This is a genomic window from Pseudomonas sp. FW300-N1A1 (assembly GCF_058789115.1).
This window is the reverse complement of the sequence record NZ_JBYTBK010000014.1, coordinates 57,035-114,705: the sequence shown is the minus strand read 5'-3', so window position 1 is coordinate 114,705 and position 57,671 is coordinate 57,035. Positions and strand designations below refer to the sequence as shown.

General features: G+C 61.6%; 46 protein-coding genes (2 of these 46 running past the window's edge). 24 read left to right on the top strand and 22 right to left on the bottom strand.

What is annotated here, in order from left to right; genetic code table 11:
• The 4 genes in view from AC3WQN_RS12595 to AC3WQN_RS12580 are tightly spaced (at most 18 nt apart) and all read left to right on the top strand, a layout consistent with a single transcriptional unit that may run on beyond the window.
• Positions 1–824 carry the 3' portion of a CpaE/TadZ family protein gene (locus tag AC3WQN_RS12595; RefSeq protein ID WP_103400085.1) on the top strand. 373 nt of this gene lie to the left of the window's left edge, so the window shows 824 of its 1,197 coding nt (coding positions 374–1,197); the start codon falls outside the window, past its left edge; its stop codon occupies positions 822–824.
• Complete coding sequence (locus AC3WQN_RS12590; RefSeq protein WP_103400086.1) at positions 821–2,095, top strand: TadA family conjugal transfer-associated ATPase; 1,275 nt, start codon at positions 821–823, stop codon at positions 2,093–2,095. The genes AC3WQN_RS12595 and AC3WQN_RS12590 overlap by 4 nt, the downstream gene beginning before the upstream one ends.
• Positions 2,096–2,113: 18 nt before the next feature.
• Positions 2,114–2,998, top strand: a complete 885-nt coding sequence (locus tag AC3WQN_RS12585; protein ID WP_103400087.1) for a type II secretion system F family protein — start codon at positions 2,114–2,116, stop codon at positions 2,996–2,998.
• 1 nt (position 2,999) lies between these two features.
• Positions 3,000–3,884 carry a type II secretion system F family protein gene (locus tag AC3WQN_RS12580; RefSeq protein WP_103400088.1) on the top strand — a complete coding sequence of 295 codons (885 nt, stop codon included), beginning with the start codon at positions 3,000–3,002 and terminating at the stop codon, positions 3,882–3,884.
• 8 nt (positions 3,885–3,892) lie between these two features.
• Here AC3WQN_RS12580 and AC3WQN_RS12575 read toward each other — a convergent pair whose 3' ends face one another.
• Together AC3WQN_RS12575 and AC3WQN_RS12570 are read right to left on the bottom strand one after the other, a co-directional pair.
• Positions 3,893–4,684 (bottom strand): response regulator transcription factor, encoded by a 792-nt coding sequence (locus AC3WQN_RS12575; RefSeq protein ID WP_103400089.1) that lies wholly within the window; start codon positions 4,682–4,684, stop codon positions 3,893–3,895.
• A 125-nt stretch (positions 4,685–4,809) separates the two neighbouring features.
• Positions 4,810–5,280 carry a prepilin peptidase gene (locus AC3WQN_RS12570; protein ID WP_103400090.1) on the bottom strand — a complete coding sequence of 157 codons (471 nt, stop codon included), beginning with the start codon at positions 5,278–5,280 and terminating at the stop codon, positions 4,810–4,812.
• A gap of 75 nt (positions 5,281–5,355) precedes the next feature.
• Here AC3WQN_RS12570 and AC3WQN_RS12565 point away from each other — a divergent pair, with 75 nt between their 5' ends.
• Positions 5,356–5,802 carry a TadE/TadG family type IV pilus assembly protein gene (locus AC3WQN_RS12565; RefSeq protein ID WP_103400091.1) on the top strand — a complete coding sequence of 149 codons (447 nt, stop codon included), beginning with the start codon at positions 5,356–5,358 and terminating at the stop codon, positions 5,800–5,802.
• A complete protein-coding gene (locus tag AC3WQN_RS12560; protein WP_371918497.1) occupies positions 5,799–8,552 on the top strand; it encodes an ATP-binding protein in 2,754 nt (917 codons plus the stop codon). Before AC3WQN_RS12565 ends, AC3WQN_RS12560 begins: the two co-directional genes overlap by 4 nt.
• 79 nt (positions 8,553–8,631) lie before the next feature.
• Here AC3WQN_RS12560 and AC3WQN_RS12555 read toward each other — a convergent pair whose 3' ends face one another.
• The 6 genes from AC3WQN_RS12555 to pbpC form a co-directional block, all read right to left on the bottom strand.
• Entirely contained in the window at positions 8,632–10,584 is a 1,953-nt protein-coding gene (locus AC3WQN_RS12555) for a pilus assembly protein TadG-related protein (protein WP_103400092.1), read from the bottom strand.
• A gap of 144 nt (positions 10,585–10,728) precedes the next feature.
• Positions 10,729–11,286: a DUF4136 domain-containing protein gene (locus AC3WQN_RS12550; protein ID WP_103400093.1), complete on the bottom strand. Its 558-nt coding sequence runs from the start codon at positions 11,284–11,286 to the stop codon at positions 10,729–10,731.
• Positions 11,287–11,326: 40 nt separating this feature from the next.
• Positions 11,327–11,947 (bottom strand): DUF4136 domain-containing protein, encoded by a 621-nt coding sequence (locus AC3WQN_RS12545; RefSeq protein ID WP_103400094.1) that lies wholly within the window; start codon positions 11,945–11,947, stop codon positions 11,327–11,329.
• Between the two features lie 23 nt (positions 11,948–11,970).
• Positions 11,971–12,720, bottom strand: a complete 750-nt coding sequence (locus AC3WQN_RS12540; RefSeq protein ID WP_103400095.1) for a methyltransferase — start codon at positions 12,718–12,720, stop codon at positions 11,971–11,973.
• Positions 12,720–13,022 (bottom strand): MazG-like family protein, encoded by a 303-nt coding sequence (locus tag AC3WQN_RS12535; protein ID WP_095078248.1) that lies wholly within the window; start codon positions 13,020–13,022, stop codon positions 12,720–12,722. Before AC3WQN_RS12535 ends, AC3WQN_RS12540 begins: the two co-directional genes overlap by 1 nt.
• A gap of 68 nt (positions 13,023–13,090) precedes the next feature.
• Complete coding sequence (pbpC, locus tag AC3WQN_RS12530) at positions 13,091–15,496, bottom strand: peptidoglycan glycosyltransferase PbpC (RefSeq protein ID WP_256587266.1); 2,406 nt, start codon at positions 15,494–15,496, stop codon at positions 13,091–13,093.
• Between the two features lie 127 nt (positions 15,497–15,623).
• Between pbpC and AC3WQN_RS12525 the strand changes: the two genes are divergently transcribed.
• Complete coding sequence (locus AC3WQN_RS12525) at positions 15,624–15,917, top strand: hypothetical protein (protein WP_103400097.1); 294 nt, start codon at positions 15,624–15,626, stop codon at positions 15,915–15,917.
• 70 nt (positions 15,918–15,987) lie between these two features.
• Here the strand turns inward: AC3WQN_RS12525 and AC3WQN_RS12520 are convergent, their stop codons facing one another.
• The gene (locus AC3WQN_RS12520; protein ID WP_103400098.1) at positions 15,988–20,883 is read right to left on the bottom strand and encodes an alpha-2-macroglobulin family protein; all 4,896 of its coding nucleotides are present in this window, start codon (positions 20,881–20,883) and stop codon (positions 15,988–15,990) included.
• A 183-nt stretch (positions 20,884–21,066) separates the two neighbouring features.
• On the opposite strand from AC3WQN_RS12520, the gene AC3WQN_RS12515 reads away from it, so the two are divergent.
• A complete protein-coding gene (locus AC3WQN_RS12515; RefSeq protein WP_103400099.1) occupies positions 21,067–22,416 on the top strand; it encodes an MATE family efflux transporter in 1,350 nt (449 codons plus the stop codon).
• Positions 22,417–22,543: 127 nt separating this feature from the next.
• Here AC3WQN_RS12515 and AC3WQN_RS12510 read toward each other — a convergent pair whose 3' ends face one another.
• From AC3WQN_RS12510 to AC3WQN_RS12485, 6 genes are all read right to left on the bottom strand, one after another.
• On the bottom strand, positions 22,544–23,329 hold the full coding sequence (locus AC3WQN_RS12510; RefSeq protein ID WP_103400100.1) for a DUF4123 domain-containing protein: 786 nt from the start codon (positions 23,327–23,329) through the stop codon (positions 22,544–22,546).
• Positions 23,326–24,915, bottom strand: a complete 1,590-nt coding sequence (locus tag AC3WQN_RS12505; RefSeq protein ID WP_256587267.1) for a type VI secretion system Vgr family protein — start codon at positions 24,913–24,915, stop codon at positions 23,326–23,328. The genes AC3WQN_RS12510 and AC3WQN_RS12505 overlap by 4 nt, the downstream gene beginning before the upstream one ends.
• A 233-nt stretch (positions 24,916–25,148) precedes the next feature.
• Entirely contained in the window at positions 25,149–27,062 is a 1,914-nt protein-coding gene (speA, locus tag AC3WQN_RS12500; protein WP_103400101.1) for an arginine decarboxylase, read from the bottom strand.
• A gap of 221 nt (positions 27,063–27,283) precedes the next feature.
• Complete coding sequence (locus tag AC3WQN_RS12495) at positions 27,284–27,655, bottom strand: translation initiation factor Sui1 (RefSeq protein ID WP_103400102.1); 372 nt, start codon at positions 27,653–27,655, stop codon at positions 27,284–27,286.
• 289 nt (positions 27,656–27,944) lie between these two features.
• On the bottom strand, positions 27,945–28,502 hold the full coding sequence (locus AC3WQN_RS12490) for an NUDIX hydrolase (RefSeq protein WP_103400103.1): 558 nt from the start codon (positions 28,500–28,502) through the stop codon (positions 27,945–27,947).
• Positions 28,503–28,505: 3 nt separating this feature from the next.
• Entirely contained in the window at positions 28,506–29,573 is a 1,068-nt protein-coding gene (locus AC3WQN_RS12485) for a DUF2333 family protein (RefSeq protein WP_103400104.1), read from the bottom strand.
• Between the two features lie 286 nt (positions 29,574–29,859).
• Between AC3WQN_RS12485 and AC3WQN_RS12480 the strand changes: the two genes are divergently transcribed.
• The 13 genes from AC3WQN_RS12480 to AC3WQN_RS12420 all read left to right on the top strand — a co-directional run bounded on the left by AC3WQN_RS12480 (position 29,860) and on the right by AC3WQN_RS12420 (position 48,069).
• Positions 29,860–31,530 (top strand): response regulator, encoded by a 1,671-nt coding sequence (locus AC3WQN_RS12480; protein ID WP_103400105.1) that lies wholly within the window; start codon positions 29,860–29,862, stop codon positions 31,528–31,530.
• A gap of 50 nt (positions 31,531–31,580) precedes the next feature.
• Positions 31,581–33,542, top strand: a complete 1,962-nt coding sequence (locus tag AC3WQN_RS12475) for a methyl-accepting chemotaxis protein (RefSeq protein ID WP_103400106.1) — start codon at positions 31,581–31,583, stop codon at positions 33,540–33,542.
• A 240-nt stretch (positions 33,543–33,782) separates the two neighbouring features.
• Positions 33,783–35,543, top strand: a complete 1,761-nt coding sequence (locus tag AC3WQN_RS12470; RefSeq protein ID WP_103400107.1) for a protein-disulfide reductase DsbD — start codon at positions 33,783–33,785, stop codon at positions 35,541–35,543.
• A gap of 131 nt (positions 35,544–35,674) precedes the next feature.
• Positions 35,675–36,127 carry a type II 3-dehydroquinate dehydratase gene (gene aroQ, locus AC3WQN_RS12465; protein WP_095078237.1) on the top strand — a complete coding sequence of 151 codons (453 nt, stop codon included), beginning with the start codon at positions 35,675–35,677 and terminating at the stop codon, positions 36,125–36,127.
• Between the two features lie 48 nt (positions 36,128–36,175).
• The gene (gene accB / locus AC3WQN_RS12460) at positions 36,176–36,637 is read left to right on the top strand and encodes an acetyl-CoA carboxylase biotin carboxyl carrier protein (protein WP_095144819.1); all 462 of its coding nucleotides are present in this window, start codon (positions 36,176–36,178) and stop codon (positions 36,635–36,637) included.
• A gap of 17 nt (positions 36,638–36,654) precedes the next feature.
• The gene (gene accC / locus AC3WQN_RS12455) at positions 36,655–38,013 is read left to right on the top strand and encodes an acetyl-CoA carboxylase biotin carboxylase subunit (protein ID WP_103400108.1); all 1,359 of its coding nucleotides are present in this window, start codon (positions 36,655–36,657) and stop codon (positions 38,011–38,013) included.
• Between the two features lie 325 nt (positions 38,014–38,338).
• On the top strand, positions 38,339–39,217 hold the full coding sequence (prmA, locus tag AC3WQN_RS12450) for a 50S ribosomal protein L11 methyltransferase (protein WP_103400109.1): 879 nt from the start codon (positions 38,339–38,341) through the stop codon (positions 39,215–39,217).
• A 30-nt stretch (positions 39,218–39,247) separates the two neighbouring features.
• On the top strand, positions 39,248–40,504 hold the full coding sequence (locus tag AC3WQN_RS12445; protein ID WP_103400110.1) for a DUF3426 domain-containing protein: 1,257 nt from the start codon (positions 39,248–39,250) through the stop codon (positions 40,502–40,504).
• 186 nt (positions 40,505–40,690) lie between these two features.
• Complete coding sequence (gene dusB, locus AC3WQN_RS12440; protein WP_103400112.1) at positions 40,691–41,701, top strand: tRNA dihydrouridine synthase DusB; 1,011 nt, start codon at positions 40,691–40,693, stop codon at positions 41,699–41,701.
• A complete protein-coding gene (gene fis, locus AC3WQN_RS12435; RefSeq protein ID WP_095078231.1) occupies positions 41,698–42,018 on the top strand; it encodes a DNA-binding transcriptional regulator Fis in 321 nt (106 codons plus the stop codon). The genes dusB and fis overlap by 4 nt, the downstream gene beginning before the upstream one ends.
• An 82-nt stretch (positions 42,019–42,100) precedes the next feature.
• Complete coding sequence (gene purH, locus AC3WQN_RS12430; protein WP_103400113.1) at positions 42,101–43,708, top strand: bifunctional phosphoribosylaminoimidazolecarboxamide formyltransferase/IMP cyclohydrolase; 1,608 nt, start codon at positions 42,101–42,103, stop codon at positions 43,706–43,708.
• A 188-nt stretch (positions 43,709–43,896) separates the two neighbouring features.
• Positions 43,897–45,192, top strand: a complete 1,296-nt coding sequence (gene purD / locus AC3WQN_RS12425) for a phosphoribosylamine--glycine ligase (protein ID WP_103400114.1) — start codon at positions 43,897–43,899, stop codon at positions 45,190–45,192.
• 99 nt (positions 45,193–45,291) lie between these two features.
• Positions 45,292–48,069 carry a hybrid sensor histidine kinase/response regulator gene (locus AC3WQN_RS12420; protein WP_103400115.1) on the top strand — a complete coding sequence of 926 codons (2,778 nt, stop codon included), beginning with the start codon at positions 45,292–45,294 and terminating at the stop codon, positions 48,067–48,069.
• 27 nt (positions 48,070–48,096) lie between these two features.
• On the opposite strand, the gene AC3WQN_RS12415 is transcribed toward AC3WQN_RS12420, so the two are convergent.
• The 3 genes from AC3WQN_RS12415 to AC3WQN_RS12405 all read right to left on the bottom strand — a co-directional run bounded on the left by AC3WQN_RS12415 (position 48,097) and on the right by AC3WQN_RS12405 (position 50,301).
• The gene (locus AC3WQN_RS12415) at positions 48,097–48,735 is read right to left on the bottom strand and encodes a hypothetical protein (protein ID WP_103400116.1); all 639 of its coding nucleotides are present in this window, start codon (positions 48,733–48,735) and stop codon (positions 48,097–48,099) included.
• A complete protein-coding gene (locus AC3WQN_RS12410) occupies positions 48,732–49,448 on the bottom strand; it encodes a hypothetical protein (protein ID WP_103400117.1) in 717 nt (238 codons plus the stop codon). Before AC3WQN_RS12410 ends, AC3WQN_RS12415 begins: the two co-directional genes overlap by 4 nt.
• Before the next feature lie 61 nt (positions 49,449–49,509).
• Complete coding sequence (locus tag AC3WQN_RS12405) at positions 49,510–50,301, bottom strand: hypothetical protein (RefSeq protein ID WP_103400118.1); 792 nt, start codon at positions 50,299–50,301, stop codon at positions 49,510–49,512.
• 248 nt (positions 50,302–50,549) lie between these two features.
• On the opposite strand from AC3WQN_RS12405, the gene AC3WQN_RS12400 reads away from it, so the two are divergent.
• The gene (locus tag AC3WQN_RS12400; protein ID WP_103400119.1) at positions 50,550–51,146 is read left to right on the top strand and encodes a MarC family protein; all 597 of its coding nucleotides are present in this window, start codon (positions 50,550–50,552) and stop codon (positions 51,144–51,146) included.
• 244 nt (positions 51,147–51,390) lie between these two features.
• Here the strand turns inward: AC3WQN_RS12400 and cobJ are convergent, their stop codons facing one another.
• The 4 genes from cobJ to cobG are packed head-to-tail and all read right to left on the bottom strand — an operon-like array spanning position 51,391 to position 55,766.
• Complete coding sequence (gene cobJ, locus AC3WQN_RS12395; protein WP_103400120.1) at positions 51,391–53,094, bottom strand: precorrin-3B C(17)-methyltransferase; 1,704 nt, start codon at positions 53,092–53,094, stop codon at positions 51,391–51,393.
• On the bottom strand, positions 53,094–53,825 hold the full coding sequence (locus tag AC3WQN_RS12390; protein WP_103400130.1) for a precorrin-2 C(20)-methyltransferase: 732 nt from the start codon (positions 53,823–53,825) through the stop codon (positions 53,094–53,096). The genes cobJ and AC3WQN_RS12390 overlap by 1 nt, the downstream gene beginning before the upstream one ends.
• Complete coding sequence (locus AC3WQN_RS12385; RefSeq protein WP_095144809.1) at positions 53,825–54,451, bottom strand: precorrin-8X methylmutase; 627 nt, start codon at positions 54,449–54,451, stop codon at positions 53,825–53,827. Before AC3WQN_RS12385 ends, AC3WQN_RS12390 begins: the two co-directional genes overlap by 1 nt.
• The gene (cobG, locus tag AC3WQN_RS12380) at positions 54,444–55,766 is read right to left on the bottom strand and encodes a precorrin-3B synthase (protein ID WP_103400121.1); all 1,323 of its coding nucleotides are present in this window, start codon (positions 55,764–55,766) and stop codon (positions 54,444–54,446) included. Before cobG ends, AC3WQN_RS12385 begins: the two co-directional genes overlap by 8 nt.
• 118 nt (positions 55,767–55,884) lie before the next feature.
• On the opposite strand from cobG, the gene cbiE reads away from it, so the two are divergent.
• Together cbiE and AC3WQN_RS12370 are read left to right on the top strand one after the other, a co-directional pair.
• Complete coding sequence (cbiE, locus tag AC3WQN_RS12375; RefSeq protein WP_103400122.1) at positions 55,885–57,096, top strand: precorrin-6y C5,15-methyltransferase (decarboxylating) subunit CbiE; 1,212 nt, start codon at positions 55,885–55,887, stop codon at positions 57,094–57,096.
• On the top strand, positions 57,089–57,671 hold the 5' portion of the coding sequence (locus tag AC3WQN_RS12370) for a cobalt-precorrin-5B (C(1))-methyltransferase (RefSeq protein WP_103400123.1). It continues 515 nt past the right edge of the window; only the first 583 of its 1,098 coding nucleotides appear in the window; the start codon lies at positions 57,089–57,091; the stop codon falls past the right edge of the window. The genes cbiE and AC3WQN_RS12370 overlap by 8 nt, the downstream gene beginning before the upstream one ends.

The window sequence follows — 57,671 nt, the reverse complement described above, 5'->3', positions numbered from 1 at the left end:
TGAGCAAACGCCTGCCATCGGTTGCGCCCAACACACAACTGGGTGGCCTGACGGTACTGTTCGGTACACAAAGCGACGCCGACGGTGCGCTGTTGTCCAGCCATCTGGCGCTAGTGGTACAAAAGAGTGGCCAGCAGACCCTATTGCTGGACCTCGGTTTGCCACGGGGTGACAGTCTGGCGTTGTTGGGGTTGGAAAGTTCGTTTCACTTTGGTGATGCGCTGCGGCATCTGCGACGTCTTGATGCAACCTTGATCGACAGCGCATTCACCAGCGCCGAAGCCGGGTTGCGAATCCTCGCCTATGCCGACCACGATGAACCGCTGGAGCGCACCAGCGCCGCCGAGTTGTACATGCTGCTTAGCGCCTTGCGCCAACACTTCCAGCACATCGTGGTGAACCTCACCGGTCAACCGGACAGCGAAGCCTTGCGCACCTTCGTCAGCCACTGCGACAAATTACTGTGGTACACCGACCAAAGCGTCCTCGACTGCCGGCGTAACCTGGCGGTGCTGAACCAGTGGCGCGAAAAAGGCATGAAGCTCGAACATGCACGCTTGTTGGTGGACCGTTACCTGCGCAATGTTGCTCCCGACTCGCAAACACTGGGCAGGAGTTTTGGCCTGGAAGTCCTGGCCACCCTGGCCTACAGCCCGGAAGTACGGCTCAACGCAAAAAACCAGGGTGTGACCTTGTTCGAACTGGCCCCACACGAAGGTCTCACACAGAGCTTGCGCACCCTTGGGGAGCAACTGGCCAAGCGCTCCGAAAGCCTGGACAAACCCAAAGTCAGTTGGCTGAACCGCCTGCGAGGCAGCAAATGAGCGGTGAACATCTCTTCGGTGCCCAGTCCCGTCATGCTCTCGGCAACACAGACCACGAAGGCCTGAAACTGGTCCTGCACCGCTACATCATCGACGCCATTGAAGAGTCCGGAAAAAACCTGCTGGAGGGCTCGCGCCCGCAACTCTCGCAATTTGTCACCGACAAGGTCGCCGAATATATCGCTCGCCTGCACCTGGCGATCTCACGCTATGAAATGGAGCGCCTGGGCGAAGAGATCGTCGACGAGCTCACCGGTTTCGGGCCGCTGGAAGTACTGTTGCGCGACCCGACCGTCACCGAGATTCTGGTCAACGGTCCGCACCGTGTGTTCATCGAGCGAGACGGTGTGCTGCACCACAGCGACCTGCGTTTCATCGATGCCCATCATGTCGAACGGGTCATGCAACGCATCCTGGCGCCACTCGGTCGACGCCTGGATGAGTCCTCGCCGATGGTCGACGCCCGGATGCCCGACGGCAGCCGGGTCAACGCCATCATTCCGCCGATCGCGCTGGACGGCCCGTGCCTGTCGATTCGGAAGTTCCGCAAGGACATGCTTAAAAGCACCGACCTGATGGCCATGCAGACCATTGACCAGGCGATCTACGATTTCATCCAGGAAGCGGTCGGGCGCCGTTGCAACATTCTCATCAGTGGCGGCACCGGCACTGGCAAGACCACCCTGCTGAACATCCTCAGTCAGTTGATCAACCCGCATGAGCGCCTGGTCACCATCGAGGACGTCGCTGAGCTGCAACTGGGCCACCCGCACGTCGTGCGCCTGGAAACCCGCCCGCCGAATGCCGAGGGCCACGGTGAAGTCAAGGCCAGCGACCTGATCCGCAATGCCCTGCGGATGCGCCCGGACCGCATCATCCTCGGGGAAATCCGTGGCGTTGAGGTACTTGATGTACTGACCGCCATGAACACCGGCCACGACGGTTCAATGAGCACTGTGCATGCCAACAATGCCCAGGACGCCTTGTTGCGCCTGGAGACACTGGTCGGCCTGACCGGGCGCCAGGTTGCCGAGCGCACATTGCGGCAGATGATCTGCGCGGCGCTCGATGTGGTGATTCAACTGACGCGCCTGCCCGACGGCCGACGCTGCGTCAGCGAGGTGGTGGAAGTGGTGGGCATCCGTGAGGATGTCTATGTCACCAACACCCTGTTTCGTTTCGATCGACGAACCGGCTTCGGCTTTCTGCGCGAAGCGGTCAACCCCGCTGGCGATAAGCTGCGCCGTGAGTCGGGCCTGACATTCAATTGACGTGGCGAGGCGTGCGCGATGATCGGTCCGATACTGCTCAGCCTGATGTGCCTGGTATTGCTGTGTCTGTCGATCCGGTTGTTCTTCAAGGGCGTGCGTCAGACCAACACCGAACGCGTGCTGAGCCGACTGGCTCAGGGGCAACCGGAACTGGTTGTGCAAAAGACCACCTGGAGCGGCTTGGAGCGCGCGTTCCTGCGGGCAGGCCTGGGACATCCGACGCAGCGCCTGGGCCTTTGGCTGACACTCTGGGTGCTGTCGATGCTGATCGGCTTCGCGGTGGCTGGCTGGATGGGTCTGTTGAGCCTGTTGCTGCTACCTGCGCTGGCGCTGCGACTGTACATCTCCTGGCGCTATCAACGCCGCTTGCGACGAATGATCGAACAACTGCCGCAGCTGCTCGACCATACCGTGCGCAGCCTCAAGTCCGGGCGAACCCTGACGGACGCGGTGCTGGGCGCCATCGAGGCCAGTGCCGACCCACTGAAAAACGCCATGGGACGCGTGCAGCGCAACGTGCAACTGGGCGTCAACCTGCCCGATGCCGTCCATGACTTTGCCGAACTCTACGATCAGGATGAACTGCGCATGTTTGCCCTGGGGTTGAAGGTCAACCACCGTTATGGCGGCAACGCCAGCGAACTGCTGGAGAACCTGATCAAGCTGATCCGCGAGCGCGACCAGGGTGCAAGACAGCTACGGGCCATGACCGGTGAAACCCGAATGACCGCTTGGGTACTCGGGCTATTGCCGATCGGCCTCGTGTGCTACTTCATGATCACCAACCCCAATTACATGCTCGGCATGTGGCACGACCCCAGCGGCCAGCACATGCTGATCGGCTCGCTGGCGCTGCAGGTCGTCGGCTCGTTGGCACTATGGCGCATGTTGCGGAGTGTTTGAAATGGCAATACTGGCAAGTGTGCTACTGCTCCTGGCCGCCATGGCACTGCTGCTCGGCAGTCTGCTCCAGCAACGCCGACGCGAGCGTCAGGTTGCGCAACGCCTGCAAGGTGACCTGGTGCGCGACAACCGTCTGAGCAGTTGGCTACGGGTGATCGGCGACAGCAAGTTCAGTCAGCGCTCGATCAGCATCGACAGCGAAACCCAGACCCTGCTCAGCCGTCTTGGCTGGCGCCGGGCCAGTGAGCGCTCTCTGTATGCCGCATTTCAGGTCGGCATCCCGCTGCTGGTAATGGGGCTTGCGGTGTTTTGCCAACAAGTGTTTTTCCCCAACGCCAATCATCCTTGGCTGATACCGATGTTCGCAATGGGCACAGGCTATCTGATACCCAAGCGCTTGCTGGCCTACGCGGTCAAACGCCGACAACGGATCATCGCCACGGAGATCTCGACCTTCATCCCCCTGCTACGCATTCTGTTCGAGTCGGGCATGGCAGTGGAGCAAGCGTTACGTGTGCTGAGCACCGAAGCGCAAAAACTGCTGCCGGAACTGACCAGTGAGTTGCGCCTGATTCTGACCCGCGTCGACTCGGGACTGGAGCTTGGCCAGGAATTGAATCAGAGCGCCACGTTGCTGGCCGTGGACGAGTTCAACGACACCTGCGTGATTCTCCAGCAACTGATCCAGCAAGGTGGTGGGGCGATGAAATCGCTGCTGGCACTCAAGCAGTTGCTCGATGATCGACGCCTGACACGCCTGCAGGAGTACGTCTCGAAAATGTCCGCCAAGATGTCGGTGGTCATGATGGTGTTTCTGTTTCCAGCCTTGCTCATTGTCCTGGGCGGGCCGGGCTTTACCGCCATCGCCCGGGCGTTTTCCTCCTAGCAGCGTGCCTAATGCGCCGTTACCCTGCGCTGCATCCCCGAATGACTCGGCGTTAACGCCAACGCCAGCTGTGTGCGGTTATGCATGTGGGTCAAGCGCAATACCTGAGACACATACAGCTTTACCGTGTTCTCGGTAATACCCAGCTCACAGGCGATCTGATAGTTGGTCTGGCCTTTGCCGACCAATCGCGCGACCTCCAGCTGACGTGGCGAGAGCTGATTGAAGATGGCGGGGATCTCCACCCGTTCGGCGGCACCGGGAGTGTCTTCGCCCGCCCCTGTGGGCGACTTCATCAATGGTGCTCTACGGACTTTGTCGAGGTCCTGGTAAAGGTCATCGATGGATTCAGAGAGGTACTGCAGCTTCTGGTTCAGGTGACCCAGTTGCAGCGTCTTTTGCCGTTCCTGCAGGGCGACTTCCTGGCGCTGCAGGCCTTCGAGCAACTCACCCAGGTCGATGGGTTTCTGGTAGTAGTCGGCAAACCCGGCACGCAGTGCCTTGATCACATCCTGTTTGTCGGCACGTCCCGTGAGCATGATCGCCTCGAACACTCGCTCCTTTGCCGCCAGACGTTGCAGGGTCTGTACCAACTCAATGCCATCCAGGTCCGGCATGTGCAGATCACACAGCACCAGGCCGATATCGGGGTCTTCGCTGAAACGCTCGATGGCCTGCACGCCCGACTCGCAAGGAATGCAGCGGTAACCACTGCTCTCGAGGAACTCGCAGAGCTCTTCCACAATCAACGGTTGATCGTCGACCACTAGCACTTTTACTGCCGATGTGAGCTTGTTCACTCGCCACTCCATGTTCAGGTCGAGCACTGAACGTTGCTGTACCGACGATCCGGAACCCTACAGCTGCTGAACTGAAAGTAGCCGTACTTTCCGACTATGTACATAGCAATACCAGCGCAGTGCCGCTACTGGAGGCAGAGCATCGTCACGAGCATGCCGATCAACACGAACGGCGCGAAGGGTGGGTTTTTTGACAGGTCAGGCGCGAGATACGGAATGGATTTTCTAAGTCCTTGAGCAATATGCGGCCATAACCTTGGCGCCAGCAGTAACCAGAGGACACTCGCCACGCCGGCACCGATAAAACTGCCCAGCAAATGCACGGGCTCGGTCGCAAGACCGATCGTCGCCATCAGCTTCACGTCACCGGCCCCCATCCGGCCCGATGCATACCCAGGCAAGGTAAACGCCAGCGCCAGCGCCAGTGCCCATCCACCCTGCTCGGCACTCGCACCCAGCCAGGTAAGACCGCTCCAGAACAGATACGCCAATGCCAACCCGCCCACTCCCAGCGTAAGCCGGTTGCTGATGTGCCGTTGCTGAACATCCTGAGCCGCGCACAGCGCCAGCCAGATCAGTAGGACAAAACTCTGCATCGGGTAAAAACCATCCCTTTTGACTGAATGATTCTATGCTGATAGCACGTCATGCTAGTCAGGGTAGACGCACTCATGAAATCAAGCCTGCGCAAACAGCAAAAAGGGGCCGTCGCGATTGAGTTCGCCCTGGTGTTCGTGATCTTTTTCGCGGTGTTTTACGGCCTGGTGGCCTACAGCTTGCCGTTGCTGCTGATGCAATCATTCAACAAGGCCACCGCCGAGGCGGTACGGCGTGCCGTGGCGGTGGACCCTGCGACCTCCGACTACCCGACCGCGCTGCAGAACCAGGCCAACGCCGTGCTGACCCAGCAACTGGCGTGGATACCCGAGCAGTTCGCTCTGAAAGTCGGTGTCGATACCAGCTCGGTGTACGACACCACAAGTAGCACGCTGACGGTCACTGTCGCGTACCCCAGCGCAAAATTGAGCCAGGTCTTCCCGTTGCTGGTATTACCGGGGATCGGCACCGTGCCCAGTTTGCCGACAACCTTGAGCGCGACCTCGAGTCTGCAATTTTGAGCTCCGCCGGCAAGCTCCTCGCTCGCTTGCGCAAACGGACGCCCTTGAACGTCCTCGATGCCCCTGACATGCCCGCCACGCCAACCTGTGGCCTGCACCTGCATCTGGACCACGATGCAAACGTTATCCAGATAACCGGCCACTTGCGCCACTTGCTCATATCACCACGCCCTGACACCGCATCACCTCACCTGCTCAACTACCTGATGCCTGGCCACTCGCTGTGCGTCGAAGGACGGCCGGCCGACTGGCAAGGGCACACACTCGACCTGGATTTCCAGAGCCTGACCGGGACCCCACTACACCTGCGCGGCTGGGTTCAACCGCAGGCAAACGGCTGGTTGTTACAGTTGATGGACATCAGTGATCTGTTGCTTGAGCGCGAGCAGGTAAACAGCCAGGAACAGCTTCAGCACCTGATCGAGCAAACCAGCGAAAAGCTGCGGATGTGCAACCTGCCACGCCTGTCGCAAATCGCTGGCGAGCAACTGCAGAACCTCGCTCAGCACTGGAAAATCCCCTGCCTCGCCCTGGCCCTGCAAGATGATCAGGACCAAGGCTGGCAAATCCATATCCAGTACACCCGTCACGATACCCCGGCGCTCTGGCATGACAGTCAACGCCTGGGTACTTGCCTGGACAGCTTGAATGGCAGCTCGCCACAGCACCTGCGCTTCTCACCGGGCAACAGCCACCTCCCGCGCTTGCAGGGGCTGTTCGGAAATGCCGATGGGATGGCCGTGCCCTATTGCGATGCCCATGGCATTACCGCCTGGATGCTTTGCGGCTTTTTTCCTCCCCCCCAGAGCAGATCGCCACTGAGTGATCAGGACTGGTTACGCCTGGCCGCCGCCCTGGCCGGCCCTCTGCTGAGCCGCGTGCGCGAACAGCAACAACATCAGCAACTGGAGCGGCTGGAGTCGTTGCAAGGGTTGTTGGGCACTGGCTGGTGGGAGTTGTTCGTCGAGGGCAACGAGATACGGTTGGCGCCATCCCTGGCCGCTACCTTGCAACTGGACTCTCCAAAGTTGTTGGTGGCCCGCTGGCTGGAGTCCATCCATCCCGCCGACCGCATCGAACTGAAAAGTCGCCTGGACGACCTGCTGCAACACGACAGGCCCTTGTTACTGTGTGTGCGCTTGCATCGCCCCGAAGCCAGCCAGGCGCACGCCTGGTATCGACTCCAGGGACAGGCCCTGGGCAGCGGTGAGAAACGCCGTGTGGTGGGATTCATGCTCGACATCAGCGACATCAAGAATCAAGAGCACAATGCAGCCGCTGCCCACGCCAGGCTGACCAACCTGGTCGCCAGCTCTCCGGCGGTCATCTATGTGCAGCAATACGTCGAAGGCGCGCTACAACCCACATTCTTCAGCGACAGCCTGCTGCCGTTGCTCGGCTGGACATTGGCCGACTGCGCCGAAGGTGCCTTGATCGAACGACTGCATCCTGAGGATCGCGACGGCTATTTCGAGCGTACCCGCCAACTGTTACGCGAGGGCACCGTGCATACGCGCTATCGCTTGCGCGACAGTCGCGGGGAATACCACTGGTTGCTCGACGAAGCCAAACTGCTGCGCGATGACCTGGGGCTGCCGGTGGAAGCGGTCGGGCTTTGGCTGGACGTTACGCAAGCGACGCTGGCCGCCGAGCAGGTCCGGCAAAGCGAAGAGCGCTACCGGATGCTGGTGGAAGACTCTCCGGCGATGATTTGCCGCTATCGCCCGGACCTGAAATTGACCTTCGGCAATCGTCCACTGGCAACCTATCTGGAGTGCTCGCCGCAACAGCTGCCGGGGATGAGCCTGGGCAGTTGGCTGTCGGTAGAACAACGTGACGCATTCGTACAGCGCTTGAGCCAGTTGACCCCGGAGTTTGCGGTGAGTACCGCGGAAATCTGCCTGCAGCTACCAGGGCGCGAACACGCCTGGTGGGTCTGGTCGGATCGCGGGGTATTCGATGAGCAAGGCCGGCTGCTCGAGATACAGGCAGTGGGCCGCGACAACACGGAAGTCCGCCGCGCCCAGCAACAACTCACCCAAAGCGCGAAAATGGCCACCCTGGGTGAAATGGCCACCGGGCTGGCGCATGAGATCAACCAGCCGTTGAATGTCATGCGCATGGCCGTGGTCAACGTGCTCAAGCGCCTGAGCAATGGCGATGTACAAGTCGACTACCTGCAAGACAAGCTCAAGCGCATCGACGCCCAGGTCCAGCGCGCAGCCCGGGTCGTCGATCACATGCGGGTGTTTGGCCGGCGCTCGGAGATCGAGCAACAACCGTTCAACCCGTTGCACGCGGTAGAGGGTGCGTTGTCGTTGCTGGCCGAAGGCATGCGCGGCAAAGGTGTCGACCTGCAAATCAGCGAGAGCGGTTTCGCCGTGCAGGTACGCGGCCACATCGATCAGTTGGAGCAAGTCCTGATCAACCTGATGGTCAACGCTCGCGATGCCCTGCTGGGCAGGCGCGAGAATGATCGCGAGTTCAAGCCGTGGATCCGGGTCCAGACAGAGTGTGATGAACGCTGTGTGCGACTCTTCGTCGAGGACAATGGCGGCGGCATCGATCCGCGCTTGCTGGAACGGATTTTCGAACCCTTCTTCACCACCAAGCCGGCGGGCGTCGGCACCGGACTGGGGTTGTCGGTGAGCTATGGCATAGTCAACAACATGGGCGGACGGCTGAGCGTGAGTAACTCGGCTGAAGGTGCGAGGTTCTGTATTGAATTACCGATAGCACAACTGATCTAGTGTCCTGCCTCATAAATACGTTCCTCTTTTGACGAGTGGCTGTTGTTGTCAAAAGGAGCAGTACTTACGAGACAGAACCTTAGATCACCAGTTGCGCCCTGCCTCCTGCATGACAACTGAGGTTGGCCCCGACCTCAGCATTGCCCAGACTGATGCCCAGCGCCGTGAGCAATGAATTGACGACAGGGTCCAGCAGCGGCCCCAGAAACCCCTGGATCGCATGGACCAGAATGCCGCTGATTTGACTCAACAACCCCGCCACTTGTGCGAGGGCACTGCCCGTCACGTTGCCACTGGGAGGCGCGTATGAGGTCACCTGAAGACCGCTCAACGTACCTGCCAGGCCGGTGACGATGTTGGTTGTAGCGATATGCTGATACTGCGCAGGCAGGCCGATATTGGGCGGCAGTGGATAGATCAAGCTTTGGTTGCGCTGCCCGATACTCGTTTGCGCCATCAGGTTCAGCCCCCCGCCCGCGCCTGGCGTGATCGGCCCACACCCGAAGATCCCCCAGCAGGTTTGCACGCCAATATCGATCAAGCGAACGGGCTGAACCACAATGGCCGCTGCCGATGAAAAGGCTTGCGCAGGATCAATCTTGCCGATGCCAAGGTTCACCATCGAGGTCGTTGCCTGGACCGTCAGGCTTTTGGAGGCCTCGCTCGCACAGCTGTAATCGGTGACATAGCTTTTGGCACTGGCGGCTTCGAGGCTGATGTCCAGATTGTGGTCAATCGTCAGAGCCGTATGATCGCAAGGCGCGAGAACCAGGCATAACGCCGAGCTCAGCACACCCACCAGGTCCAGACTCAACAGGCTGTTTACAACACCCGAGACGGGCGTCAAAAGGTCTGGAAGCGCTGACGTCAACTGGGGAATGGCCTTGAGTACCGGCAGCTCGATAGTGATCAGCGCCCTGACCTGGGCCGTGCGAACAAAGATCTGATCCTTGCCTGTTGCCAGTCCGGCCTTCGCCAACGCTGGATTGCCAATGGCCGACAACCGCGCAGGTTCAATGACTTTGAGTTGCACGCCAACATTGCCAATCAACGGCACGCTCAGTTGAGACGATACCGCCGCCGCACTTTGGCTGTTGGCCAGTTGGGCAATCGCCTGAACCAGCTCAAAGAGCTGCAGGCTGGAGTCCAGACCCGCTGCGGACGTGCCTGCCTGCACACTGATCAAATCTCCCAGCTTGAGCGACTGCACCTTGCTGGAAATCGCGCTGACCGACTGCAATACCTGAACGGTGCCACTCGCCGCCGCGCCACCTTTACTCAGTATCTGTACCGCCGCATCGATCAGTTGGGTAGGCGTTACCGTTGTGTTGAGCAGTGTCTCGTAGTCCCCGGCTTGCACATGCAGGTCTATCGCCAACTGATCCAGGTAACCGAGCAAACTTATCGTGGTATTGGCCAATCCATCCCAGCCGCCGGCCATCAGCGTCAGTTGACCGCCCAGCATGCCTCCGATCAGCGCGTTGAGAAGCGCAGATTTACTGCTATCGATGACACCCAGGGTGCTGCGGATCGTCAGCATGGCCAGAGGCGAAGGCGGCGCTGCCACTGCTGTGGCGCTGAGCACGGTATGCAGCTCAACCCCGTCGCTGGAAAACAACGCCCCCACACCCGCGGCAACACTGCGCAGCACCGTGTGCTGGGCAACGACGCGTATGGCCTCGGACTTGCTGGCATCGGCGGTAAACGAGCGCACATGATCTGCGCCGGTCGCCAGCGTGCCGCAGTGAGTAGTGAGGGTTCGATCAACGTTCGGGGTGAACCCATTGCGCGTCGCGCTCTGAACCGCGTAGGCCGCGGCACTGGTTCCCGGCAGGCAGTTGCCACCTCGGGTCACCGCCTCTAGCGCCGCCATGTCGACGACCCGCTGCAACTTGCGCTGTTCCAGATACAGCCGCCCCGTGTCGATCACCAGCAGCATAAACAGCAGGGCCAGGGCCAGGGTCAACGCGGCGATCAAACCAATCGCACCACCCTGCCCGGCTGGACCGCAAAACCGCGAACGTGGAGACATCGAGCACTCCGTTGCCGGCACACGGCCAGGCGCTACCTCCAGCAGTGCTCGAAGTGTAGTCAAGTCTCGCAGCCGGCGCTGGCAACTTGCCAGCCCCGCTCACGGATAGCCGGCCTCACCCTGGGTCGGCCTTTACCTCCGGGATTACTTCGGTGGGTAGTTGCTCAGAATCCGTCGGGCAGTCTCGCGAATCGCATTGCTGCGATCAGTAGGATTCGGCGAACTGCTGAGCATCTGCTCGTCACTGCCGCGCCAGACCAGCTTGCCGTCCTTGCCGTCGATCAGGTCGATCTGGAGGGTGGCGACCTTGTAGGTCACGTTGCGGGTTTCGTTGTACATCGGCGCGCCATAGTAGCCGTTCCAGGGATTGCCCCAGGCGCCGCCGTAGTTGGTGGTGACCTGTTGCTGACGCTCCTCGACGATCAGGTAAGTCTGCACATTGAGATCACCCTTGCTGCCACCGGTGGCAGGGCGCAGGCCACGCTGGTCGAGCTGGTCGGCCACGGCCTGGCGAATGCGTTGCTCGGTGAGGTCACTCTTGATCCGCGGATCATCGGGACGGTATTGCAGGGCAGGCTCTTTCCAGGTCCAGCTGCGATAGGCGCTGAAGTCGCGGCTGGCGTCATAGTCGTGATTGATCTGGTTGGACTGGCAAGCACTGAGCAGCACGACACAGGCCAGTAAAGCGAGGCGGCGAAACATGATTTTTCTCCGGTTCGGACACGCAACCAAATGCGTATCATTAACCGGGAGGATACGCCGCTACCGCCTTTTCTACAGCCTCCCTTAATGCTTTTGCACGCTGGGTTTCACTGTCGTCGAGGCCGGTTTCGGCACTGGTACTCCAGACCAGTTGCCCGGTTTGGGCGTCGTACAGGTCTACCCTGACCACCAGCACTTGCACTGTGTAGGTGCGCACGACGGGAACGGTGTTGTACATGCCGTACCCACTGCCATAGCCGCCACCGTAGCGGTTGTAGCCACCGTAGGCGCCATACCCGTAGTCGTCCTGCACCTGTTGCAGCCGGGTGTCCTGTTGCAACTCGGCGCTGACCCACAGATCGGCCGCCCTGTTGTCATGCAATGGACGCAAGCCCCGTTGATCCAGGGCATTGCTGACCAACTCGGCGATCTGCGCCGAGTCGGCCCAGGTCGAACCGCTGGGCAACTGGCCGTCGAGCCAGGCCCAACTGCGGTAACGCGCATAATCTCGAGGCGCGGCCGGATAGGCGCTGCGGTCAAAAGTCTTGGCGGCTTGCGGCGGGGCCGGCGGCAACGGGTTGGAGCTGGCGACATACGGATTGCTGCCCTGGCAGGCGGTAAGCCCCAGGCACAGCAGGATCAATCCCGGATGGCGTTTCATGGTGCTCTCCACAAATGCCGGCTTCAGGCCGGACGACAGATCCAGTGCAGGTAACGCCCGAGCCCGGCGAACGTCGGATGCCGACGGTGGGCCAGTTCCATTTCCAGCAGGTCGATCAGTTCGGCGCGGGCCTGGAACTCCACCGGCATGTAGTCATGGAAAACCCGCACGCCGCTCTGGGTTTCGACCGTCCACAAGCCTTGCAGTTGCGTCGCCAACTCCCGTGGATCCAGGGGCATTTGCGGGGTCAGGCTCTGTTTCTCCCCCGCCATGTCGTTCTTGCGCATCTTGCGGAAATGGCCCTTGAGCAAGTTGCGGTAAATCAAGGCATCGCGGTTGTAGAACGCCAGCGATAACCAGCCGTCCTGAGTGGTCAGCTGATGCAGCACGGGCAGAATCGCGTGAGGCTCCGCCAGCCACTCCAGCACCGCATGGCACAGCACCAGGTCATAAGGCTCTGTCAGTTGCCCCAGCAGTTCCTGCCATGGCGCCTGGATGAAGGTTGCGGTTTGCCCGGCGTCGGCGAATCGCTGGCGCGCGCCGTTCAGCATGGGTTCGGCGGGCTCGGCCAGGGTGACCTGATGGCCACGTTCGGCCAGCCACAGCGACATGTGGCCCAGGCCCGCGCCGATATCCAGCACCCGCAGTGGACGATCTGGCAGGATCTCGGCCAGGTCAGCCTGCAGCACTGCCAGGCGGATCGCACCTTTGGCCCCACCGTAGATTTTTTCGGCGAAACGGGTCGCCAACTGGTCGAAATGACGGTCGCTCATCAGCTGAACCTCCGTTCGCTGTCCGCCAGCTTGCTGCGCACGACCTGCTCCATGTCCAATCCCAGTTCGCTGCACAACAGCAATAGATAAAGCACGATGTCACCGACTTCCTGCCCGGCATGGGCGAGTTTTTCCGGCGGCAGTTGCCGCGACTGGTCCTCGCTCAGCCACTGGAAGATTTCCACCAGTTCGGCCATTTCCACACTGGCGGCCATGGCCAGGTTTTTCGGGCTGTGAAATTGCCGCCAGTCATTGCGGTCGCGGATGCTGTGCAGGCGTTCGGTCAGTTCAACAAGGTTCATCGGGCTCTCCTGAAGGCGTATAGCTTCGGGCGGATGGTCGATGAAGGCAAGCTCGGTCGATCGGTAGGTCATTCGACCACACTGAACTCGACCCGCGCGGTCTGCCCACCCTCGTCCAGCACACTCAACTCGACGCGTCCCAGCTGTTCAAAGGTGGCATTGATGCTGTCCTGATTGGCACTGTCGCCCAATGGGGTGCCATTGATAAACCACCAACGCCGTCCAGTCCCACCCAGTGCCGATAACTTCAGCCGCAGCCGCTCCCGGCTGGCCGCGGGCCGGCGCACCTGATCACCATCGCGCACGCCGACAATCGACAGCGGTGAAGACGCCGCCAGTACCGGTCCAGGGCAATCCGGATCATTGGCCGGCAAGCGTGCTTCACGGCGTTCGATGCGTGGCAGCCAAGGCTCCAGCGGTGCCGGCCACAAGGCGATATCCCGCGCCACGGCGCCCAAGCATTTGCTGTCGACACGCAGCCCTTTGCCATTGACCCAGATCTTTTCCACCAGGCCCACGCCCAAGGGCTGGTCCAGGGCCTGCAAGGTCGGTGGCGTGGTGCCGTCCAGCGTCCAGGCGAAGCGCTGGCGTCGGCAGTTCGGGTCACTGCGGCTCATCGGCTGGCCCAGCGGCCAACAGATCGCCGCGACCCCGACATTCGCGGGCACCGCCTGTACCGGTGCGCTGATGCCGCGCTGGCGGTCACGGTTGATCAGCACATCATGCACTTGCAGCATCAACGGGGCCGCCGAGGCCAGGCCAAACTGCCCCGGTACCGGCGTGCCGTCCGGGCGTCCGATCCAGATGCCGATCAGGTAACGCGGGCCGACGCCGATGGCCCAGGCATCGCGAAAGCCGTAGCTGGTACCGGTTTTCCAGGCCAGCAGCGGACGCTGCACCAACTCGGCACGCGGGTCACGGTCGGGACGGGCCTGACCACTGAGAATCCGCCGCACAATCCACGCCGAGCCCGGCGACAGCAGCGGTCGCTCGCGCAGTTGATCGTCAGGCTGCAATCGGACAGTGGCGCTCTTGCCGCCACGGGCGAATGCGCTGTAGCCACTGACCAGGTCCTCCAGGCGACTGCCGGCACCGCCAAGGATCAACGACAGGTTCGGCTCGGCCAGTGGTGGCAGGGCCAAGGGCATGCCGCCCATGCGCATTTCGGCGGCAAAGCGTTTCGGCCCATAGGCTTCCAGCAATTGCACCGCGGGCAGGTTCAGTGAAGTCGACAGCGCACTGCTGGCCGGCACCGGACCACTGAACCCCATGGAGAAATTGCCTGGTCGATAGTCGCCATAACGTCGTGGCACGTCCTGCAACAAGGACTCGGAATGGATCAGCCCGGCGTCCAACGCCATCCCATAGAGGAAAGGCTTGAGGGTCGAGCCGGGAGAGCGCATGGCACTGATCATGTCGACATGGCCAAAGCGTCGGGTGTCGTTGATGTCCACCGATCCCAGGTAGGCACGCACCGCCATGGTTTCTGCCTCGACCACCAGAATCGCCGCCGAGGTGTGCTCCGGCAAACGCGCGCGCCAGCCCAGCAACAAGTCTTCAAGCCGTCGCTGCAGGTTGGCATCGAGGGTGGTGCGAATCAGCGGTGGGCTGTCCGGGCGGTTCAACCGCCGCGCCAACAGCGGCGCCAGGCTTGGCTCCAGGCGTGGTGCCAGCAACAAGGGTTCTTCCAGGGCTTCATCGACCACGGTCTGCGGCCACACCCGGTACGCCGCGAGCCTGCGCAACACCTTGTCGCGCGCGGCTTGCGCACGCGCCGGGTGACGGTCCGGACGCAAGCGACTCGGCGCCTGTGGCAACACTGCCAGTAGCGCGGCTTCGGCCTGGGTCAGGTGCAGCGGCGACTTGCCCAGATACGCCCAACTCGCCGCCGCCACCCCTTGCAGCGTACCGCCGAAAGGGGCGCGGTTGAGGTACAGGGTGAGAATCTGGTCCTTGGTCAAGTGCCACTCCAACTGCCCGGTCCGCCACAGTTGACGCAACTTGCCCGCCAGCGTTCGCGAATGAGGATCCAGCAGACGCGCCACCTGCATCGACAAGGTGCTGCCACCGGACAACACCCGCCCGCCGAACAGGTTCTGCCACGCGGCTCGGCCCAGCGCCAGGGGATTGACCCCCGGGTGTTGATAGAACCAGCGATCTTCATAGGTCAGCAGCGCGTCGAGGTAGTAGGGTGAAACCTGCGACGTGTCGACCGGATAACGCCATACGCCATTGGCATCGGCGAAGCGCCACAACGGCGTGCCGTCTTCGGCCAGCACCACCCGCGCCAGATCGTCCCCGGGCAAGGGCAGCGGCCAGATCCGGTCGGCCAGCCAGAGCAGCACAACCACCAGCAACGCCCCGCCCACCACCCAGCGGCCAATCCGCAGAAGCCTGCTTTCCGGCGAACGCGCCCTACCTGGTACACCCCGTCGCGCCCTTTGCCGGCAAACCCGCTCCCACAGGGAACGCATGTGCTGCGTTATCATCCGCACATTCAACACCGCAAACCTCTAGGCCTCAAGGGAACTCCAGCCTGCACGCAATGGCCAAAGGTTCAGCGCTGGCAACGCCCTTACAGACTTTCATCAGGACGCACACATGCAGGTAGAAAGCTTTTTCGAGTGGCTCGGCCAGGCGCTGGGGTCGGTCATCCGGTTCATCGTCGAGGTGCTCAGTGGGTTGTTCAATACCTTGACTTCCGCAGGCGGCAATTTTGTCGAGGGCCTGTCGCAGGCACTGGGCATGGACACCTCGGTCATCAGCATCATCGCATTGGTCATCGGTTTGATGCTGCTGTACTCGGCCGTTCGCGCCTTCATGCGTGCATCGGTTATCGTCGGGGTTATCTGGCTGATGCTGGGACTGTGGGTGCTGAGCTGGGTGATTCACTGATTCGGATCAGCGCCCCAACTTGATCGCTCCCACGCTCGCGCGCGGGAACGATCAACTCCCCCTAGGGTAATCAGCGCCCCTTGATCACCATCTGCGGTACGGTTTCACCCACGGCCTGCCAGTTCGGCCGGTACATCGACTCCACTTGCGGTGGCGGTACGCGGTAGATACCCGGGGTGACAGCCCGTGCCAGGTACAGCAAGTGCGAGGTATCGCGACCCTCCAGATTCATTGCCGCCACGTAACGGTCATCGCGGAACTCCTGGTGCTTGAGGCTGGCGTTCTGCATTGACTCGCGCCACTCCTTGACCTGGCTGCTGGCGTTTTCCAGGCTCGCAGCGCTTTGTGCCAGGTTCTGGTTTTCCAGCTCCAGGCCCGCCGGCAACAAATCCACCACCAAGGCATCCGGCACGCGCTGTTTGGCGCTGACGGCAATGTGCACCAGCACCAGATCGCCGCTGGCCAGGTCACTGAGGTCCAACAGCTGGCCGTTCATGCCCAGGTATTCGCGGCGAATCATCAGGTTCTCGCCACCCGGTACCGGCGCGTGTTGTGGATAACCGGAGATCGTCAGCTGCTGGTAGACCGGCTCGCTGCCTTCGTTGCGCAGGGACAGCGGCGAAGCCAGCAACGGCCCTTCCAGCTTGAGGCCCGGCTGGTTGTTGTTCAGCTCACGGGTTTCGTTGCCACTGCTCAATTGCGCGGTCCAGTTGGCTTCCGGTTTGCCCAGCAAACCACGACCGGCGAGGAACAACGCATTACGCTCCTGTGTCGACAGATACGGACTGGCTGCCAGTTGATCGGACAGCTCGAACAGACGCTCTTCGCGCGCCCCCTGGCCCAGGTCGTTCTCCTCCAGCAACGCCAGAATCAACGCCTGATCGCGCAGCGGGCTACCGTAGTCGGCCAGCCAGTCGTTCGGTTGACGTGACGCCGCAAGCCCGGCCAGCAACGCTTGATTGGCACGGGGTTGATCGCCCATTTTCTGCAAGGCAATCGACAGTTGCACCAACGGCAGGCCAGAACGGGCATCGCTACGGCGCTCGAACAGACTGCGCAGCGCCCCCAACGGTGCCTGTTGGCTGCGAGCCAACACCAGGCCTGCATACGCCTGTACGGCAAAGCGGGTGTGTTCGGCGTTTTCGCTGTAGTTCACTTCGATCAGGTTGCGCTCCTGCAGGTAGCGCAACAGTCGCTCACTGGCCTTTTTAAGGGCTTCGGGCGGTACGGCAAAACCCTGGTCACGCGCGCGCAGCAGGAAGTCCGTGACATAGGCCGTCAGCCAGTACTCCTCTTCGCCATCGGCGCCCCATAGGCCAAAGCTGCCGTTGTAGCGCTGCATGCCCAGCAAGCGCTCGATACCCAACTCGATCTTGCGCTTGCGCTCGGTATCCGTATCACCCTTCAACCCCAGGCGTTTCAGGCTGGCGGCATCGGCATACAGTGACGGGTAGAGGCCGCTGGCGGTTTGTTCCAGGCAACCGTAAGGGTAAGCCTTGAGCGCGCGAATCTGTTCGCCCAGGTTCAGCGGCGGCCGGCTCGACAGGCTGAGCAAGGCTTCACGCCCGGCCACTTCGAACTGCGACAGCTGCCCTTCAGGCAAGCTCCACGGCTGGTCCTTGAGCACCGCGCGATAGTGCTTGAGCAGCGCCGGATACGCCGGACGCACCCCCAGGGTCCACTCGCGGGTGAACGGCGGCAGGCTCTCGCCCGGCAGATCAAGACCGTTGACCAGGACCTTGACCTTGCCCTGACCGAAACCACCCAGCGCGCGCACCGGGATGTGCAGCGTGGTGCGCTGACCCTGGGTCAATGCCACGCTGTGCGCGGTCTCGCCCACCAAGTCCAGCTGGCCCTCGGTGCTCAGTTGCACCTCCAGCTTCTGTGCCTTGCCCGAGAGGTTCGACAGGTCCAGCGCCAGGGTGGTCTGGTCGCCACCGGCGAGGAAACGCGGTGTCGACAGTTCGGCGATCAAGGGCGCGGCGATCACGGTTTTGCCTTCGGCCATGCCGTAGCGTTCATCGGTCCAGGCCTGGGCCATCACCCGCAACTCACCGTTGAAGTCCGGGATGTCGACGCTGACCTCGCCTTCGCCCTGCTCGTTCAGGGTCACCGGTGCGCTTTGCAGGGCAACGATGGTCACGCTGGTGTCCGGGCGCTTGCCCCCCTTGGCGAGTGCCGCGTCGCCCCCGAACGCCAGGCTGGCCAACCGACCCTGCCCGGCTTCGATCAGTTGCCCGTAGACGTCCAGTTGGTCGGCACCATAGGCCTTGCGGCCAAACAGGCTGGAGTAAGGATCCGGGGTCGGATACTCAGTGATATTGAGGATGCCGACATCAACGGCAGCCAGCAGCACATGCACCTGTTTCGGCACACTGCCATCGGCGTTCTTCGCTTGAATCTTCACGCTCAGCGGTTGTTTCGGGCGCATTTTCTCCGGCACTGCCAGGCTCAGGCCGAGCTTGCGTTGAGTCCGGTCCAGCGGCAGATGCAACACGCCGACCGCGCGCTTGGGGGTGACGTTAGCCTTGCGCTCGCCGGGGCGAATCACCAGCGCACTGACATACAGATCGTGGCGCGACCACTTCGGATCGAGTTTCACCGCAAAGCTTTTACCTTCGGCCGGCACATCGATGGCCTGCCACCACAACGGGCCATCCGCCGATTCCACCAGCAGATACCCTTTGCCGGCCGCCGGCGGCGTGACCGTGACGTTGGCCGTGTCGCCATCACCATAGGCGGGCTTGTCCAGGGCCAGCTTCACCTGGTCCGGACGTACCGCGCCGCCTTCGGCGTTGTCCTGGCCGCGGTAGCCGGCCCAGAAGCGCAGGCTGCTGACGACGCCGGTCTGCGGGTCTTCGACTTCGACGCGGTAAGGTCCCCATTCCACCGGGAAACTGACCTTGGCCGTACCACCAGCCTTGATACTGACGGACTCTTCGGCCAGGTTGAGGAACTTCTCGTTGAAGTGATAGCTCCAGCCATCGTTGTCCGAGTAGTTCCAGTAGTAGTCGCGGCGCTCCTGGATCAAGCGCACCTTGAGGTTGTCGGCCGCCAGTTTCTGGCCTTCAGGGTTGGCCACCAACAGTTCGAATTCGACCGGCCCGTCGCCGCCGGCTTCTTCGCCATCGAACAAGGCTCGCAGCCCCGGCATGCGGTCCGCCGGCCATACCGGTTGCACCACGCGCCGGGTAATCGGCCGGCCACCAGACTCCTGCAGGCTGGCCTGGACGATCAGTTGCAGCGGCGACTTGACCTCGGCCCACTTGCTGTCCAGGGAGATCAGGACTTCGCCGTCTTCATCCAGGGCGGTTTCCTCCAGTTCCAGGTCCTGGCTCAACTCCTCTTCGGTGACCGAGCCGAACTGATAGCCGGGCAAGCTCTTGACCGCTTCACGCAACGGCCGCACGTACACCTGACCGCTCAAGCGATTGCCTGCGGCGGGGGCGCCGTACAGGTAACGACCACTGACCGCGACTTCGGCGGTGTCGGCGGGCTTGATCGGTACATCGCTGCCCTTGAGTTCCAGGGCCAGGCGCTCGGGCAGGAAGTCTTCCACCAGGAACTCGTAAAGCTGCGGTTTGCCGTCACCCAGGTCGAACACCAATTGCCAGCGCCCGGTCGGCGCTTCGGCGGCCAGTTGCAGTTGATACTGGTAGAGGCCAGACGCATCGGCGTCCCAGACAAACTTGCGGCTGACCTGCTCATCCGGGCGCCGCACTTCGACGCTGACCGGCTGCGGCTTGACCGCGTTGCCGTCCTTGTCTCGCAGCAAGGCATTGAGCAGTACGGTTTCGCCGGGACGGTAGAGGTCACGCGGGCCAAACACGAAAAACTGCAACGGGTGGGCCTGCGGACCGGCAATGTTGAACTCGGCCAGGTCCAGCGCTGCACTGTTGAGTCGCAGCAGGCTGGTCTGTTCGCCCTGATGAGCCAGCAGCACTTCGGCCTTTTTCGGCAGCGGTAACTCGGCATGGCCGCCCTCCCCGGTCATGCCCTGGGCAACCATCCGGCCATCGGCGTCGAGCAGTTCCAGGCTGATGCCGTCAAGGGCCTTGCCGCCATCCAGTGCCTGGGTGAACACGTCCAGGCGATTCTGGTAACGGTGCACCGACAGGCCTATGTCACTGAGGGTGAACAGGGTGGCCGGTTGCGAGTAGTTGTACGTGCCGGAGGCACGCATCACCGCCAGATAGACACCTGGCTGCTGCAACGGCTTGAGGCCGGAAATCGGCAGCAGCAGGGTTTCACGGGTATTGCGCGCCGGGTTCAGGTCGAAACGACCGCCATACACCAGCTCGGCCATGGGCAGCAGTTCGCGGGATTCGTAGCTTTGCAGGCTGTTGTTGCGGCCCCACTGGGCGAGGAACGCCGGCAGCGATTCGGATTTGATACGGAAGAACTCGACATCGACCTTGTCGACGTTCAAGGCAATCACTGGCAACCCTTCCGCCAGGCGGGTCGGCAACAAGGTGCCACGACTGGCAAAGCCCACGGTCGGTTGCAGGTCACGGGTTTCCAGGCGACTGACGAATTCGGCGGCCAGCTTCGCGTCGTTGACCCCGGTCAGCCCGGCATCGACGGTGAGGACCAGTTTGCGCTGCGGCTCAAGGTGACGCAGGCGCAGTTCCATCAGGTTGTCGGCAAGCTCCCACGCGCCATCGACCTTGCCGCTCTTGCTGTCCACCAGGTGCACCTTGTCCGCGAATTTCTGCTGCGGGTCCAGTGGCACCGAGAAACTCACCGACAAGGTGCTGGCACCGTCGAGCTGGATTTCCGAGACATCCACCACGCTCAGTTCACGCCCTGCATAACGCTGTTTCAGCGCCGCCATGTCGTGCACGGCCTTGGGTGCCATGGTCGTTGCAGCTGGCGCGGCGGGGGCCGTTGTCTTGTCGGGGGTCGATGAATCGCAGGCGCTGAGCAGTGTCAGTACACAAGCCAGGAACAATCCTTTGTTAAGCATGGGGCACTCGCGGGCAGGAGTATCGAAGGGGGTAACTATAGCCCAAGCGCTTGCCGGGCTGATCAGATTGACCAACGGTGGGGGGATGGGTTCTCAAGCACGACCGGCTCCCCTTGCGGTTTTCCCCCGACCACCTTCTTTCAGGATCTACCGCTACAATGCCCGCTCTCGCAAGGAGCCTGAATGTCTACCCTGATCACCGACTGGCGCGATCGTGCCACCCATCGTCGTGTCTGGGCGCTGGCCGCGCCGATGATTCTTTCGAACATTTCCGTGCCGCTGGTGGCGCTGGTCGACAGCACCGTGATCGGCCACCTGCCCCATGCCCATCAGTTGGGGGCGGTCGCGGTGGGTGCCAGCCTGTACACCTTCCTGGCCTGGGCCATGGGCTTTCTGCGCATGGGCTCCACCGGCTTCGCCGCGCAGGCCGCGGGACGGGGCGACGGCGCGGCGTTGCGGCAGATCCTGCTACAGGGCTTGTTGCTGGCGCTGGGCCTGTCCTTGCTACTCGGTGCGCTGGGCGTGCCGCTCAGTGGCGTGGCGCTGCACTTCATGCAACCGTCCGCCGAGCTTGACCAACTGACCCGGGACTTTTTCCATACCCGTCTGTTTGGCTTGCCCGCCGCCCTCGCCAGCTATGCGTTGGTCGGCTGGTTCCTCGGCACCCAGAACGCCCGTGCGCCGCTGGCGATACTGTTGACCACCAATCTGGTGAACATCGCCCTGAACCTGTGGTTCGTCATTGGCCTTGAGTGGGGCGTCGTCGGCTCGGCCCGTGCCTCGGTGATCGCCGAATGGACCGGCGCCCTGCTGGGCCTGGCCATGACCCGCAGCGCCCTGCGTGCCTACCCCGGGCATATCGCCTGGGCTGCACTGGCGCTCTGGCAGAGCTGGCGCCCCCTGTTGGCGGTCAACCGCGACATCTTCATCCGCAGCCTGCTGCTGCAATCGGTGTTTTTCATGGTGACGGTTCAAGGAGCGCGCCTGGGCGATGCGACGGTCGCCGCCAATGCCCTGCTGCTCAACGGCTTGCTCCTGACCGCCCATGCCCTGGATGGCCTGGCCCATGCCGTGGAAGCGCTCTGTGGCCACGCCATCGGTGCCCGCGACCGTGAGGCCTTGCGTCGCTCATTGGTCGTGGCCTGCGGCTGGTCATTGATCGCCAGCCTGGGCTTTGCCCTGCTGTTCCTGTGCGCCGGCCATCTGTTCATTGCCATGCAGACGGACATACAGAGTGTGCGCGACACTGCCTTCATCTACTTGCCGTACCTCGCGGTATTGCCATTGATCGCGGTCTGGAGCTACTTGCTCGATGGCTTGTTCATCGGCGCTACCCGCGCGCGGGAAATGCGCAACGGCATGCTCTTGACGGTCATCCTGCTACTGCCATTTGCCTGGGCGCTGCAAGGGTTGGGCAACCATGGACTCTGGCTGACGTTCCTGCTGTTCATGGTGTTGCGCAGCCTCACCCTGGCTGCGTTTGCCTGGCACTTGCGCAAGCACGACGGATGGTTTGCCGGCCACGCTCACTGAGCCGACAAATACCGGCCTGGGCCTAATGCTGTTCAGTTAAGAAACGTTTTAAGCGAGTTAGGGGCCCGTGGGGATGTATTGAGCAACCCTAGCCTTAACTGACTGGCAATAGGACTGGGCCCGGGATTCAGGATGGGCCGTTCTGCCAACGGTTGCGTAAACTGTCGAGCCGTTCTTGCTGAGTGCGGCCCGGCAACGGCGCATCCAGTGCCGCTGACGGGTACTGCAAGCGCAGTCGCAGCCAGCCATCCAGCACGGCGCTGTCGCTGAAGCCCTGCTCGAGCCCTTCCTGCACACAGGACCAGATCAAGCCGTAGTCATGCCCTGTCGTCTGGCTCCAGCACCAGGCGTGCCGTTCCAGCATGCACGCCTGCAATTGGCCCTGCTGACGCAAGCTGAGGTTGTCTTCGATCGCCAGTGCGCTGACCGACAAGGGCGGACGGCTCAATTGCTGCCACCCCAGGCTGCCCAGCGCCCGGTCCGCCCAGGTGCCGCCGTACCAGTACAGCTTGTCGATCGGCCCCAGCCAGCGGCTCAAATCGCGGGCATCGCAGCCATCAAAGAAGTAGCTGGCGGTGTAGGGGTTGTAGTAACTGAGCAGGCCTTTGTAATGCAGCCCGAACGTAACCGTGAGCATACGCCGCAGGTGTCCGAGCAACGGTTGTGCAGAAACCGATGTCTCCAGCAACAGACCCGGCCAGTCCAGCGGCGCCTCGTGTACGCATTGCGCCAGCGCCGGCTGGGTCGACAGCTCCAGCAACTGCGGCCCCTGGTCACGCAAGGCATGCAGATCGGTATTCTCGAACAGCCCATGGCGCGGTGCATCGGCAAAACATTGCTGCAGCTTCCACCCGGCGTCCGGCGCGCCCGGGACATCCAGCAAAAACCATTGAGCCGCCTGGGTCGCACTCATGCCACACCACTTTGACCAAACCCGGCGGCCATGCGACAGACGCAAACCGTTTGCCGGCAATGGCGCAAACTCCCCCCACCGGGCAACAGGCACAACAGCACCAGCGGCTGACTGCTCCGGACCTGTGCCAGCCAATCACGGTGCGCCGCCGGGGATAGCGCCTCCCACTCCGCCGTGGTTGCCGTGACCGGTGCGGGGGCCGCCGCCTTGAGATGAATGTTCGGGCTGGACATACACAGGTCGGCACCGTCAAAACGCACCTCACTGCAACCCACCTTGAAGTGTCGTTGTGTGTGGGCATCAACGGTCAGCGCCTGACCACTGGAGAGCTGAAGTTGTTGCTCGGCGCCCACGAACATCGCCGCATTGATCTGCAGGCGCAGCAAGGCCTCGCGACCTGAGGCCGAAGGCGTTTCAGGATGCAGCACTGCGTCCCCGGGGAGCATCGCCGGCTGAAAGATCCCCGTGATCAACGGCTGGTCAGGATCGCCATCGATGAAGCTCACACAGACCTCCACCCCAGCGGCGAGGCTTGCAATCGCCTCGTCCGACAACCGGGTAGCAACCGGTAGCCAGCAATGGCTCGGGCTGGCGCCTTCGCCCTGATACAGCCAGTCGAACTGCACGGCGACCCGCCCCATCGAATCGATATGCGCGCCCTCGACATGGACTATCCAGCCACGCTGCACGCTACTCATTCGATGTTTCGGGTGCGGTTCATCAGACTCGATCGGCCTGTCAGCCGGCATCGCCCACAGGCGGTTGCGGTAGTGCGGCACTGGCATGGAGTTGCCAGCGTGCTCGACCCGGGTCAGTAACCACTGACCGTTCCACGCCGTACAGGAGTGCCCCGACAATGCCAGGACCCGACCGCTGCGCAGGGTCGGCAGGTCTGTTTCGGCTTCTGCACGGATCGACGCTGGGCGCTGCGGGTCGCCCTCCCGGCTTTGCGCATGCACCTTGAAGTGCCTGATTGCAGGTATGCCGCCCTCGACATCGCAGGATTCGCTCGCAGCAACGGGTTCGCGGCCCAGGGTGTCGGTAAAGATCAGACAGTGACTGCCCCGGCGGTGCCGAAAGTAGTAATGAATCCGCGCCTGCTCGCACAGGCGTTGAACAAATGCCAGGTCGGACTCGCGGTATTGGGTGCACACATCCAGCGCCGGGTAATCGCCCCGAAGCGCGAACCGGCAGGCCTTCTCACCGATACCGTGCGCCCTCAGGACCTGGGCAAGGATCTGCGGGACCGACTGCTGGCTGAAGATCCGTTGACTGAAGCGTTGCGCCAGACAGGCCAGTTTCGGTCCAAGCGACACCTGCCAGAGCCCCGGCTTCGCGCCACCGTGAAGCTGCGCCAGGTCATGGATCTGTCCGTGGATACCGGCGTGCGCCTCCCCGAAGCACAGATAGGCCGGGCAATACATCAGGCTGGCGAGGTCCAGTTGTCTTTCATCGAGCTGCAACTCCAGCCAGAAAACAAAGGGCGCACTGATGGATTCATAGCCGGTAAAGGCGGCAACCGTAAAGGGTTGGGACTGGCCCGCTATCTCCAGGCGAAATGACGGCTCGTTGACTGGATCGGACATCGACGTTTCTCTACAGGAGGGGCGGCCGGGGATTCTCGCTGAGAGACATGGCCGAGTAGAGTGCCGAAATACAACTTGGGAAAAAGCCTACGCGAAATGAAGAAACGCCAACGTTGATAGTGCGACGCAACTAAACATCTCTATAAAAATGAAGAACCGCCGCACCGGACTATCTGAAATTTCCGCAACGTACGGAAAACTTTCAGACAGCCTGGTCACAGCGGTGATTGACCTCAGGAAGACAGGTAAGACGAACGAGTCAGGCCCAGACGCAGCGCGTCGAGGAACTGAGTGCGCTCGGAAGCACTGATTCGGGCGCTGGCAACCTTGTCGCGGTAGTGCGTCATCAGTTCTTCTGGCGACAAGTGCACATAACGCAGCATGTCTTCGATGGTGTCGTGGGTCTCGATACCGGCGTGGTAAACACTGCCATCGGCATTCTGGTAGATGTTCACCGAGTCGGTGTCACCGAACAGGTTATGCATGTCGCCCAGGATTTCCTGGTAGGCGCCCACCAGGAAAATCCCCAGCAGGTAGTCTTCACCGTCGTTCAGTGCATGCACCGGCAAGCTGGTTTCAATGCTCTGCTCATCGACGTACTGTTTGATCTTGCCGTCGGAGTCGCAGGTCAGGTCTTGCAGCACGGCGCGGCGCAGCGGCTCTTCGTCGAGACGGTGCAGCGGCAGGATCGGCAGGACCTGGCCGATGGCCCAGGTGTCGGGCAGGCTCTGGAACACCGAGAAGTTGCAGATGTACTTGTCGGCCAGCTTGTCATTGAGTTCGTCGAGCACCTGGCGGTGCGAGCGCTGACGCGCCTTCAACGAGTTGTGCAGGCGACGGCACACCGCGAAATAGCATTGCTCGGCCAGGGCCTTTTCGGCCAGGGTCAGCTTGCCATCGGCGTACTGGGCCGCCACGTCGCTCATGTAGTGAGTCGCGCGCCAGTAGGTTTCGGTGACCATCTCGATGTCGGTCGGGCCCAGCAGGTCCACCAGCCACTGTACGGTTTCCGGCAGTTCTTCCTTGTTGGCGATCTTCGGCACGTCGTCGTTGTGCTTCTCGACGTCCGTCACTTGCACCACCAGCATGGCGTGGTGAGCCGTCAGGGAGCGGCCGCTCTCGGAGAAGATGTTCGGGTGCGGCAGGCTCTGCGCATCGCAGAATTCCTTGAGCATACCGACCACGACGCCGGCGTAATCGTCCATGTCGTAGTTGATCGAACTGGCGTTACGCGAGTGCGTGCCGTCGTAGTCCACACCCAGCCCGCCACCGACATCGATGTGATCGACTGGCAGGCCCAGGTTGCGCAATTCGCCGTAGTAACGGATCGCTTCCTTGAACCCGTGCTGGTAGTCCGCCAGGTTGGCGATCTGCGAACCCATGTGGAAGTGCAGCAGGCGAATGCCCTGGTCCAGGCCCGCCGCGCGGAAGCGCTCGACCACCGACAGCAACTGCGCCGCCGACAGGCCGAACTTGGATTTCTCGCCACCGGTATCGGCCCATTTGCTCGACGCCAGGGACGACAGGCGAACCCGCAGGCCGACCTGAGGCTTGACCTTCAGCGAGGCGGCTTCCTCGATCACCAGGCCGACCTCGGATTCTTTCTCGATCACGATGAACACGTTGTGGCCCAGCTTCTGGCCCATCAGCGCCAGACGGATGAACTCACGGTCCTTGTAACCGTTGCAGACGATGGTGCCGCCCTTCGGCGCCAGGGCCAGCACGGCCAGCAGCTCCGGCTTGGAGCCGGCTTCCAGGCCGATGGACACGTCCTGGGTAGCGATGATGTTTTCGATCACCGCTTCCTGCTGGTTGACCTTGATCGGGTACAGCGCGGTGTACTTGCTCTGGTATTCCAGGCGTTCGATGTTGGCATCGAAGGCACCGGTCAGCTGACGGACGCGATCTTGCAGGATGTCCGGGAAACGGACCAGCAATGGCAAGGACAGGCCGCTTTTACGCAGCTGGTCGACTTGCTCGAACAGATCGATGGGCGAACTGGTCGGACCGTTCGGACGAACTTCGACGCGACCGGCGTCATTGATCGCGAAATACCCGGCCCCCCAATGGCGAATCCCGTAAACACTGCGGCTGTCCGCAACTGTCCATTGGCTGCCATCGTCTTTGCGTGTGCGTCGTACGGACATCGAAGTCCCCTATAAATGAAGTCAGAGAGCGCCTCCCGGGTTGAGGGCTGGCGCAGCTTAAAGAATGAAAATGACGATTAGCCTGCAACGAGGGGTAGACCCCGGATGCAGCGCTGAGTTTAGAAACCGGTCAGAACAGGCTCTGTGAAAACCCTGGAGACGACACCACACCTGAATCGGATCAGGCCTGCATCAAGTCGGAGTGGTCTTCACAGAGGCTGCTAGCCGCCGGATTTCTTCGCTTTGAAACCGTGCTTGATCAGTTCGGCCAAGAGTAGCTCGACATGATCACCCTGGATTTCGATGATCCCGTCCTTCAACGCGCCACCGGTACCACAGCGTTTTTTCAACGTGGTGGCCAACTCCTTGAGCGCGTCTTCAGCCAGCGGCACACCGCTGATGGTGGTCACCGTCTTGCCGCCACGGCCCTTGCTTTCGCGACGCACGCGCACGATGCCGTCGCCGGCCGGGATAACGGTTTGTTTGCAGATGCAGGTTGCCACCGGCTGGCTACAGTCCGGGCAATGTCGACCTGCGTCGGTGGAAAATACCAAGCCACCAAGGGCGGCGAAGGATGCGGCTTTTTTGGCCACCGGCAATCCTCTTGGGAGGACAAAGACTGGTCGCAGCAACGTAGGCACGTGCTATCGACCGCGAAGCCCCACTCAGGCAGGGGCAGCGCTACTGGACCGGTACAACCCTGTAGGAGCGAGCTTGCTCGCGATGGACATCAACGATAACGCGTGCACTCAGACAGCACCCGTCATCCCTGCGTTCTTCGCGAGCAAGCTCGCTCCTACAAAAAGCAACCCGGTCCAGCTTGAAAAGGTCGCGCAGTGTAACGACAAAAAGCCCACTTGCTAAGAGCCAATCGGCGCCAATTTATGCATCTTTTGCGACGTCGGCCCCGATCGAGCGCAGATAGCGTTTCAAGGCCGCCAATGAGTCCGGGCAGTAAGGCTTTTCGTGGATTTCCTGCATGACCTGTTCGATCGGGATAAAGCGGGCCTGGAGCACTTCCTCCGGCTGCAGGACCAAGGGTCCGTCCCAGACCGCCGAAAATGCCGAACACCAGAGCCGGTTACCGGTGTCTTCGAAGAAAAAGTGGTCGTGGGCGGTCAATGGCACACCACTCACACCCAGTTCCTCCGCCAACTCCCTGGCTGCCGATTCGGCATAGGTTTCCGTCGCCAGCACCATGCCGCCCGCCGCCACATCCCAGAACCCTGGGTAGATGGCCTTGCTGTAGGTGCGTTGGTGCACGCACAGGTCGCCCGCGGAGTTGAACAGCATGATGTAGGTGCCGCGCCCGATCAGGCCGCGCGCGCGCAGATCCGCACGCACCAGGGAGCCGAGCAGGTTGTCCTGCTCGTCGACCCAGGCAATCTGCTCGGCATCCGAGGCCGCGCGATGGGCGGCCTCCCGGGAGTTATCGACCATGACTCAGCCCTGGTTGAGCAGTTGGCGCAGGTCAATCACCGCCGCGTTGGCCCGCGAAATGTAGTTGGCCATGACCAGCGAGTGGTTGGCCAATGGGCCGAAGCCGCTGCCGTTGAGGATCATCGGGCTCCAGAGTGTCTCCTGGGACGCTTCCAGTTCACGAATGATCTGCCGCACGCTGACGGTCGCGTTCTTCTTCGCCAGTACATCGGCGAAGTCGACTTCAATGGCACGTAGTAAATGCGACAGCGCCCAGGCCTGGCCGCGCGCTTCGTAGAACACGTTGTCGATCTGCATCCAAGGGGTTTCCACCACCTCTTCATCCAGTTGTGGCACCTGGCCCGGGGCCACGACTTCGGTTTTCAACGCGGTGTTGAGCTTGACCCGGCCGACACTGGCCGACAGACGTTGCGACAGCGAACCCAGACGGGTGCCCACATCGCCCAGCCAGTTGTTCAGGTTGTCGGCACGGGCGTAGAACAGCGCGTTCTTCTGCGTTGGGTCCGACAGGCGTGCCTGGTAGCGGCTCAGGGAGTTGATGCCCTCCTGGTACTCCGACTCACTGGATGGCAGCACCCAGCTCTTGTTGTCGAAGTTGAAGCGCGGCTCGGCCTTGGCCAGGTCGGCGTCTTCCGCCGATTGCGACTGCGAGCGGGCGAAGTCTTTACGCATGGCGCGCGTCAGGTCGCGCACCTGCACCAGCACGCCGTACTCCCAGCTCGGCGTGTTGTCCATCCACAGGCCCGGCGGGAAACGGTCGTTGGAGATATAGCCACCCGGCTTGTCGAGCAAGGTACCGGCAACGGTCTTGAGGGTTTCCACCGTGGTGTACCCGACAACCATCTGCTTGCCTTCTTTCTCGGCGGCGACTTGTGCGTTCTGCTGAACCGCAAACAGGGCCGGTTCCTTGCTCCAGTACCAACCCAGGGCAATGGTCACCACCAGGTAAAGGCCGATCAACGTGGCCAATGCGCGGCTGAACAGCAAACCACCAAAATAGCTGCGGGTTGCCGACTTGGGTTCGGCGGCACGTTCAGGCGCACTGCCTGCGCGGTTCTTCCAGTCCAGCATGGCGATATCCTTTCAATCACTTGAGTTCATCGGTTCGACCGCAACCCTACTCCATCGTGCCTGATGGTGAGCGGATTAATCCTGCCCCGGCACGGCGCTGCACGCATCACAGTCGAGCCGACACTATAAAGGAAGGACGGCCCAGAGCCTACGCGACCAGTCGGTCATAAACTGAATCGTGTCGCTGTGCAGATTATTGACTTACGGCACTCATGCCATCGAAAAGATGGTGCTAGCATAGAGCCACCAGTCGACCTCAGCATGCACCCTCACTAGTAGTCAGGATATGACCGAGCCAGAAGACCCCAGCCGTGAGCGCCTCAAGCAGCACTTTGCCCAGCGGGTAATTCATCAAGCACGGCAGATTCTTGAGATATGGCAGCGCCTGCAACGCAGCGAATGGTCGACGACCGATCTATCGGAACTCAGTGAGGCGAACCTGCGCCTGTTGCGCTTTGCCGAGCGCTTCGAGCAGACCGAACACACCCAACTGGCCCACAGCATCACCCAGTCACTGCAGGCCGTCGACGCCAACCGCGGACGCCTGAGCAGCGGGCTGATCACTGACCTGAACCGGTTGATGCAGCGCTTGTCACGCACTGGCCTGCGCCAGGGCGACCAGCTCGAACAAACCTTCCTGCCGCCTCTGCGCAAGCCGATCTATGTCTTGCTGCAGGACCACGACCGTGCCGAACGCCTGGCCAAACAACTGGAATTCTTTGGCCTCAGTGCCCAGTCCCTGGACAGTGTGGCGGCCTTTCGCTCATCCATGGTCGAGCGACTGCCGGCGGCGATTGTCATGGATGTCGACTTCGCAGGCCCAGGCGTGGGCCTGCAACTGGCGGCCGACGCCCAGGCCGGGCTGGAGCATAAACTGCCGCTGCTGTTTTTCAGCCTGTTGGAAACCGACACCCCGACACGCCTGGCGGCGGTACGTGCCGGTGGCCAGGAGTTCCTGACCGGCACCCTCGAAGCCTCGAGCCTGCTGGAAAAAATCGAGGTCCTGACCTGCGTCGCCCAGTACGAACCCTATAAAGTGCTGATCATCGATGACTCTCGCGCCCAGGCCCTGCACACCGAGCGCCTGCTCAACAGCGCCGGAATCGTCACCCGCACCCTGATCGAACCGATCCAGGCGATGGCCGAACTGGCCGATTTCCAGCCTGACCTGATCATCCTCGACATGTACATGCCGGCCTGCACCGGTACCGAACTGGCCAAGGTGATTCGCCACAACGACCGTTATGTCAGCGTACCGATCATTTACCTGTCGGCCGAAGACGACCAGGACAAGCAGCTCGATGCCATGAGCGAAGGCGGTGACGACTTCCTGACCAAGCCGATCAAGCCCCGCCACCTGATCACCACCGTGCGCAACCGCGCCGCCCGGGCACGCAACCTCAAGGCGCGGATGGTCCGTGACAGCCTGACCGGCCTGTACAACCATACCCATATCCTGCAACTGCTCGAAGACTGCTCATTCCGCGCACGCCGCGAACAAAAGCCACTGAGCTTCGCGATGCTCGATATCGATCACTTCAAGCGGGTCAACGACAGCCACGGTCACCCCATGGGCGACCGGGTGATCAAGAGCCTGGCGCTGTTTCTCAAGCAACGCCTGCGCAAGACCGACTTCATCGGCCGATACGGCGGCGAAGAGTTCGCCATCGTCATGCCGGACACCGATATCGAGTCGGCCTGCAAAGTGCTCGATGAAATCCGCCAGCGCTTTGCCGAGATTCACTACCCGGCCAAGCCGCAGGACCTGTGGTGCACCTTCAGCGCTGGCGTGGTGGACCTGCAGGAAGACTCCGACAGCCTGATGATGGCCAGCCAGGCCGACGCGGCGCTGTACCGCGCCAAGGACGCCGGACGCAATCGGGTTCAGGCGGCACGCCGATCAAAGCAAAGTGCCATCTTTTCATCAGAATCCAGCGATTCGGTCATAACGCTGTAACGCAAGCGCAATAACTTCAGGCGCCTCCCTTCTGTCGTTGGTTGCCCACGATGCGCCTGAAGTTGCTGACCAATCTCAATACCCTGCTGTTAGTCGCGGTGTGCATCGCACTCGGCGCCACATTGTGGTGGTCGCAAAAGGCCCTGGAACGCCCTTATCTGTTGATGGAGCGTTACCTGGGCCTGTCGCAGTTGTTCCATAACCATGTGGCACGCAATGTCGAAGACTACCTGGCCAGCGGCGATGCCTTGCGCTTGAGCGGCGCCAGCCAGGCCCTCGACACCCTGCAAAAAGAGTTGAGCGTGATGCCAGCGGACCTGGCACAAAGCCTGCGCCCCAGCCTTGCCGACCTCGACGAATTCAGCAGGACCGAACTGCTGGCCGCGGGCAAACTGGCCGGTGACCCGCAAGCCCTGCTGCTACAGGCCGAACGCGAACTGGGCGCGAGCCTGGAACAACTCAGCCAATACGCCACCGGCGCCAACACACCCGATACTACGGCTTACCTGACGCCACTGCTGGCCGCCGCGCAGCATCTGGGCAAGCTCTCGCTGGCCCGTGACAAACTGGTCAGCAGCGGTCGTAGCGAGCTGGCCGGCGACGTGGAGCGTGAACTCGCCAACATCCGCGCCCAAGCCGTGCTGATCGAGGCTTTGCCGCTGCTCGGCGTCGCCGCCCACCAAGCCTCCAACGCCGACGACTTCGCCGCGATGATGGGCCTGGAAAGCAACGAAAAAGCCGTCGTCGAAGATGCCGGCACCGGCTTCAAGCGTGAACTGTCCAGCCTGCTCGCCCGCTATCCCGCTGAACTGGCCCGCACCCGCGAGCAGATCCAGAAACGAGCCGACCTCAGCGCCGCCACCCATGTGAAGATGGACGCCGTGCAGCAAGCCATTGCCGCGCTGGAGCCGGCCGTCCGCGCACAACATGGGCAAATCCAGAGTGAAGTGCGGCTGATCCAGGGCGTGATGATTGGCCTGATCCTGTTGATTGCGCTGCTGATCGACACCTTGCAACGACGCCTTGCCCGGGTGCTGACCAACCTGGCTCCGGCGCTCTCGACCTGGGCTGAAGGTGACTTCAGTCGGGACATCCAGTTGGGTTCGACCAACCGCGAACTGCACGACATTCAGGAGTCGCTCAATCGCCTGCGCGTGTATCTGGTGGACCTGGTGGGGACCATCCGGCAAAACGCCGAACAAGTGGCGGGCAGCAGTCGCGTGCTGGCCGAACTGAGCCGCGACCTGCACAGCGGCGCCGAGCATCAGGCCGGCGACACCGCGCTGATCCGCGATTCCCTTGGCGAACTGGAAGCGACCATCCAGCAAGTGGCCAGCGATGCCAGCCAGGCCGCCGAAGCCAGCCGTCATGCTGGCCTTGCGGTCGAGCATGGGCAGCAGGTGATCGGCTTGAGCCTGACCGGGCTTCACGCCCTGGTCGGCGAAGTCCAGGGCAATGCCCAGATGATCGAGCACCTGGCCGAGGAGTCGGCAACCATTGGTGGCGTACTCACGGTGATTCGCTCGATTGCCGACCAGACCAACCTCCTGGCCCTGAACGCTGCCATCGAAGCGGCCCGCGCCGGAGAGATGGGCCGGGGCTTTGCGGTAGTCGCCGAAGAGGTTCGCTCGCTGGCGCAACGCACCGCCGGTGCCACGGCCGAGATCCAGGCCTTGATTGGCGCCCTGCAACTGGCGGCAAGGCAATCAGTGGAGGGCATGCGCGCGCAGGTCGAACACGCCGAAGCCACTGCCAGTCAGGCACAAGCGGCAGACGGCGCACTGGATAAAATTGTCGGTGCGATCCAGACCATTGCCGACACCGCCGCACGCATCGCCGATGTCACCGCTCAACAAAGCGGCGCGGTCAGCGAGATCCGCGACCACAGCGAGCGCATTCACCAACTGGGCGGGGAGAACCTGGTGCGCATCGGTGAAGGCCGCAGCCAGGGCGAAAACCTGCTGGCGTTGGGCGGGCAACTGCATACCGCCGTGCAGGCCTTTCGTGTCTGACACAACCCCTGAGCCTGACAACCGCTCTGTGGCGAGGGAGCTTGCTCCCGCTGGGGTGCGCAGCAGCCCTGAAACCTGCAACTCGGTTGTGTCAGGCATACCTTGCTCTCTGGCTTTGCGACTGCTACGCAGCCGAGCGGGAGCAAGCTCCCTCGCCACGATGAATCATCGAAACCTCTGGCTCGGCAGTCATCGGCGCCGTCCGCTATCATGCGCACATCTTCGATACGCGAGATTGTCATGCGCCGCCTGCTCTGCCTGATGCTGTTGATCCTGGCCCTACCGGTACACGCTACCGGCCTGCTGGACAGTCGTCCCAGTTCGACCCTGGGCGCGATCAACAACAGCGCCGATTTCCTGCCGGTACGCAAAGCCTTCCAGCTGAGCCTGGTGGAAGCCACGCCGCAGTCGATCAAGCTGCGCTTCGTCGCCACCGAGGGGTACTACCTCTACCGCCATCGCTTCCAGTTTCGCAGCGATCCGGCCGACGCAGGCCTGGGTGCCGTTCAACTGCCCGCGGGCGAGAAAAAGCACGACGAGTACTTCGGCGATGTCGAGGTCTACCACGGCATTCTCGACGTAGAACTGCCCCGCAACAGCGCCGACCCACGCGCCTTCACCCTGGTTGTCACCTATCAGGGCTGCGCCGACAAGGGTTTGTGCTACCCACCGGAAACCGAACGCCTGCAGATCGATGGCGCAACCGCCAGCAACGAGCCCAGCGCTGCCTGGAGCTGGCGTGAACTGGCGCTGTTCTTTCTCGCGGGCCTGGGCCTGACCTTCACCCCTTGCGTGCTGCCAATGCTGCCGATTCTCTCCGGCGTGGTGCTGCGCGGGCAAATTGGCGGACTGCGCGGTTTCAACCTGTCGCTGGCCTATGTGCTGCCGATGGCCGCCTGCTTCGCCTTGCTCGGTGCCTTGATGGGGTTGTTCGGTGCCCAGTTGAACCTGCAGGCACGCCTGCAATCGGCCTGGGTGCTGGTGCCGTTCGCCCTGTTCTTCGCCGTCTTTGCCCTGGCGATGTTCGGGATGTTCGAACTGAAGCTGCCACATGCCATCAGCAGCCGCCTGGACCGCATTGCCGGGCGTACCGAAGGAGGGTCGCTGTGGGGTGCGGCGGTGCTTGGCGTGGTCTCGAGCCTGTTGGTCTCACCTTGCGTGTCGGCACCCCTGGCCGGAGCGCTGTTGTACATCAGCGCCAGCGGCGACGCGCTGGGCGGTGCATTGAAGCTATTCGTACTGGGTCTGGGCATGGGCGCCCCCTTGTTGTTGGTCGCCACCGGCGGGGCGGCCTGGCTGCCGAAGAGCGGGCCTTGGCTGGTGTATGTGAAGAACGCGATCGGCGTATTGTTGCTGGGGTTGGCGATCGGCCTGCTCAGCCGCGTACTGCCAGGACAAGTCACCTTGCTGCTGATCGGCTTGCTGACGGCAGGAGTGGGGTTGTTCCTCGGGGCACTGGAGTTCGTCTACAAGCCTCCGCGCAAACGCCTCGGCCAATTGCTCGGAATGTTCCTGATCTTTTACGGCCTGGCCTGCTGGTACGGCGCCTTCAGCGGCCAGACCGATCCCTTCAACCCGATTGGCCAGCCCCGGGTCATCAACGCCGCCGGTAGCCCACAAGCACCAGACGCCGGCCAGTGGCAGACCATCAGCACCCCGGCGGAACTCGACCAGGCCCTCGCCGCGGCGAAAGCCGCCAACACCCCGCTGCTGCTCGACTGGTACGCCGACTGGTGCATCAGTTGCAAAGTCATCGAACATGAGGTGCTCAACGACCCCATGGTCGTCGAACGCCTCAACGGCTACCGGCTGATTCGCTTCGACATGACGGCCAGCAACGCCGAACAACGCGCCCTGCTCGACCGCTACCAACTGTTCGGGCCACCGGCCCTGATGTTTTTTGGCAAGGATGGCAATGAACGTACTGACGTGCGGGTAATCGGCGAGATCACGGCGCGAGAGTTCGCCGAACGCGTCGCCAGAGCGAATGACCAGATTTAATCAGTCGGTCATATAAATCGCGCAATCATCGGTCATTGTGCTGGCTATTGCAGAGAACTGGACAGTCACAAAGGCTTTGCGGCATAGTCGCCGGGTTCTGATACCTGCACATAGATAACAAGGAACAGCAGATGGCGACCCTTTTGGTGCTGCACGGACCCAACCTGAACCTGCTCGGCACCCGTGAACCGGGTGTCTACGGCGCCGTGACCCTGGCCCAGATCAATCAGGACCTGGAACAACGGGCCCGTAATGCCGGCCACCATTTGCTCTACCTGCAAAGCAACGCCGAGTATGAATTGATCGACCGCATCCACGCCGCCCGCGACGAAGGTGTGGACTTCATTCTGATCAATCCAGCAGCTTTTACGCATACAAGTGTCGCATTACGTGACGCGCTGCTGGCGGTGAGCATCCCATTCATCGAAGTGCATTTGTCTAACGTGCACAAACGCGAACCTTTCCGCCATCACTCTTACTTCTCCGACGTAGCGGTGGGAGTGATCTGCGGCCTTGGCGCCAGCGGTTATCGACTGGCCCTGGAGGCCGCCCTGGAACAGCTTGAAAGACCGGCAACGGCTTGAACAACAAGCGTTAAACGCCCCTGACCGACCCTTGGGAGTTGATGATTCATGGATATCCGTAAAGTTAAGAAACTGATCGAACTGCTGGAAGAGTCCGGCATCGACGAGCTCGAGATCAAGGAAGGCGAAGAGTCCGTACGCATCAGCCGCCACAGCAAGACCCCGGCCCAGCAGTACTACGCACCGGCTCCAATGGCAGCGCCTGTTGCCGCACCGGCCGCTGCTGCTCCAGCCGCTGCCGCTGCGCCTGCCGCTCCGGCCGCACCGGTACTGAACGGCACCGTTGCCCGTTCGCCGATGGTGGGTACGTTCTATCGCAAATCTTCGCCAACTTCGCCGTCCTTCGTTGAAGTGGGGCAAAGCGTGAAGAAAGGCGACACCCTGTGCATCGTCGAAGCCATGAAGATGATGAACCACATCGAAGCTGAGACCAGCGGTGTGATCGAGTCCATCCTCGTCGAAGACGGCCAGCCGGTTGAGTACGACCAACCGCTGTTCACCATCGTTTGAACCGCGGAGAGCCTTTGATGACTGCGAAGTTGGAAAAAGTTCTGATCGCTAACCGCGGTGAGATCGCCCTGCGGATTCTGCGTGCCTGCAAAGAGATGGGCATCAAGACCGTCGCCGTTTACTCCAAGGCCGACAAAGAGCTGATGCACCTGGGTCTGGCAGACGAATCCGTCTGCATCGGTCCGGCATCGGCCGCCCACTCCTACCTGCACATCCCGGCGATCATCGCGGCTGCCGAAGTGACCGGCGCCACCGCCATTCACCCTGGCTACGGTTTCCTCGCGGAAAACGCCGACTTCGCCGAACAGGTCGAGAACTCCGGCTTCGCCTTCATCGGCCCGAAAGCCGAAACCATTCGCCTGATGGGCGACAAGGTGTCGGCCAAGCACGCGATGATCGCCGCTGGCGTTCCAACCGTTCCAGGCTCCGACGGCCCACTGCCGGAAGACGAAGAAACGGCGCTGCGCATCGGCCGTGAAGTCGGCTATCCGGTGATCATCAAGGCCGCTGGCGGCGGCGGTGGTCGCGGCATGCGTGTGGTGCACAAGGAAGAAGACCTGATTTCCTCGGCGCAACTGACCCGCTCCGAAGCAGGCGCGGCGTTCGGCAACCCGATGGTCTACCTCGAGAAATTCCTGACCAACCCACGTCACGTGGAAGTCCAGGTACTTTCCGACGGTCAAGGCCACGCCATCCACCTGGGTGACCGCGATTGCTCGCTGCAACGTCGCCACCAGAAAGTCCTCGAAGAAGCGCCGGCACCGGGCATCGACGAGCAGGCTCGCCAGGAAGTCTTCGCCCGCTGCGTCAAGGCGTGCATCGACATTGGCTACCGTGGCGCCGGCACGTTCGAGTTCCTGTACGAGAACGGCCGCTTCTACTTCATCGAGATGAACACTCGTGTCCAGGTAGAGCACCCGGTATCGGAAATGGTCACCGGCATCGACATCGTCAAGGAGATGCTCAGCATCGCCGCCGGCAACAAGCTGTCGTTCACCCAGGATGACGTGGTCATCCGCGGTCACGCACTGGAATGCCGGATCAACGCCGAAGACCCGAAAACCTTCATGCCGAGCCCGGGCACGGTCAAGCATTTCCACGCGCCAGGCGGCAACGGCGTTCGCGTCGATTCGCACCTGTACAGTGGTTATGCCGTGCCACCGAACTACGACTCGTTGATCGGCAAGCTGATCACTTACGGGGCCACCCGTGACGAAGCCATGGCGCGCATGCGCAATGCGCTGGATGAAATCGTGGTCGACGGTATCAAGACCAACATCCCGCTGCACCGCGACCTGACTCGCGACGAAGGCTTCTGCAAAGGGGGCGTGAACATTCACTACCTCGAGCACAAGCTGGCTAGCGAAAAGCACTAAGCTTTAGTCGGTATGCGACAAGGCCGCCTTCGGGCGGCCTTGTCGTTCCTGGAGAACCTCTACGCCCCCTTTGTGGCAAGGGAGCTTGCTCCCGCTCGGGTGCGCAGCAGCCGCAAGACCATTCAATCGGGTTGCGCCAGGCAGATTCCGATGTGCCCTTTCGGGACCGCTTCGCGCTCCAACGGGGGCAAGCCCCCTCGCCACAGGGATCGGTTCCGCCCCCATTGCATAGCTATCCGGTCGTCTTCTTCCTCGCTCTCGCGTAAACTTGCACGCTTCTCGCAGCCCACCAGGCTGCAATCAATATTTTTCAAAGGTGCCCGCCATGCCTTGGCTGCAAGTCCGTCTCGCCATCAGCCCAGAACAAGCCGAAACCTACGAAGACGCTTTCCTTGAAGTGGGCGCCGTATCGGTGACCTTCATGGACGCCGAAGATCAGCCGATCTTCGAGCCGGAACTCAACACCACCCCGCTGTGGTCGCACACCCACTTGCTGGCCCTGTTCGAAGGCGGCACCGAAGCCGCTGCAGTGCTGGCCCATCTGGAACTGCTGACCGGCAGTCCGCTGCCCGAGCATCACAGCGAAGTCATCGAAGACCAGGACTGGGAACGCAGCTGGATGGACGGCTTCCAGCCGATGCGTTTCGGCCAGCGCTTGTGGATCGTGCCGAGCTGGCACGCTGCCCCGGAGCCTGATGCCGTCAACCTGCTGCTCGACCCGGGCCTGGCCTTCGGTACCGGCACCCACCCGACCACTGCCCTGTGCCTGGAATGGCTCGACGGCCAGGACCTGAAAGACTGCAACGTGCTGGACTTCGGCTGCGGTTCCGGGATCCTCGCGATCGCCGCCTTGTTGCTGGGCGCCAAACAGGCCGTCGGTACCGACATCGACGTGCAGGCGCTGGAAGCCTCCCGCGACAACGCCGGACGCAACAACATCGCCGAAGCGCTGTTCCCGCTGTACCTGCCTGAAGACCTGCCGCAGGTTCAGGCCGATGTACTGGTGGCCAACATCCTCGCCGGCCCGCTGGTTTCCCTGGCGCCGCAACTGTCCAGCCTGGTCAAGGCCGGCGGACGCCTGGCGCTGTCGGGCATCCTCGCCGAACAAGGCGAAGAAGTTGCAGCCGCTTACGCCAAGGACTTTGACCTGGACCCGATTGCCAATCGCGATGGCTGGGTGCGCATTACCGGTCGCCGGCGCTAAAATGAGCCTCTGCAGACTCCGGATGGCCGCATGACCGATAGCTTCGTCACCCAATGCCCGCATTGCAAGACCAGTTTCCGCGTCAGCCACTCTCAATTGAGCGTGGCCCGTGGCGTGGTGCGCTGCGGCTCGTGCCTGCAAGTGTTCAATGCTGCACGGCAGTTGCTCGAGCAGCGCATGGGCGAACAGGCGAGCGCGCTCAGCTCGTCGCCATCGGTCGAAACGGCACCCGAGCAACGGGCCATCAGCCAGAAGCAGTGGACCGCCTCCGAGCTTGACCTGGACCACCTCGACCTCGACGAAGAACTCGCCAAGCTCGAACAACGGGAAATCCAGCCCGCCAAGGAGTTTGGCCAGGAGCACAAGCCCCGGGAAGATTCACTGAGCGCACGCCGTGACGCCAACGAAAGTGAAGCACCGTGGCCCGACAGCCTGTTCAGCGAGCCTGCAGCGGAACGCGCCTTGTCCAGCGACACGTCCCCGACACCTGCGACAAGCGGGATGCTGGACGACGATGAGCCGACAAAGCCTTCACGCACTGAACCTTCCCTGTCCCTGGAACTGGTCGACCTCGACGACGAACCCGAGACGCCGCCACTGCGCCTGGAACCCCAGGAAGAGGACGAGGAGCTGAGTGCCTCGCGTGAACACTTCAGTGCAACCGACGACGATCCCGAGCCGACTCCGCAGGCAGCGGAACCCGTACGCAAGCGACGCGCGCGAGGCGAACCGACCAGGCACGACGACGTGCTGCAAGACCTGGTCGACGATCCGCTGCAACTGGACTGGCAACAACGCCGCTCTCCCTGGGGACGCCGGCTGTTCTGGAGCCTGATGGTGCTACTGGCCGCTGCCGCCCTTGCCGGCCAGTACATCGCCCATCACTTCGACGAACTGGCTCGCCATGACCAGTACCGCCCCTGGTTCCAGCAACTGTGCCCGCAGATTGGCTGCAGCGTACCGTCCAAGGTCGACATCGCCAAAATCAAGAGCAGCAACCTGGTGGTGCGCAGCCACCCGGATTTCAGTGGTGCCCTGGTCGTAGACGCCATCATCTACAACCGCGCGCCCTTCTCCCAGCCGTTCCCCTTGCTGGAACTGCGCTTCGCCGACCTCAACGGCCACTTGATCGCCAGCCGTCGCTTCAAGCCGGGTGAGTACCTCAACGGCGACTTGGCCGACCTTGTGGAAATGCCCCCGCAAACCCCGATCCATATCGCCCTGGACATCCTCGATCCCGGCCCGAAAGCAGTGAATTACAGCCTCAGCTTTCATTCGCCGGAGTGAATCGGTTCAGTCGCGCCGGGTGGATGGCGACCCTCCGACAACCCGCGAGCCGAGTCAAACGGCTGGCAATAACGGATTAACTGTTCAGATTTTATCCAGTTCAGCCTTTATCCAGTCATCGAGAGCGGGTATCATGCCAACCCTTTTTCGAACTCTCATGATCCTACCCCACAACAGGGAAGACCTATGTCGGCGGTACGCATCGGCCCATATACATTGCACAACGGCTTGATTCTCGCCCCCATGGCGGGCGTCACCGACCAGCCCTTTCGTCAGCTGTGCAAGCGACTGGGTGCAGGGCTTGTAGTCTCGGAAATGGTCACCAGTGACATGAGCTTGTGGAACACCCGCAAATCACGTCTGCGCATGATCCACGAAGGTGATCCCGAGCCGCGCTCGGTACAGATCGCCGGCGGTGATGCGCAGATGCTGGCGGATGCGGCCCGGGCCAATGTCGAGCTGGGTGCACAGATTATTGATATCAACATGGGCTGTCCGGCGAAAAAAGTCTGCAACAAGGCCGCCGGCTCTGCTTTGCTCAAAGATGAAGACCTGGTGACCGAGATCCTGCGGGCCGTAGTGGCTGCGGTTGATGTGCCGGTGACCCTGAAGATTCGCACCGGCTGGGACCGGGCGAACAAGAACGGCCTGACGGTGGCGAAGATCGCCGAACAGGCAGGCATCACGGCGCTGGCGGTGCACGGCCGCACCCGTGCCGACCTGTATACCGGTGAAGCCGAGTACGACACCATTGCCGCGATCAAGCAGGCGGTGTCGATTCCGGTCTTCGCCAATGGCGATATCGACTCGCCTGAAAAGGCCCGGCACGTGCTTGACGCGACCGGGGCCGATGGCCTGTTGATAGGTCGGGCCGCTCAGGGGCGGCCATGGATTTTTCGTGAGATCGAGCACTACCTGCGTACCGGTGAAAAACTGCCGGCGCCGGAGTTGATCGAGGTGGAACGTATTCTGCTTGAGCATCTGGCCGCGCTGCATGCCTTCTATGGGGATGTCATGGGCGTACGCATTGCACGCAAGCATGTCGGCTGGTATCTCGCAACCCTGCCGGGCGCCAGGGAGTTTCGCGCCCACTTCAATCGTTTGGATTGTACGGAAGCACAATGCGCCAACGTTCAGGAGTTCTTCGCCGAACGTTACAAGAGCCTGACAGGGGACGGAGAAGGGGTGGCCGCATGACGATGATGACCGAGACTTTAGTGAGTGGAACAACACCCGTGAGCGACAACGTGAATTTGAAACAGCACCTCAATACGCCCAGCGAAGAAGGCCAGACCCTTCGCGGGAGTGTCGAGAAGGCGCTGCACAATTATTTCGCCCACCTTGAAGGCGCCGCCGTCACGGATGTGTACAACCTGGTGCTCTCCGAAGTCGAGGCGCCCCTGCTCGAAAGCGTGATGAGCTACGTCAAGGGCAACCAGACCAAAGCCAGCGAGATGCTCGGACTGAACCGCGGCACCTTGCGCAAGAAACTCAAGCAGTACGATTTGCTGTAAGCATTCAATCAAACCAGAAAGGCGCCCGCGTAACACCGGTCGCCTTTTTTGCTGACTTCCTTTGCTTTTGATGGAAATTGAGATGACCGACCAGACTACCCGCCTGCCGATCCGCCGCGCCTTGATCAGCGTTTCCGACAAGACCGGGATCCTCGAATTCGCCAGGGAGCTCGAAGCGCTCGGCGTCGAGATCCTCTCCACCGGCGGGACGTTCAAGCTGCTGCAGGACAATGGTGTAGCCGCTGTGGAAGTCGCGGATTACACCGGTTTCGCCGAAATGATGGACGGCCGGGTGAAAACCCTGCACCCGAAAATCCACGGTGGGATCCTGGGTCGTCGCGGTATCGACGATGCCATCATGAACGAGCACGGCATCAAGCCGATCGACCTGGTCGCGGTCAACCTGTACCCGTTCGAAGCCACCATCAGCAAGCCGGGCTGTGACCTGCCGACCGCCATCGAGAACATCGACATCGGCGGCCCGACCATGGTTCGCTCGGCAGCCAAGAACCACAAGGACGTGGCCATCGTGGTCAATGCCGGCGACTACGCCAGCGTCCTGGAAAACCTCAAGGCCGGCGGCCTGACTTACGCCCAGCGCTTCGACCTGATGCTCAAGGCGTTCGAACACACGGCCGCCTACGACGGCATGATCGCCAACTACATGGGCACCGTGAACCAGGCCGCTGACACCCTGAGCACAGAAGGTCGCAGCGAGTTCCCGCGCACCTTCAACAGCCAGTTCATCAAGGCCCAGGAAATGCGCTACGGCGAGAACCCGCACCAGAGCGCGGCGTTCTACGTGGAAGCCAAGCCTGCCGAAGTGGGCATCGCCACCGCGACCCAACTGCAAGGCAAGGAACTGTCGTACAACAACGTGGCCGACACCGACGCGGCGCTCGAATGCGTGAAGAGCTTCGTCAAGCCGGCGTGCGTGATCGTCAAGCACGCCAACCCGTGCGGCGTTGCGGTCAGCCCGGACGCTGAAGGCGGTATCCGCCAGGCCTACGAACTGGCCTACGCCACCGACACCGAATCGGCTTTCGGCGGCATCATCGCGTTCAACCGCGAACTGGACGCTGAAACGGCCAAGGCCATCGTCGAGCGTCAGTTCGTCGAAGTGATCATCGCCCCATCCGTCAGCGAAGAAGCCCGCGCCATTGTGGCGGCGAAAGCCAACGTGCGCCTGCTGGCGTGCGGCGAGTGGTCGGCTGACCGTGCCGCTGCGTGGGACTACAAGCGCGTCAACGGCGGCCTGCTGGTGCAGAGCCGTGACATTGGCATGATCGGCAGTGAAGACCTGAAGGTCGTGACCCAGCGCGCTCCGACCGAGCAAGAGATCAACGACCTGATCTTCGCCTGGAAAGTGGCCAAGTACGTCAAATCGAACGCTATCGTCTACGCCAAGAACCGTCAGACCATCGGTGTCGGCGCCGGCCAGATGAGCCGCGTGAACTCTGCCCGTATCGCTGCCATCAAGGCTGAACACGCCGGTTTGCAGGTAGTCGGCTCGGTGATGGCTTCCGATGCGTTCTTCCCGTTCCGCGACGGCCTGGACAATGCGGCCAAGGCCGGCGTGACGGCGGTAATCCAGCCAGGCGGCTCGATGCGTGATGCGGAAGTCATTGCAGCGGCTGATGAAGCCGGCATCGCGATGGTCTTCACCGGCATGCGCCACTTCCGTCACTAATATGACAACGGTCGCACTGAAGCCGGCATCTGCTGCGTTGGAGCCGACCTCGATGATGCTCATTGCCAGAAGGCAACTCCGCTCATCGAGGCCGACTCCGCCTTGCATCTACCGACTTCAGTGCGCCCTCCTACAGCGTAAAGCGCTTTAGACTCTAAACAGCATTAGCGTCATCCGAGGTTTTTGAAATGAATGTTTTGATCATTGGCAGCGGTGGCCGTGAACACGCCCTGGCCTGGAAAGTGGCTCAGGATCCGCGCGTGCAGAAAGTTTTCGTTGCGCCGGGCAACGCCGGCACGGCCATTGAGGCCAAGTGCGAGAACGTCGCCATCGACGTCCTGGCGCTTGAGCAGCTTGCAGATTTTGCGGAGAAGAATGTTTCCCTGACCATCGTTGGGCCGGAAGTCCCACTGGTGGCTGGCGTGGTCGACCTGTTCCGCGCCCGTGGCCTGGACTGCTTCGGTCCAACCGCTGGCGCTGCCCAGCTGGAAGGCTCCAAGGCCTTCACCAAGGACTTCCTGGCGCGTCACAAGATCCCGACCGCCGATTACCAGAACTTCACCGAGATCGAGCCAGCCCTGGCTTACCTGCGTGAAAAAGGTGCACCGATCGTGATCAAGGCCGACGGCCTGGCCGCCGGCAAAGGCGTGATCGTTGCCATGACCCTGGCTGAAGCCGAAGATGCCGTACGCGACATGCTCGCCGGCAACGCCTTTGGTGACGCTGGTTCGCGCGTGGTGATCGAAGAGTTCCTCGACGGCGAAGAGGCCAGCTTCATTGTCATGGTCGACGGCAAGAACGTATTGCCAATGGCCACCAGCCAGGACCACAAACGTGTGGGCGACGCCGACACCGGCCCGAACACCGGCGGCATGGGTGCTTACTCCCCTGCCCCCGTCGTCACCAGCGACGTTCACCAGCGCGTCATGGATCTGGTGATCTGGCCAACCGTGCGTGGCATGGCCGAAGAAGGCAACGTCTACACCGGCTTCCTCTATGCCGGCCTGATGATCGACAAAGCGGGCAACCCGAAAGTCATCGAGTTCAACTGCCGCTTTGGTGACCCGGAGACCCAACCGGTGATGCTGCGCCTGCAGTCGAGCCTGGTGTTGCTGGTCGAAGCGGCACTCGCCCAGGCGCTGGACAAGGTCGAAGCGCAATGGGATCCACGCCCAAGCGTCGGCATCGTACTGGCCGCCGGCGGTTATCCGGGCGACTATGCCAAGGGTGTTGCCATCGAAGGTCTGGATGCAGCCGCAACGCTGGAAGGCAAAGTCTTCCATGCAGGCACTGCCCTGAAGGACGGCAAGGTGGTGACGGCCGGTGGTCGGGTGCTGTGCGCTACCGCCATGGGCGCGAGCGTCGATGCGGCCCAGCAACAGGCTTACAAGCTGGCCGCGAAGATCGACTGGCAAGGCTGCTTCTATCGCAAGGACATTGGCTACCGCGCCATTGCCCGCGAGCGTGGCGAAAATCAGGAATAAGCCAGCCATTCGGCCAGGCAAGGGCCCTGGGCCCTTGCTTGATTATTCCAACGCCGCGCATAGTTATAATCTGGCATCAATCTACGAAGGGATTTCGCCTTGCGCTGGCTCAGGATCGCCATAGGACTCACCGTCACATTGCTGACCCTGCTCTGCATGCTCCCGGCCCAGGCCGTCGCGCAAGGCAGTGGTTGGGCGGTATTGCTCGACGAACAGGGCACCCTGCAACTGGGCGACATTCGCTCGGCGCGCTACACCAACCAATTCAGCCCGATTGAACCCGACCAGATCACTGCCGCCGATCCCGATGGCGCACTGTGGCTGCGCTTTCGGCTCAATCCTGGCAAACACGAACAACTGCTGCGTATCTTTGCCCCCGACCTGTTGCATCTGGATCTCTACGTTCTGGACGGCAACACGCTGATCGACCAGACCACCAGCGGCAATGATCAACCACTGACCGAACGTCCGCTGCCCAGCACCGACTTCATGGTGCCGCTGCCTCAGCGTAGCGAGCCCCTCGACGTGTATCTGCGGCTGGTTTCCGAACACCAGCTGCGCCCCTATATCACCCTGCAATCAGCCGTGCTGACCGCCGCCAATCAGACCCAGACACTGATCTACGGCCTGCTGTTCGGTTGTATCGCGATGCTGATCCTGCACAACCTCACGCGCTATGCTTATACCCGCTCGCGAAGCTGCCTGTGGCTGGCGGCCTGTGAAGGCTTGCTGCTGCTCGGGATGCTGTTGCTCCTGAACCTGGCAGGTTCATGGCTCCCCGACTGGAATGCCGTGCAGGCACCTGAAGCCTACCTGGCCCTGCTGCTGACGGCGCCTTGCGGCCTGATGTACACCTACTGCTTCTTCAGCCCGCTCGGGCCGCATCCGCTCAACAAACTGCTGATGGGCGACATCCTGTTGATTGTCGTTTGCAGTCTGCTGTTGCTGTTCGTCGACACCCTGCCACTGAACATCATGACCTATGGGCTGGTCGCCCTGGCCGGGTTGAGCATGCTCTTCGTCGGCGCCTATCACTGGCAGAAAGGCTATCGCCCGGCACGCCTGTTCGTCGTGGCCATGGTGGTGTTCAACGCCGGTACGCTGATCATCCTGCCCGCACTGCTGGGGCTGACCCTCGTCGCGCCACAAAGCCTGATCATGGCCTTGCTCGCGTTCATCTGCCTTAGCGGCCTATTGATGGGCATCGCCTTGAGCGAACGCCAGCGCAGCATTATCGAAAGCCGCTTCAGCATCAGCCGCGACCTGGCGGCAAGCAATGCCGAGATCAACGCCAAGGCCGAGTTCCTGGCAAAAATCAGCCATGAAATCCGCACCCCCATGAACGGTGTGCTGGGCATGACCGAACTGTTGCTGGGCACGCCGCTGTCGGTCAAGCAACGCGACTACGTGCAAACCATCCACAGCGCCGGCAACGAATTGCTCACCCTGATCAACGAAATCCTCGACATCTCAAGGCTCGAGTCCGGGCAGATCGAACTGGACGACGTGCAATTCGACCTCAATGCCCTGGTCGAGGATTGCCTGAGTATCTTCCGCGCCAAGGCCGAACAACAGAACGTCGAGCTCATCAGCTTCATCCAGCCCCAGGTTCCCCGGGTGATCAGCGGTGACCCGACGCGCCTGCGCCAAACACTGTTGAGCCTCCTGGAAAGCGCCATGAAGAAGACCGAGGAAGGCGAGATCCTGATCGTCGTGGCCCTGGATGAACTGAGCAGCACACCGCGCTTGCGCATTGCCGTGCAAGACAGCGGGCAACCCATGGAAGCAGAAGAGCGAGAGGCGTTGCTGCACGCTGAACTCAATAGCAAGAACGTGCTCTCCGCCACTCGCCTGGGCGGTAACCTGGGGCTGGTGATCGCACGCCAGCTGATCCTGTTGATGCACGGTGAGTTCGGCATCAAGAGCGGCAGCAGCCAGGGCAGCACCCTGTGGCTGACCTTGCCACTGGACCCTGATCGCCTGGAACATCCGACCTGCGACCTGGACGGCCCGCTGCAAGGTGCGCGGGTGCTGGTCGTGGACGACAACGATACCTGTCGCAAAGTCCTGGTCCAGCAATGCAGCGCCTGGGGCCTGAACGTCAGCGCGGTGGCGTCCGGCAAGGAGGCCCTGGCGTTGCTGCGCACCAAGGCGCACCTGCGGGACTATTTCGACGTGGTCCTGCTCGACCAGAACATGCCCGGCATGACCGGCATGCAACTGGCGGCGAAGATCAAGGAAGACCCAAGCCTGAACCACGATATCCTGCTGATCATGCTCACGGGCATCAGCAATGCGCCGAGCAAGATCATCGCGCGCAATGCCGGTATCAAACGGATCCTGGCCAAACCCGTGGCCGGCTATACCCTCAAGACCACCTTGGCGGACGAGTTGAACCAGCGCAGCAAAGGGCAGGCCAGCGCAACGCACATGCCCTCCCCGGTCCCCGCCGCGATCAACGTCCCCTGCGACTTCCGCATTCTGGTGGCCGAAGACAACAGCATCTCGACCAAAGTCATTCGAGGCATGCTCGGCAAGCTCAACCTGTCGCCCGATACCGCAAGCAATGGCGAAGAGGCCTTGAAGGCGATGAAGGCCCAACGTTATGACCTGGTGTTGATGGATTGCGAAATGCCGATCCTCGACGGCTTTTCGGCCACACAGCAATTGCGGGCCTGGGAAGTCGGCAATCAACGCTCCCGCACGCCAGTGGTCGCATTGACCGCGCACATCCTTGCTGAACACAAGGAACGCGCACGCCAGGCCGGCATGGATGGGCACATGGCCAAGCCCGTCGAGCTGTCGCAGTTGCGCGAGTTGATCGAGCACTGGGTCGCCCAGCGCGACCTTCAGCATCGGACAGCCTCGACCTCCTGAGCAATCGGGCACTCAGGTCATCAGACTTCAGATCTCCAGGCTCCTCAAATACTCCATTGACTGGGACAATACCGCTTTTTTCACCTTCTCCCGGAACTGGGCGTAATAAAGTGTATTAAACGTAATCACCGACATCTGTTCGGTACTGCTGTGCACCTGCTTGACGCTATCAACAAACAGAAATCGCGATACACTTTGGCGAATCGTGAACTGCCGATGATAGAGGCCCATCTCCACCTTGTTCGGGCCCTTCAAGCTGCAGGGAATCATTTGAAAACAACCTGCATCCTGTGAAAGGCTCGTCGATTCGAACAACTTGAGCGCCAGTGCATTTTTTTCCAGTGCGACCAAGGCACGCCTGAGAGGGCTAGAAAACATCTCGCCCATACGTGCTGAAATGCGCTGCAATGCCAACTCTCCCATCACATCATCCCGCACCGCTGACAGCGTCTCAGGAGCCGGAACGTCCCAACCGATGTACTTGAGTGTATTGCGATAGAAATCAAACCAGTCGCCCGACAAGCCATCCCTGACAGCATCACGGGTAGCTCTTTGCGCGTACATCGTACTCAGGTAGATATCTTCTCTATGTGACTCAGGCAGATCGCCTGCGAATGCAACGATACTGCCCCCCACCACCGCCGCCTGCGGAATAGAATCGATCATGATCTTGACTCCTGAAAAGGGATATCGATGGCCGCAACGATACCGGTAACGTTGTCACTGAACTTGTCCCTGACCTTCAAGGCAATTGCTTCACGGGAACGCCCATAAAGTGTTTCGGACAGGATCGCATGGGAGTAGCGCACCGAAACGGAACCGTCGATATCCCTGACATCAAATCGCTGTGACCACGGGTTGGGCTCTAGCGCTTGCCGTGTATTGAACTCCAGACACACACTGATCATCGAGGCAGGACGTAGTGCCAGGATCGCAAGCAAGCGCACCGCGTTCGGCTGAGCAGGAAACTGCGGCCTATCAGCAGTGACCTCTTGCTGCGCGTTACGACGTAACACGCTCATCGCCTCCAGGCAGCAGGACGATCGTGCCGCCCACTCCAGTGACGCAGCCAATACTCGAGCCTCGTCGTGAACCATGTTTGCCATCGTCGCAGTGACCCACTCAAGCGGCGATGCTGTACTGTTCTGCCCAAGCAAAATCTCTTGTTTGTATTTAACGTTGCGAATCCAGAAATCGTCCAGAACGCCCGTATAAGCCCCAGACCAACTTGCCGCGCTGTTTTTTTTAATTCTTTTATCCGCTACCAACTGTGCCAACAACACCGAAATCATTAGATCGTTAGTTTCAGTCTCGCCATAGTCCTTTGGCACAAAAACAATGGCCACCCTATTAACAAATACGAAACACCTCTTGAGCATATTTAATCCTCACCTATAAAAAGGGTGGCCGACACACGGCCACCCGTTAAAATACGTCAGATCAGATTTCGTAGCTTTCGATTTTACGTTTTGAATTAGCGCCAAGTTTTTCCCGGATGTACTCGCGATTCTGCTCTACCAGCGAAGGCACCTTCCTGAAGACGGACTCGCCACGATAGAGTTTCACCTCACGAGAATCCCAATCCACAAACAGCACTTTGGCCGAAGTATTCTTTCGTATAAAACGCACAGTACCCAGCGCGATGGTTACTTCACCGTTGACCTCAGTACAGGTCCCCGTCGACATCCCACCTACACCATGCTCCAGCATGTTACGTTCATAAAGCGTCAGCGCCGTTTCGCGCTTCTTCAACGCATTAATGGCGTCACCTGCAACTTTCAACATCAGTACGCTGGCCGATCCTGGCACAGCCATTCCCGCGACAACCGCGCCCAGGACCTCCAACACCAATTGATCCATTCGAACGGAACTTCCACCCACGCTCAGATCGCTATAGAATTTTTGGCTAGCGACCCAGCCAGCATCATGCATAACTTCCACGAATTGGTAATACCATTCTTTTCCCTGAGACTCGAGAGGGAATGCCTTATTCGCGACAAGGCTCGAAAAAAGAAAAGCATGGAGAATATCTTCCTGGTTTTGTGCATCCAGATTTGCAGTAAACGCCAGAACACCCTCACCTACTATTGAAGCCCTGTCGGGCGCATCGATAGTATCTTCGGGCGTCGAAAAACTGCGAGAACGGCCCACCGGGACTGCATCAATTTCATAGCCACGCAAACGCTTGGCACTTACAGCAACAGCGGCCTTATCAATACCTTCATCAAACATATCAACCTCCTTATTAATAAAACAATCCAACCACGAACTTACACAACAACTTTAAACCCTCTCCCTGCAAAGCGACAAGCCAAACTTGTAACGCCACACTTCCAACAAACAGCACACTTACAAAAACAATAACCCTTCAAAAAACCAAACAACCCGAACGAAAAATACACATTTTCAATCAGGCGCCCACAAATTATTGACCGACTGATAGACTCTCACTCAACGATTTCCAGCGGCGAGCCAAAATCATGCTCCACGTGTTGTTCAGTGTTTACCTGAAGATGCTGGTGCTCTACAGCCCGTTCTTCGTGCTGTCCTGCTTCATCAGCCTGACCCGTGGCTATTCCAACAAGGAACGCCGACGACTGGCCTGGAAGGTCGCTTTCGCGACGCTGATCTCCAGTGTCCTGCTGTACCTGTTCGGTCGTGTGATTTTCAGCGTGTTCGGCATCACCGTAGACGCCTTTCGCATCGGCGCCGGCAGCGTGCTGTTCATCTCGGCGCTGGGCATGGCCCAGGGTAAATCGGCGGTGCAGACCGATAATGTGCAGCAGGACGTGACCATCGTTCCGCTGACCATCCCGCTGACCGTCGGCCCCGGCACCATTGGTGCCCTGTTGGTCATGGGCATAGGCCAGCCGCACTGGGATGACAAACTGACCGCCATCCTCAGTATCGCCCTGGCCAGTTTCACGGTCGGCGTGGTGCTGTACCTGTCCAACCGCATCGAACAGATGCTCGGCGACCAGGGGCTGCAGATCGTCAGCCGGTTGATGGGGTTGTTCGTGTGTGCGCTGGCAGCGCAGATTATCTTTACCGGCGTCAGAGGATATCTGGTGCCGTAATTCACTGCGCTTGCTCTCGAAAAAAAACAAGGCCTTGTGTGTCACTCACAAGGCCTTGCCGGTTTGCTGTAAACCCCATCATTCAAAAAACAGAATAATCAACTTCAAGAGTCAAACACCAACAACCAAAAGTTCATTCCAACCGTTTCGACACCTTCAACGCATACACTTTGTTGTGCAGCTGTGTAGCAAAACGCCTATTGCGCGACCTGATCAAGCGGCCTCCAGAGGAGGCCACAGATATTCAGGAAGCCGGCTTGGTGCCGTACCAACGCGGTGTATAGACCCAGTCACCACCTTCGACGCGCGGAAACACGCAGGTCGTGGACGAGCCGATCAACACCATGGTGCGCATGTCGACCTGATCGGGTGTCAACGCACCGAGCGTGGTGACACGCAGTGTCTGTCCAGGACGGCCGATATCACGCCCCAACACCACCGGAGTTTCCGGTGTGCGGTGCTGGGCGACGATCTCCAGCGCACGGCCCAACTGCCAAGGCCGCGAACGGGAAATCGGATTGTAGAAGGCCAGCGCAAGGTCAGCCTGGGCGGCCAGGTCCAGACGCTTCTCGATGATCGCCCACGGTTTGAGGTTATCGGACAAGGACAACACGCAGAAGTCATGCCCCAACGGCGCACCGGCCTGAGCGGCGGTCGCCAGCGAGGCCGAAACCCCTGGCAAGATCTCCAGATCGACGCTGTGCCACATCGGATCGCTGGATTCGTGCAAGGCTTCGAGCACCGCGGCCGCCATGGCGAACACGCCCGGGTCGCCGGACGACACCACGATCACTGAACGCCCTTGGGCGGCCAATTCAAAGGCGTGGCGGGCGCGCTGCATTTCTTCGCGGTTGTCAGTGCAGTGCAGCACCTGATCGGGACGGAAAGGGCCCGCCATGCGCACGTAGGTTTCATAACCGAGTACGTCGGTGGCCCGGGCCAGTTCGGCTTTCACCGCCGGCACCATCAGTTCGGCAGCGCCAGGACCAAGCCCGATCACCGCCAGACGCCCGCGAGGGCGACCGATCTGCGCAACATCCAGTGGCTGATTGGCAACGGCGATGGCGATGTCGTGCGTCGTCGCACTGATCGTCGCGTCAGGCACCGCGCTACGCGCCAATGCGCCGACGTCGCTCGCCGCCGTGACAAAGCGCAATGGCACACCCAACTCAAGGGCTGCTTCACGCAAAGCCGGACAGGCCATCTCGGTGTCAGCCGCAACCAGACAGGCCAACGCCTGCACCGCCACTTTCGCTTGCCGTAGCGTCGTACGAATGGTGTCCGGCAAATCCGCCACCCCGGCACTCACCGCCACCGCGACGCTGCGTGGATAGATCTGCAATTCGTTGGCGCTTGCCTCACGCTCGCCACTGCCGACATGGATCGAACGCTGCGCCTGCGGATCTTCCGGCAACTGCGCCTGATCCAGCCACGGCGCGACGCCGTCAATGCGCACGCTGTGCCCAGCCAGCAGATCGGAGACAAAACGCTTGCCCAGTTCCAGATCACCGAGGGCATAACCGCTGGGCGGGTTGAGCAGGCAAGTGCCGAAACGCAGTTCGCCGCTGGTGGTGATGGCTGCGCTGACTTCAAGCGCCGTGGCGATCTCCCGAGCCATGACATTCACCCCGCCAAGTCCGCCGAGCAGTGGCACCACGGCGCTGCCGTCTTCGGCCACGGCCAGCACCGGTGGTTCGGCGCCTTTTTCCAGCAGCAACGGCGCCAGGGTGCGGATGACAATGCCTGCCGCGCACAAGGCAATGATCGGTGTGTCTTGCTGGTAGAGCTGACGCAGGGTCGCGCCGAACTCATGGTAACTACGATCCACGTCCTCGACCCGCTCGGCCAGACCGTGGATCAGTGCATCGGGATAGCGCTGCTGGATCTTGCGCGCGATTGCAAGGCTGCCATTACCGAGAATGACAATCGCCGGAACGGGACGTGTCATCAACCTTGCCACCTCTCACCGGGAACGATGATCAATGAGAAATAAGGCGAAGACATCGGCTCGACCTGATCCAGGGGCACGATCTTTTGATTGGCCATGGTGGCGCGCTCGACGTACAACGCCCGCTGCGCCAGACCGAGCTCTTCCAGCACCTGCCGGACCTTGGGGAAGTTACGCCCCAGCTTCATCACCACTGCCGCATCGGCATCGGCCAGGCGACGCTTGAGCTCTTCATGAGGCAGCACGCCGGACAACACCGACAGGCTCTGGTTGCGATACACCAGCGGCGCACCGAGTACCGACGCACCGCCGAGCATCGAGCAGACACCCGGCACCACTTCGGACTCATAACGCTCAGCCAGGCGATCATGCAGGTACATGTAGGAGCCGTAGAAGAACGGGTCACCCTCACAGATCACCGCGACATCGCGACCGGCGTCCAGATGCGCGGCGAGTTGCTGGCCGGCGGCGTCATAGAAGTCGCTGATCACTTGCTCATAGGACAGCGGTGGCGCCAGGGTCTCGGTAGTCACCGGGTAAACCAGCGGCAACAAGGTCTGTGCATCCTGCAAGTGCGCCTCGATGATGCCGAACGCATTGCCCTTTTTACCTTTGGCCACGAAGTACGCCACCACCGGCGACTCACGCAGCAGGCGCAGGGCCTTGACGGTAATCAGCTCCGGATCACCGGGGCCCACGCCAAGACCGATCAAACGTCCAGGTTGCTGCATCATTCAATCTCCGTGGCGAGGGCATTGATCGCTGCGGCGGCCATGGCGCTACCGCCCAACCGGCCTTGCATGATCACAAATGGCACGCCACGGCTGTCCGCCGCGAGCATGGCCTTGGATTCGGCGGCACCGACAAACCCCACCGGGAAGCCGAGGATCAGCGCCGGCTTGGGCGCACCGGCATCCAGCATTTCCAGCAGGTAGAACAAGGCGGTCGGGGCGTTGCCAATCACCACCACGCTGCCTTCCAGGTGCGGGCGCCACAGTTCCAGCGCCGCCGCCGAACGGGTGTTGCCCAGTTCACGGGCGAGGTCCGGGACACTGTCGTCACGCAGGGTGCAAATCACTTCGTTGTTGGCCGGCAAACGGGCGCGGGTCACGCCTTCGGAGACCATGCGTGCATCACACAGAATCGGCGCACCGGCCGCCAGTGCATCGCGCCCGGCCTTGCCCGCCCCTTCGGAAAACTGCAGCCCATCGATGGCCTCGACCATGCCACAGGCGTGGATCACGCGCACCGCGAGCTTTTCCAGATCGGCGGGAATCCGCTCAAGGTTGGCCTCGGCGCGAATGATCGCGAAGGAGTTGCGATAGATCTCCTGACCGTCGCGGATGTAATCAAGCATCAAGGGGGCTCCGTGGGTGGGCATCAAGCAATGCGCCGACCGCTTCAATAGTGAGGTTGCGTGCTTGCAGGGCGCCGAAACCCGGCTGCCCCGCATCGCGAAAATAGAGGTCGTAGTGACCGGGGGAAACGGCCAGCAAGGTGGCAGGGGCAATGTGGGCCGCCGCGCAGGACCGCGGGCAACCGGACAGGTGAACCTGCAGTGGGTCGCCCTTGCCTTGCCGTTGCCTGGCCAGGCGTCGCGCATCCGCCTTGGTATCGGCCAGGCCTTTGCCACACCCGGCAGAGCCGGTGCAGGCAACCATCTGGGTCAACGCCTGGTCGGCACTCAGCAAAAAACCCAGGTCTTGCAGGCGCTGGCTGAGCACGGGGGCATCCGCGGCCTGGATGTTCGGCAGCAGCAGGCTTTGCCAAGGGGTCAGCCGCAGGCTGGCGTCACCGAACGCTTCGGCCAGATGCGCCGCGCCGTTGAGCATGGCAGGATCAAGACGCCCCAGAGGCGGAACAGCGCCCACATAGACTCGACCGTCCTGGCGCTGTGGATAAGTACCGATAGGCGAACTGGAATACGACAAGTCACGCTGCCCGTCGCAGAGCGGAGTCAGGGCCACACGCGTGGCCAAGGCCTGCAGGAACGACTCCTGCGAGTACTCGCCCAGCAAATGACGCATGCGGGTTTGATCCGGGCGGGCGAGCTCTAGAAACAGCTCCAGCACCGCCACCACCAAGGCATGGCCATCGCTCAACAGCACAGCCCCGGCGGGCGGGTCTAGCGGGCATCCCGCCAGACCGAACGTCAGTCGTTGCTCTCCCTCACCCTCGACAACGCCCAGCCACAGGTCATGGGGGTGTTCAAGCATGGCCAGGGCCTCGCCGCCGTCCAGCTGTACCGCGAACTTGGCCGACAAGTCGTGAAAACGGGCGTTGCTTTCCAGCGTATTGAGGATCTGCGCAGCCAGTGGGCGAGTGTCGATGCGCAGGTGACGATCAATCCCCGCCGTCGGACTGAGCATCAGGTTGCGCACATCGTCACCCGCCGCCGAGCGTGGGCCCAATCCAGCCGCCAACAGGCAGTCGATCAGTGCCCCGTGCTCGTTGCCGACCCCGCGTATCTGCAGGTTGGCGCGATTGGTCGCCTCGATCACTCCGCCGGCGAAACGCTCGGCAGCATCGGCGACCGCCACGGCCTGGGCGGTGCTGATCGACCCACCATTCAACTTGATCCGGCAGATACCGCCGTCCAACGCCTGCACGATACGCAGCAACCCCGGGCAAGCCGAGGGGCGTAAGGCAGTAGGCTGTTGACGTTCGTTCAAGGGGGCGACCGGTTCAAGAGGTAGAAGCGCTTCGCGGACGAAGGCGCGGTATTATGCCTGCTTTGTCTGACAGCATGAAAAGCCTGCCTGTCGGAACATTCATGTTTGAGGAATATAGATGGCTCCCTGGCTGACAGTAGTAGGCATCGGTGAAGACGGCTTCCAGGGTCTGGGCAAGCAGGCTCGGCGCGCGTTGCTAGGTGCCTCGCGAATTGTCGGGGGCCAACGGCAACTCGATCTGCTGCCGGTGTGCATTCGCGGCGAGCGTCAGTCCTGGCCCAGCCCTTTTTCCCTGGAACCCCTGCTGGCACGGCGTGGCGAACCCGTCTGCGTGCTGGCCAGCGGCGACCCCATGCTGTTCGGCGTGGGCGCCAGCCTGGCGCGGCAAGTGCCGTGTGAGGAGATGCGAGTCCTGCCGGCACCCTCTTCCTGTTCACTCGCGGCCGCGCGGATGGGCTGGCCGTTGCAGGATGTGGTGACGCTGTCGGTGGTCGCGCGCCCGGTCGCCGCCCTCAATGCCCAGCTGTTCAGTGGCGTTCGCCTGCTGGTGTTGAGCAACGACCGGCACAGCCCGGCGGCGATTGCCGCCCTGTTGCGCGAGCGTGGCTTCGGACCGAGCCGGATCAGTGTGCTGGAGCACCTGGGTGGCGAGGCGGAGCGGCGCCTCGAGGGTCTCGCCAGCGACTGGAACGAGCCGTCGGTGGCCGACCTGAATGTGCTGGCCATCGAGTGCATTGCCCAGCGGGATACTCCACGCGGGTCACGCCTGGCCGGCCTGCCGGACTCAGCCTTCAAGCACGACGGCCAGTTGACCAAGCGCGACGTGCGCGCCATCACCCTGGCCCGTCTGGCCCCGGTACCCGGCGAGCTGCTGTGGGACGTTGGCGCGGGCTCTGGCTCGATCGGCATCGAATGGATGCGCGCGCACCCGAGCTGCCGCACGCTGGCCATTGAAGCCGATGCAGGCCGTCAGCAACTGATCGAGCACAACCGCGATGCACTCGGCGTACCGGGTCTGCAATTGATCCGCGGCAGTGCTCCGCAGGCGCTGGCCGGACTGGAACGACCCGACGCGATTTTCATCGGTGGCGGGGTCACCCGTGACGGTGTACTGGACAACTGCTGGGAACAGCTCAAGCCCGGTGGACGGCTGATTGCCAATGCGGTCACCCTGCAAAGCGAAATGACCCTGATGGCCTGGCGCGAAAAACACGGCGGCGAACTGACGCGGATTCACATTGCCCAGGCGCAGCCGCTGGGTGACTTCGACACCTGGCGCCAGGCGCTGCCCATTACCTTGCTGGACGTGGTCAAGCCCTTCGATGCGTGACGAAACCGCCGAACAACCTACCCCCCTTCGCAGCGGCCTGACCACCGGCAGCTGCGCCACGGCCACCAGCCTCGCGGCGGCGCGCTTGCTGCTCGGCGGCGTGAGCAGCGATGCGGTGGAAATCGTCTTGCCCAAAGGCAAGCAGGTACGGATGCGCCTGGAGTTTTGCCGGCTCACGGCCGATGGCGCCGAAGCCGGGACCTTCAAGGACGCCGGTGACGACCCCGACGTGACGCACGGCGCGCTGCTCTATAGCCAGGTCCGGCTGACACCCGAGCCAGGCGTTCACTTTAGCGCCGGCCAGGGCGTCGGCACCGTCACCCGTCCGGGGCTGGTGCTGGGTGTCGGGGAACCGGCGATCAATCCGGTGCCGCGAAAGATGATGACCGACCACCTGTCATCGCTGGCACTGGAGCTCGGCTACAGCGGCGGTTTTGCGGTGACGGTCAACGTCGAAAATGGCGAAGCCCTGGCGCTCAAGACCATGAACCCGCGCCTGGGTATTCTGGGCGGATTGTCCATCCTCGGCACCAGCGGCATCGTGCGCCCCTTTTCCTGCGCGGCGTACATCGCCT

What these genes read in the sequence shown, in the direction of transcription:
- AC3WQN_RS12515 (WP_103400099.1), top strand. Translation starts at nt 21,067, where the DNA reads ATGTCTACCCTGATCACCGACTGGCGCGATCGTGCCACCCATCGTCGT.
- AC3WQN_RS12405 (WP_103400118.1), bottom strand. Translation starts at nt 50,301, where the DNA reads ATGTTTGATGAAGGTATTGATAAGGCCGCTGTTGCTGTAAGTGCCAAG.
- AC3WQN_RS12410 (WP_103400117.1), bottom strand. Translation starts at nt 49,448, where the DNA reads ATGCTCAAGAGGTGTTTCGTATTTGTTAATAGGGTGGCCATTGTTTTT.
- AC3WQN_RS12470 (WP_103400107.1), top strand. Translation starts at nt 33,783, where the DNA reads ATGCGCCGCCTGCTCTGCCTGATGCTGTTGATCCTGGCCCTACCGGTA.
- AC3WQN_RS12590 (WP_103400086.1), top strand. Translation starts at nt 821, where the DNA reads ATGAGCGGTGAACATCTCTTCGGTGCCCAGTCCCGTCATGCTCTCGGC.
- purD (WP_103400114.1), top strand. Translation starts at nt 43,897, where the DNA reads ATGAATGTTTTGATCATTGGCAGCGGTGGCCGTGAACACGCCCTGGCC.
- aroQ (WP_095078237.1), top strand. Translation starts at nt 35,675, where the DNA reads ATGGCGACCCTTTTGGTGCTGCACGGACCCAACCTGAACCTGCTCGGC.
- AC3WQN_RS12505 (WP_256587267.1), bottom strand. Translation starts at nt 24,915, where the DNA reads ATGTCCGATCCAGTCAACGAGCCGTCATTTCGCCTGGAGATAGCGGGC.
- AC3WQN_RS12555 (WP_103400092.1), bottom strand. Translation starts at nt 10,584, where the DNA reads ATGTCTCCACGTTCGCGGTTTTGCGGTCCAGCCGGGCAGGGTGGTGCG.
- AC3WQN_RS12565 (WP_103400091.1), top strand. Translation starts at nt 5,356, where the DNA reads ATGAAATCAAGCCTGCGCAAACAGCAAAAAGGGGCCGTCGCGATTGAG.
- prmA (WP_103400109.1), top strand. Translation starts at nt 38,339, where the DNA reads ATGCCTTGGCTGCAAGTCCGTCTCGCCATCAGCCCAGAACAAGCCGAA.
- AC3WQN_RS12550 (WP_103400093.1), bottom strand. Translation starts at nt 11,286, where the DNA reads ATGTTTCGCCGCCTCGCTTTACTGGCCTGTGTCGTGCTGCTCAGTGCT.
- AC3WQN_RS12580 (WP_103400088.1), top strand. Translation starts at nt 3,000, where the DNA reads ATGGCAATACTGGCAAGTGTGCTACTGCTCCTGGCCGCCATGGCACTG.
- AC3WQN_RS12570 (WP_103400090.1), bottom strand. Translation starts at nt 5,280, where the DNA reads ATGCAGAGTTTTGTCCTACTGATCTGGCTGGCGCTGTGCGCGGCTCAG.
- AC3WQN_RS12415 (WP_103400116.1), bottom strand. Translation starts at nt 48,735, where the DNA reads ATGATCGATTCTATTCCGCAGGCGGCGGTGGTGGGGGGCAGTATCGTT.
- speA (WP_103400101.1), bottom strand. Translation starts at nt 27,062, where the DNA reads ATGTCCGTACGACGCACACGCAAAGACGATGGCAGCCAATGGACAGTT.
- AC3WQN_RS12480 (WP_103400105.1), top strand. Translation starts at nt 29,860, where the DNA reads ATGACCGAGCCAGAAGACCCCAGCCGTGAGCGCCTCAAGCAGCACTTT.
- AC3WQN_RS12445 (WP_103400110.1), top strand. Translation starts at nt 39,248, where the DNA reads ATGACCGATAGCTTCGTCACCCAATGCCCGCATTGCAAGACCAGTTTC.
- AC3WQN_RS12475 (WP_103400106.1), top strand. Translation starts at nt 31,581, where the DNA reads ATGCGCCTGAAGTTGCTGACCAATCTCAATACCCTGCTGTTAGTCGCG.
- AC3WQN_RS12490 (WP_103400103.1), bottom strand. Translation starts at nt 28,502, where the DNA reads ATGGTCGATAACTCCCGGGAGGCCGCCCATCGCGCGGCCTCGGATGCC.
- cobJ (WP_103400120.1), bottom strand. Translation starts at nt 53,094, where the DNA reads ATGACACGTCCCGTTCCGGCGATTGTCATTCTCGGTAATGGCAGCCTT.
- fis (WP_095078231.1), top strand. Translation starts at nt 41,698, where the DNA reads ATGACGATGATGACCGAGACTTTAGTGAGTGGAACAACACCCGTGAGC.
- AC3WQN_RS12385 (WP_095144809.1), bottom strand. Translation starts at nt 54,451, where the DNA reads ATGCTTGATTACATCCGCGACGGTCAGGAGATCTATCGCAACTCCTTC.
- AC3WQN_RS12400 (WP_103400119.1), top strand. Translation starts at nt 50,550, where the DNA reads ATGCTCCACGTGTTGTTCAGTGTTTACCTGAAGATGCTGGTGCTCTAC.
- AC3WQN_RS12390 (WP_103400130.1), bottom strand. Translation starts at nt 53,825, where the DNA reads ATGCAGCAACCTGGACGTTTGATCGGTCTTGGCGTGGGCCCCGGTGAT.
- AC3WQN_RS12510 (WP_103400100.1), bottom strand. Translation starts at nt 23,329, where the DNA reads ATGAGTGCGACCCAGGCGGCTCAATGGTTTTTGCTGGATGTCCCGGGC.
- AC3WQN_RS12485 (WP_103400104.1), bottom strand. Translation starts at nt 29,573, where the DNA reads ATGCTGGACTGGAAGAACCGCGCAGGCAGTGCGCCTGAACGTGCCGCC.
- AC3WQN_RS12540 (WP_103400095.1), bottom strand. Translation starts at nt 12,720, where the DNA reads ATGAGCGACCGTCATTTCGACCAGTTGGCGACCCGTTTCGCCGAAAAA.
- AC3WQN_RS12520 (WP_103400098.1), bottom strand. Translation starts at nt 20,883, where the DNA reads ATGCTTAACAAAGGATTGTTCCTGGCTTGTGTACTGACACTGCTCAGC.
- cbiE (WP_103400122.1), top strand. Translation starts at nt 55,885, where the DNA reads ATGGCTCCCTGGCTGACAGTAGTAGGCATCGGTGAAGACGGCTTCCAG.
- AC3WQN_RS12525 (WP_103400097.1), top strand. Translation starts at nt 15,624, where the DNA reads ATGCAGGTAGAAAGCTTTTTCGAGTGGCTCGGCCAGGCGCTGGGGTCG.
- dusB (WP_103400112.1), top strand. Translation starts at nt 40,691, where the DNA reads ATGTCGGCGGTACGCATCGGCCCATATACATTGCACAACGGCTTGATT.
- purH (WP_103400113.1), top strand. Translation starts at nt 42,101, where the DNA reads ATGACCGACCAGACTACCCGCCTGCCGATCCGCCGCGCCTTGATCAGC.
- pbpC (WP_256587266.1), bottom strand. Translation starts at nt 15,496, where the DNA reads ATGCGTTCCCTGTGGGAGCGGGTTTGCCGGCAAAGGGCGCGACGGGGT.
- AC3WQN_RS12585 (WP_103400087.1), top strand. Translation starts at nt 2,114, where the DNA reads ATGATCGGTCCGATACTGCTCAGCCTGATGTGCCTGGTATTGCTGTGT.
- accC (WP_103400108.1), top strand. Translation starts at nt 36,655, where the DNA reads ATGACTGCGAAGTTGGAAAAAGTTCTGATCGCTAACCGCGGTGAGATC.
- AC3WQN_RS12545 (WP_103400094.1), bottom strand. Translation starts at nt 11,947, where the DNA reads ATGAAACGCCATCCGGGATTGATCCTGCTGTGCCTGGGGCTTACCGCC.
- accB (WP_095144819.1), top strand. Translation starts at nt 36,176, where the DNA reads ATGGATATCCGTAAAGTTAAGAAACTGATCGAACTGCTGGAAGAGTCC.
- AC3WQN_RS12535 (WP_095078248.1), bottom strand. Translation starts at nt 13,022, where the DNA reads ATGAACCTTGTTGAACTGACCGAACGCCTGCACAGCATCCGCGACCGC.